Raw genomic sequence first — 56536 nt, forward strand, 5'->3', positions numbered from 1 at the left:
TTTCATAAAGCCATTTCCTGTATTACTTTATTTATTACTGATATTCAGGCAAAACAGACGTTCCTCATTCTGCCATTCTTTTTCAGAGGCCATCAGAAACAAAATATAGCTCTCATCTTGTCGAGCGTTTCAGATTTGTGTTTCTGTCGACGAGTCAAAATTTATACAACACTTTTCTACGAAACAATCTTTTTTCAGGTCTAGCTGTAGACTGGGGTTTAACAAATAATAAACATTTTGATTGCGTGTTTTATCGCCAGTCTACTTTTAGACCTTCACCGTTTAACGATAAAATTCATAACGTTAAGATTCTCAACACCTCCGGTCTATTATTAGACTTTTGAGTGTTATTCCCTGCTTCGCAGCTTTTTAAGATAATTCTCCATGTCGATTGGAAAACGATCGCATCTGTTGATGTGAGGTATATTATGAACACGCGAATTGCAGCCGTATTAGACAATGAGAAATCGTTGGTGCTGGGATTAAAACCCTTAAGACACATAGAGCGTTTAATTGATAATGTCCTTCCTGACGCAGAGAAAATCATTCTTTCGAAAAGTGAAGTCGTACAGTATTACCGAAATGACGAACGCCACTGTTTTATACTGTTACACGGCAGCGTGGCATTGCACCGCCGCGGCGACGGTATTGTGTTAAATTCGGAATCGGCTCCCTTTATACTGGGTGTCAGCAGTCAGTTTTCATCGGAACATCTTTACGTCAGGGCACTGGAGACATCCGAACTCGCTTGCGTGTCGCTGGATGCGTTTAATAAAGTGGTTGCACAGCACGATCTCTGGGAACACTTTTCTAAATTGCTGATTTATACTGCATCGCGTGTGTACGAGCACTGCGCGCAAATTTCACAGATGTCCGCATACGATATCATCCGCTTTCAGCTGGTTGAATTAATGCAGGAACCTGAGACAATTAGACAAAACATCACCGCAGCGGCCTATATTAAGAGCCGTACCTATCTTTCCCGCAGCGGGATTATGCGGATTCTGGCAGAACTGCGTACGGGGAAATACATCACCATGGAACGTGGCGTGCTGAAAGAGATTAACCATTTACCTCGGAAGTACTGAAATCACAATAATATCTGGAGATAGCGCGAGAGAAGAGCGAAACTATAAGCATAAGATTATCTTCCAGGTTTACGGCTATGTCCTATACAGATAAATCGTCTCGCGGCTCCCCTTACGCCCAGGAACTGATCGCGCATCTGGAGCCCTATTGCACCGTGCGTCGAACAGGCCGCGGCGAACGACTTAACCTTGAGGTTGACGGTCAGGGGATCTGTTATTTAATCCTTGAGGGAACGATTGCCATCTACCGCAGCAGCGATAACATGATGCTCTCGACCTCCCGCAGCCCTACCCTGTTTGGTCTGGCTAACCTGACAGACATCTATTTTAATGATTACCTCATCACTGTGAGCCCTTGCCTGATTGGCAGTATCCCTACTGAACAGGTAGCTGACATTATTAAAGAAAAAGGGCTATGGGGACTGCTCTCTCAACAGCTCATGTTTGTCTATAGCCGTCTTTATAACAACGTGATGCCACAGGGCGCGCCCACGGCGTATGAGATGATTCGCCAGCAGCTCATAAAACTGATGGATGAAGATGAGAGCTATCGCGGCAGCGTGACGGCGGAAAGGTATATCAGGGAGAAAACCCAGCTCTCCCGCAGCGGCGTGATGCGCATTCTGGCGGATTTAAAAACCGGCGGATTTATCGAAATGGAAGAAGGCAGGCTTATTAAAATCAACAAGCTCCCCGCTAAATACTGAACGTCAGACACAAAAAAGGCCGCTCTTGCGGCCTTTTTTACTCTCTCAATGGACGTGAACGCCCAACCGCCAGGCAAAGTAGATCTCTTCTTTAAGCTCATTCGAAGAGAGCGCCAGCAAATCTGTAAATTCCAGCTCAAGCTGTTTCAGCTTTTTCAGGTACTGCGCCGGGGACAGATTGCTCTTATCGCGACGTAAATATTCAATTGCCAGCTGTGTTGGGGTTATTTCAGTATCCATGATGTCCTCGCTTATGTACAAAACCTGACCAGTATATCACAACCCACTGACTAGTTTTTGACCAAAGGCAAAACATCTGAAAACTTTACACGACCGCCGTCGTCAGCCGCGATGAGCAGCACAGGCGATCCTGCTCGTCGAGAATGTCAATCTGCCATACCTGGTGGCGGCTACCGGCGTGCAGCGCGCGGCAAACTCCGCGCACGCGCCCGCTGCGTACCGAGCGGATATGGTTAGCATTCACCTCGAGTCCGACCACCTTCTGCTCCCCTTCGGTACAGAGATATCCCGCCACCGAGCCCAGAGTTTCGGCCAGCACGACGGACGCCCCGCCGTGCAATAAACCAAACGGCTGATGTGTGCGACGATCGACGGGCATGGTGGCCTCGATATCATCGTCGCCAATGCGGGTGAACTGGATGTCCAGCAGCCCCACCATATTCCCCTCGCCCATGGCGTTCAGCGCCTGCAGCGTCACGGCACGTTTCCAGATCATCCAATTATCTCCAGTAAAGCCTGCAATGGGTGACGTACACCGTTACCTTCTACCCGTTTCACCTGGCTTCGACAGGAATAGCCCGTCGCCAGACAGCGGTTTCGCGGCAAACGCTGCATCGCCTGATGCCAGGACAGCTCATAGATGCCGAGCGAGTTGGCGTGGTTTTTCACTTCGTGTCCGTAGGTGCCGGCCATGCCGCAGCAGCCCACGCTGACGCTCTCCAGCTTCGCGCCGAAGCGGGCAAAGACGGACGCCCACTGCGCGGGGGCGCCCGGCAGCGCGGTGACTTCCGTGCAGTGTCCGAACAGATACCACGGCTCGCCGCTGACATCCTGTACAGCTTTGTCTTCCAGGGCCATCGGCAGCCACTCGTGCACCAGCATGACGTGGAAATCACCGCGCTTGTCGCCCAGCGTCTGCCTGTATTCATCGCGGTAGCACAGCACCAGCGCCGGGTCGACGCCGACCATCGGTATCGCGAGTTGCGCCACGCGGTTTAAGAAGTCAGCGGTTTTCTGCGCGGTCTTCGCAAAGCGCGTCAGGAAGCCTTTAATGTGCTGCGCCTTACCGTTGGGTGAGAACGGCAGGACCACCGGCTGATACCCCAGCTTTTCGGTCAGGCGGATGAAATCCGCCACCACCTGGGCATCGTAGTAGCTGGTAAACGGATCCTGCACCACCAGCACCACCTTCGCTTTTTGCTCAGGCGTGAGTGCCTCCAGCTGCTCCAGGGTCATGTTCGCCGAGCGATGCCCGACGAGCTGGCGCTGCAGAGACGGCACCGACAGCAGCGGCAGATCGACCATGCCGATATGTTTTTCAGAGAGCTTGCGCACCAGCGGCTGGTTGATAAAGAAGTTGAAGGTCTTCGGCGCGCGCGCCATCAGCGGCGCGTAGCTTTCCACCGTTGCCACCAGATGGTCGCGCACCGGGCGGAGGTAGCGGGTGTGATACAGCTGCAGGAAGCGCGAGCGGAATTCCGGCACGTCGATTTTAATCGGGCATTGGGTTGAACAGGCTTTACAGGCCAGACAGCCGGACATCGCCTCTTTCACCTCATGGGAGAAATCATACTCGCCCTTGTTGGCATGCCAGCTGTTGCGGGTGCGTTCAATCAACGAGCGCAGGCTGGCCCGTTTTTCCGGAAGCTGCTGCTCCAGCCTGAGCGGGTCAACCCCGCGATCGGCCAGCAGACGCAGCCATTCACGCACCAGCGTCGCCCGCCCCTTTGGAGAGTGGATACGGTTGCTGGTGATTTTCATTGACGGACACATCGGGCTTTTCACATCAAAGTTAAAGCACAGGCCATTGCCGTTACACTCCATCGCGCCGCGCCAGGAGGAGCGCACCGCAATCGGGATCTGTCTGTCGTACGTGCCGCGCTTGACGGCATCCACCTGCATCATTGGCGCGTCCACGCCTTCAGGCGGGCAGATTTTGCCCGGGTTGAGGCGGTTATGCGGGTCAAACGCCGCTTTCACCTTGCGCAGCTCTGCATAGAGCTGTTCGCCGAAGAATGCCGGGCTGTATTCCGCGCGGAATCCTTTCCCGTGCTCTCCCCAGAGCAGACCGCCATATTTGGCGGTTAAGGCCACCACATCGTCGGAGATCTGCTTCATCAGGATCTCCTGCTGCGGGTCGCACATATCCAGCGCCGGACGCACGTGCAGCACCCCGGCATCGACGTGGCCGAACATGCCGTAGCTCAGGCCGTGGCTGTCCAGCAGGGCGCGAAACTCGACGATATAATCCGCCAGATGCTCAGGCGGCACGCAGGTATCTTCGGCAAAGGGAATCGGCTTCGCCGCCCCTTTCGCATTGCCGAGCAGGCCCACGGCTTTTTTACGCATCGCATAGATACGCTCAATCCCGGCCAGATCGTTACAGAGCTGCCAGCCGATCACGCCGCCTTCGCCCTGCGCAATCAGCTCATCCAGCCGCTGGCAGAGCGTGGTGACCTGGCTCTCAATCAGCGCCGCATCGTCGCCGGCAAATTCCACGATGTTAAGACCGAGCATCTCTTTATCCGGCACGTCGGTAATGAGATCGCTGACGGAGTGCCAGACAATATCTTCCCGGGCCAGGTTAAGCACTTTGGAGTCAACCGTTTCCACCGACAGCGCTTTCGCTTCCACCATAAACGGCGCATTGCGCAGCGCGGAATCGAAGGAGTCATATTTGACGTTCACCAGACGACGCACCTTCGGCAGGCGGGTGATATCCAGCCGCGCCTCGGTGATAAACGCCAGCGTCCCTTCAGAGCCGGTGAGCACGCGGGTTAAATCAAACTGGGTCAGGTCGTCGTTAAAGACGTGACGCAGGTCGTACCCGGTCAGGAAGCGGTTCAGTTTGGGGAACTTATCGAGAATAAGCTGGCGGTTGTCGCGGCAGCACTCCAGCACGGTACGATAGATGCGTCCGCTGGCCGTGTTATCTTTGCCCAGCGTTTCCGCCAGTTCGACCGGCATCGGCTGCGTATCGAGAATATCGCCGCCCAGCAGAACGGCACGCACGCCCAGCACGTGATCGGAGGTTTTGCCGTAGACCAGCGAGCCCTGACCGGAGGCATCCGTGTTGATCATCCCGCCGAGGGTCGCGCGGTTACTGGTGGAAAGCTCCGGGGCAAAAAAGTAACCGTAAGGCTTGAGGTACTGGTTAAGCTGATCTTTGATAACGCCCGCTTCGACCCGCACCCACCCCTCTTCCGGGTTGATCTCAATGATGCGGTTCATATAGCGCGACATATCAACAATGATGCCCTGATTCAGCGCCTGACCATTGGTCCCGGTGCCGCCGCCGCGCGGCGTAAAGACCAGCGAGGCGAAGCGCTCCTGCGTGGCCAGCCGGGCGATAAGCGCGACGTCAGCCGTAGAACGAGGGAAAACGACGGCATCGGGAAGAAGCTGGTAAATACTGTTATCGGTCGCCATCGTCAGCCTGTCGGCATAGTTCGTGGCGGTATCACCTGTAAAACCCTGTTGCTCCAGTGCTTGCAAAAAATTAAGCACCAGCTGAACGACGCCAGGTGCCTGAGAAATCTGTGGGATCATAACTGTCGACCCTAATTAGAGTTGTATATACACGTCATCCTTCGAGCTGCCTCTGCGTTGGCTGCGTCTGCTCACCCCAGTCACTTACTTCAGTAAGCTCCTGGGGATTCTCAGACTTGCCGCCTTGATGCAACTCGAATGATTTTGTGTATAAAATCGTTTGCGTTGTGTCTGGAAAGTTTTATCACATTTTTTTCTTATAATCTCTGCCGAATTACAGGCAAAATCCGCCTGTCAAAAACCGCTGAGATCATCAATGATTAGAGAGACGCGGTTTTCCGTTCCCGCCAGCCACGCTGGCGTTCTTTTAAGGAAAGTTTCATTTATGGTCAATCTTCGCCAGCCCAGGGATGTTGCGCAAATTTTGCTGTCGGTGCTGTTCCTGGCCCTCATGATTATTGCGTGTCTGTGGATTGTTCAACCCTTTATTCTCGGCTTCGCCTGGGCCGCGACCGTTGTCGTTGCCACGTGGCCTCTGCTGCTGCGTTTGCAGAAACTGCTGTTCGGCCGCCGCGGGTTAGCGGTGCTGGTCATGACGCTCCTGCTGTTCCTGCTGTTTATTATTCCGATTGCCCTGCTGGTGAATAGCCTGGTGGATTCCAGCGGCCCCGTTATTCGCGCTATTAGCAGCGGTGACCTGACGCTGCCGGATCTCGCCTGGCTGAACAGCATTCCGGTGGTGGGCGCCAAGCTCTACAGCGGCTGGCATAGCCTGCTGGAGATGGGCGGCAGCGCGCTGATGGCAAAAGTCCGCCCGTACATTGGCACGACCACGACCTGGTTTGTGGGTCAGGCGGCGCATATCGGCCGGTTTATGATGCACTGTACCCTGATGCTGCTCTTCAGCGCCCTGCTCTACTGGCGCGGCGAGCAGGTGGCTTTAGGCGTTCGTCACTTTGCCACCCGCCTGGCGGGCAAGCGCGGTGACGCGGCGGTTTTACTGGCTGCGCAGGCTGTGCGCGCGGTGGCGCTGGGCGTGGTGGTGACCGCGCTGGTGCAGGCGGTGCTGGGCGGTATCGGTCTGGCGATTTCCGGCGTACCGTACGCCACCGTGTTCACCGTGGTCATGCTGATGACCTGTCTTGCGCAACTGGGACCGCTGCTGGTGCTGGTTCCTAGTATTATCTGGCTGTACTGGACGGGTGATACCACGTGGGGAACGGTGCTGCTGGTCTGGAGCTGCGTGGTCGGCACCATGGATAACGTCATTCGTCCGATACTCATCCGCATGGGTGCTGACCTGCCGCTGATCCTGATCCTCTCCGGGGTCATTGGCGGACTGATTGCCTTTGGCATGATAGGCCTGTTTATTGGCCCGGTGCTGCTCGCCGTCACCTGGCGTCTGTTCTCCGCCTGGGTACATGAAATTCCGCCTCCGGGAACAGACCCGGACGTGATTTTGAGCGAACTGGAAGAGCTGGAAGAGAAGAACACGCATTAAGTTTTTTGCCGGGTGGCGCTAACGCTTACCCGGCCTACATTCCCCCTCACAATACTTTAACGCTGCTAAAGTATTTATTCGTTACTCACTGGTCAGACCCGCCTTTTTTGCTCTAAGTCCGCTATTCACCTTAAAAAATCTTTACGTCTCTTTAACTATTGAGACGAATCCGATCGACGCTAAAAGATGACATGCCTACTATTAGGACACGGTTATAGATCAACACCTTGATTTATAAGCATGGAAATCCCCTGAGTGAAACAACGAATTGCTGTGTGTAGTCTTTGCCCATCTCCCACGATGGGCTTTTTTTTATCCTGACTACGCGCGCTTAACCTCACAGGTACTGAGCATCCGCCACTCAGCAGGCAGCACCCGCGTTTCCCCTGTCACATTAACCGTCACCGCCTCGCGAATATCCGCCGACGATGCGCCAACCTGCAGTTCAAACTCGCCCGGCTCAACGATGCGTTTCCCGTCCCGACGGGTAAAGTTGAACATCTCAACCGGTAGCGTAAAGCTGAGAGTGGCGGTTTCGCCCGGCGAGAGCGTGACGCGCTGGAAGGCTTTCAGCTCCTGAAGCGGTCGCACCTGGGTGGCGACCTTATCCCTGACGTAAACCTGCACCACCTCGCTGCCGCTGCGTTCCCCGGCATTGGTGATATCCACACTCAGCGTCACCTCGCCGTTGACCGGCACGCTGCTTTCAGCTACGCGGGCAGCCCCCCAGCTAAACGTCGTCCAGCCAAGGCCGAAGCCAAACGGATAACGTGAACCGAAGTGGAACGCAAACGGCGTACCGCCGCTTTTGAGCTTGTGATTGTAGTAATACGGCATTGCCCCGGCGCTTTTCGGCACGCTCACCACCAGACGCCCCTGCGGCTCAGCGCGTCCCGTTAGCACGTCCGCGATCGCCCAGCCCCCTTCCTGCCCGGGCGCCCACGCCACCAGCAGCGCTGCGATCTTATCCTCCAGCCCCTGCAGGTTGTACGGGCGCCCGCCGGTCATCACGACAATCACCGGTTTGCCCGTCGCCACCAGCGCCTCCAGCAGCTGTTGCTGCACGCCCGGCAGATTCAGGGAGTCGGTGTCGGAACCTTCCCCCACGGTTCCGCTCTGGAACAGCCCGGCGAGATCGCCCACGCAGGCCACCACCACGTCACTCTCCTGCGCCGCGTTCACGGCCTCGGGGATCAGCGCGGTGCTTTGCGAGACCGGCGACTGCTGCATCGGCTTACCGCCGCTGTCGCCCGGGAAGACCGGCGCACCCGCCATCCGTTTCTCGATGATGTGACACCCTTTGGCGTAACGGACCTGCGACGCACCGAGGTAGTGTTCCAGCGCCGCGCGCGGGGTCGTTACCTGCGAGGTCTCTTCAACCATATCGCTGATGATCAGATGTACCGGGAAGCTGTAGCCACTGAGCAACGCCAGCGGATCGTCTGCCGTCGGCCCCACCACCGCCACGCGGGGCTTACCGCCGAGCGGTAAAATACCGTTGTTTTCCAGCAGCGTGACCGATTTCGTCGCCACCTCCCGCGCAACCTGTCGGGTGGTGTCATTTTGCAGATCGATACCATTTTCATCCGCGTACGGGTTTTCAAACAGGCCCAGGCGGAATTTTTCGGTCAGCACGCGCGCCACGATCTCATCCACCCTGGTCATAGAAATCAGCCCGCGCTCAACGGCGTCCGCCAGATGGCGCGCACAGTCATCTTTCGGCAACTCGACGTCCAGCCCGGCGTTAAAGGCCAGCGCGGCGGATTCGGCTGCATCGTGGGACACCCCGTGATGCTGGTGCAGCAGGCTGACGCCGCCGTAATCCGCGACAATAATGCCGTCGAAGCCCCACTGTTCGCGCAGGACGGTGGTCAGCAGGAAGCTGTCGCTGTGCCCCGGCTGATTGTCGATATCGTGGTAGGCCGGCATCACCGACCCGGCATTGGCCAGCTTCACCGCCATTTCAAACGGCAGCAGGAAGGTGTCGTTCAGTTCGCTAAAGCCCAGATGTACCGGCGCATGGTTGCGCGCCCCTTCGCTGAACGAGTGACCCACGTAGTGCTTGAGCGTCGCCAGCAGATCACGCCTATCGCCCTGCAACCCTTTCACGTAGGCGGTTGCCATCACCCCCACCAGCCAGGGATCTTCCCCGAAGGTCTCTTCGGTTCGCCCCCAGCGCACGTCGCGGGAAACGTCCAGCACCGGCGCCAGCCCCTGCTGACAGCCGACGGACCGCGCCTCTACACCGATCTGCTCTGCCGCGCGCTGTACCAGTTCAGGATCCCAGGTAGAGCCGTAGTTCAGCGACGACGGGAACAGCGTGGCGTCTTTGCACAGCAGCCCCACCAGGCACTCTTCATGGAACAATGCCGGAATGCCGAGGCGCGTCTCTTCCATCATCATGCGCTGCAGGCGGTTAGCGGCGCGCACCCCGGTTTTCGCGTCAACGATATGGGTACCCAGCGGACGGGTGATCTGCCCGACGCCCAGCTTTAGCCGTTCACTCAGCGCTGCCTGCTCGCTCACGCCGGCGAATTCATCGCTGAGGTCGCTGCGTTCGCGATGGTTGCCGTTTTCATCGAGGATCAGCCAGTACGCATGCATCTGGGCGAACTTCTCTTCCGGGGTCATACGCGCCAGTAAATCGGCGACGCGCTCGTGCACGGGACGTCCCGCGTCCTTATAGATAGCTGTCATGTTTTACTCCTGTAGTGCGGAAGGGATTGTTGGGCTGAGCTGCCCCGCGTCGGGTCTCACCTCACGCTTGCTGGCCAACTCCCGGGCGATGGAATCCACCAGCCGACTGTTGAGCTTGTAGATAGCAAGCAGCGCGACCATGCAAAGGAACAGCGCGCAAGGGATAAGGGTGAACAGCGCGTTAATCGTAGAGAGTACGTGGGGCGCCTGAGTTGCCTGTCCCGGGGCGTAATCCACCATGCCCAGCACCCAGCCGACCACCGCGCCACCCAGCGCCAGGCCGAATTTGATGGCAAACAGTGCGGTGGAAAAGACCAGCCCGTCCAGGCGGCGGCCACTGCGATGCTCTTCGTAGTCGACCACATCGGAGAACATGGTCCACTGCAGCGGCGTGGTCAGGTTTTGCACAAAGCTAAAGACGATGTTGAGGCCAAAAATCAGCCACACCTGCGAAGGCGGCAGGAAGAAAATCAGCGCGCCGAAAATGACGAAGGAAATAATGGTCCACTGGTAGGCGCGCACGCGGTCAAATTTCCCCAGCAGCCGTTCAGATAATAATGCGCCACTTAAGGAGGCGACCATTCCGGAAACAATAAAGGCAAAAACCAGCTCCGGGCGCAACAGCACGTAGTTCACGTAATACATCGTGGCGGAACCGCGCGTTACCACCGCCGTTAACAGCAAAATATTAAACAGGAAAACAATGCGCCACTGGCTGTTTCCGGCCAGCAGTTTTAAATCGGTGAGCATCGAGCCGGAGGTATCATTGCGCGGCGAATAGCGCTCGCGGGTCATCAGGAAGCAGCAGAAAAAGAGCACAATGCCCAGCAGCCCCATCAGGCTCATGGCATAGAAATAGCCTTTCTGCACGTTGCCCTGGCCTAACAGTGAGACCAGCGGCAGGGCAATCACCGTCACAATCAACCCGCCGATAAACGACAGGCCAAAGCGCCACGACTGCAGGGAGTGACGCTCGCGCGGATCCAGCGTCAGCGCGCCGGGCATGGCGCAGTAAGGTACGTTAATGGCGGAGTAAATCAGGCTTAAGATCGCGTAGGTCACACAGGCATAAACGATTTTCGCCGTCGGCCCCACGTCCGGTACATAGAAGGTGATGAGGCAGCTTACGCCAAACGGAATGGCGAACCACAGCAACCAGGGACGGAAACGACCGTGACGCGTCTGGGTGCGATCCACCAGGGCGCCAATGCACGGGTCGACAAACGCATCAACCACGCGCACCACTAAAAACATGGTGCCCATGATTGCGGCGGGCAGCCCAAATACGTCCGTATAGAAATAAGCGAGAAATAAGGTTGCCGTTTGCCAGACCAGCGCGCTGGCCATATCACCTAAGCCATAACCTATTTTATCTTTGGTACGCAATACAGAGGAGAGTGTCATTGTTATTTGCCTTTTTATCAGGTTAAAACGTATTTCAACCAGTTGCGCATCACTGAAAGGGAAATGCGCAGTAAGGCTCAAGTATTAGCAACGCGTTGCGCGCTAACAATTGTCTAAATTGACAGACAAATTATGATATTTGGTTTTTTACTTTATTTGTGATGGGGAGCAAATAAGAGGGAAAATAAAAAAGGCGAGGAGATATCTCCTCGCCTTTATCCGTTTTTAAGCGGTTACTTGTTCAGTTCCGCCAGGCTCAGCCAGGTTTGCACCACCGTATCCGGGTTCAGGGACAGGCTATCAATCCCCTCCTCCATCAGCCAGGCAGCGAAGTCTTCATGGTCGGATGGACCCTGACCACAAATCCCGACGTATTTGCCCTGCTTCTTCGCCGCGCGGATGGACAGGGAGAGCAGCGCCTTCACCGCCTCGTTACGTTCATCGAACAGCTCGGAGACCACGCCGGAGTCGCGGTCCAGACCCAGCGTCAGCTGCGTCATGTCGTTCGAACCGATAGAGAAGCCGTCGAAGTGCTCCAGGAACTGCTCGGCCAGCAGGGCGTTGGACGGAATTTCACACATCATGATGATCTTCAGCCCGTTCTCGCCGCGCTTCAGCCCCTGACGCGCCAGCTCGTCCACAACCGCTTTCGCCTGATCTACGGTACGTACGAACGGGATCATGATCTCCACGTTGGTCAGACCCATGTCGTTGCGCACGCGCTTCACCGCCTCACACTCCAGCGCGAAGCAGTCGCGGAAGCTGTCGGACACGTAGCGTCCGGCCCCGCGGAAGCCCAGCATCGGGTTCTCTTCTTCCGGCTCGTAGCGCTCGCCGCCGACCAGGTTGGCGTATTCGTTAGACTTAAAGTCAGACAGACGCACAATCACGCGTTTCGGATAGAAGGCGGCACCCAGCGTCGCGATCCCTTCGGTCAGACGGCCGACGTAGAACTCTTTCGGCGAGTCGTAGCCTTTCATCATCTCGCGGATTTCGTTCTGCAGCTTCGGATCCTGGTCGTCAAACTCCAGCAGCGCACGCGGGTGAACGCCGATCATACGGTTGATGATAAATTCCAGGCGCGCCAGGCCTACGCCTTCGTTTGGCAGGCAGGCGAAGTCGAACGCGCGGTCTGGGTTACCGACGTTCATCATGATCTTCAGCGGCAGATCCGGCATGGTATCCACGCTGGAGCTCTTCACGCTGAAGTCGAGGATATCGGCATACACGTAGCCGGTATCGCCTTCGGCACAGGAGACGGTCACGTTCTGTCCGTCCTTCATGCGCTCGGTAGCATCACCGCAGCCGACAACCGCAGGAATACCCAGTTCGCGGGCAATGATCGCCGCGTGACAGGTACGGCCGCCGCGGTTGGTGACGATAGCCGCCGCTTTCTTCATGATCGGTTCCCAGTCCGGGTCGGTCATGTCGGTCACCAGCACGTCGCCGGGCTCAATACGGTTCATCTCGCTGATGTCGTGGATCACTTTCACCGGGCCAGCACCGATGCGGTGACCGATAGCACGGCCTTCCGCCACGATTTTGCCCTGGGCGTGCAGCGTATAACGCTCCATCACCTGGCCGCGAGAGCGGACGGTTTCCGGGCGCGCCTGCACGATAAACAGCTTGCCGGTGTTCCCGTCTTTCGCCCATTCGATATCCATCGGGCGGCCGTAGTGTTTTTCAATCTGCACCGCCTGCTTCGCCAGCTCCTGCACTTCGGCGTCGGTCAGGGAGAAGCGGTCGCGCTGCTCCTGCGGTACGTCTTCAATTTTAACCTGCTTGCCATGCTCCTGGGTCGGGGCATAGATCATGCGGATTTTTTTCGAGCCCATGGTGCGGCGCACCACCGCCGGACGGCCAGCGGCCAGCGTAGGCTTGTGAACGTAGAATTCGTCAGGGTTTACCGCACCCTGCACAACCATCTCACCCAGACCCCACGCGGAGGTGATAAACACCACCTGGTCGAAGCCGGATTCGGTATCAATGGAGAACATCACGCCGGATGAGCCTACGTCCGAGCGCACCATGCGCTGCACGCCAGCGGAAAGTGCCACGCCGCGATGGTCGTAGCCCTGGTGCACGCGATAGGAGATGGCACGGTCGTTAAACAGGGAAGCAAACACGTGCTTCACGGCCACCAGCACCGCATCGTAACCCTGGACGTTCAGGAAGGTTTCCTGCTGCCCGGCAAACGAGGCGTCCGGCATGTCTTCCGCGGTCGCAGAGGAACGCACGGCAAAGGAGGCCTGCGCATCGTCAGCAGAGAGCTGGTTGTACGCGTCGTGAATGGCTTTTTCCAGTTCCGGCTGGAAAGGTGTGTCGATGATCCACTGGCGGATCTGCGCCCCGGCTTTGGCAAGCTCAGTGACGTCATCAATATCCGTTTTATCCAGCAGGTCGTAAATGCGCTGGTTAACACCGCTCTGGTCTAAAAACAGGTTAAAGGCATCGGCGGTGGTGGCAAACCCGTTCGGTACGGAGACACCCATACCCGACAGGTTTGTAATCATTTCACCCAGGGAGGCATTTTTGCCCCCAACTCTGTCTACATCATTCATGCCGAGTTGGTTATACCAAAGCACCAGCGGTGACGAGCCATTGTTGGACATCGAAACAATCCTTTTGTGATATTTGATCGGAGTAAGTAACACCTGACTACGTATTTATACTGGCATATTTATTTCCGCTAAAAAAACGGTGAATCGTGTAAGCAATTTAAAATTTCAACTTTTCGGATACTTTCCCATCAACGATTAACCCGATGATTCCGCTATATTCAGCCAGAAACCCCAGAAATAAAGTCGCTATTTGAAAAATGAAATCCACTTTTCAGGAAAATCAAAAACAGCGTTTCATTCATAATTAGGATAAGTTCTTTGCTGTGTAAATTACTTTTTTAATTTATGCTTTCAGACAATTACGTCTGATATTCAGGGTGGGTAAAATGGATAGTGCTGTCGATCGTCACGTTTTTTATATTTCTGATGGTACGGCGATCACCGCCGAGGTGCTGGGCCACGCGGTGATGTCGCAGTTTCCCGTATCGATCAACAGCATTACGCTGCCGTTTGTCGAAAATGAGAGCCGCGCCAAAGCGGTGAAGGACCAGATCGACGCCATTTACCAGCAGACCGGCGTCCGCCCGCTGGTGTTCTACTCCATCGTGATCCCCGAGATTCGCGCCATCATTCTGCAGAGTGAAGGCTTCTGTCAGGATATCGTGCAGGCGCTGGTGGCTCCGCTGCAAAGTGAGCTGAAGCTCGACCCGACGCCTATCGCCCACCGTACCCACGGGCTGAACCCCGGCAACCTGACCAAGTACGACGCGCGTATCGCCGCCATCGATTACACCCTCGCGCACGACGACGGTATCTCTCTGCGTAATCTCGACCAGGCGCAGGTGATCCTGCTTGGCGTGTCGCGCTGCGGCAAAACGCCGACCAGCCTCTACCTGGCGATGCAGTTCGGCATTCGCGCCGCCAACTACCCGTTTATTGCTGACGACATGGATAACCTGGTGCTGCCCGCCGCCCTTAAGCCGCTGCAGCACAAACTGTTCGGCCTGACCATTAATCCGGAACGCCTTGCCGCCATCCGCGAAGAGCGCCGCGAGAACAGCCGTTACGCCTCCATGCGCCAGTGCCGGATGGAGGTCTCCGAAGTGGAAGCCCTGTACCGCAAAAATCAGATCCCGTGGCTGAACAGCACCAACTACTCTGTGGAAGAAATTGCCACCAAAATTCTCGACATCATGGGGCTTAACCGCCGCATGTACTAATATGCTAGTACATTAGCTCAGATTCAGGTATCATCATCGGCAACCACGGGGCGGTGTCGCCCCGAACTTGAAATCAGCAGGGATTGGTTTAAGGTGATGCCCATCACTTCCCGGTAGTCTGCCGATGAAGCAAAAATTTTCTGAGACATTCCATGAATAAAACCGATGAACTCCGCACTGCGCGCATTGACAGCCTGGTTACGCCGGCTGAACTGGCCCAGCGGCATCCTGTTTCCGCTGCCGTTGCGGAACACGTGACGGCCTCCCGCCGCCGCATTGAAAAAATACTGAATGGTGAAGACAAGCGTCTTCTGGTGGTGATTGGTCCCTGCTCCATCCACGATCTGGATGCCGCGATGGATTATGCAAAACGGCTTCAGGGCCTGCGGGATAAGTATCAGCACCGCCTTGAGATTGTGATGCGAACCTACTTTGAAAAACCGCGGACCGTGGTGGGCTGGAAAGGGCTGATTTCCGACCCTGACCTGAACGGCAGCTATCGCGTGAACCACGGCATCGAGCTGGCACGTAAGCTGCTTTTGCAGGTCAACGAGCTGGGCGTGCCGACCGCCACCGAGTTTCTTGATATGGTGACCGGGCAGTTTATCGCCGATCTGATCAGCTGGGGCGCGATTGGCGCACGCACCACCGAAAGCCAAATCCACCGCGAGATGGCCTCCGCCCTCTCCTGTCCGGTCGGCTTTAAAAACGGGACCGATGGCAATACCCGTATTGCGGTTGATGCCATCCGCGCTGCCCGTGCCAGCCACATGTTCCTGTCACCGGACAAGAGCGGTCATATGACCATCTACCAGACCAGCGGTAACCCGTACGGGCACATCATCATGCGCGGCGGCAAGAAACCCAATTACCATGCACAAGATATTGCGGCGGCCTGTGAAACCCTGGCCGAGTTCGACCTGCCGGAACATCTGGTGGTGGACTTCAGCCACGGCAACTGCCAGAAGCAGCATCGCCGCCAGCTGGACGTCTGCGATGAGATCTGCCAGCAGATCCGCAGCGGTTCAACCGCCGTAGCAGGGATTATGGCGGAGAGCTTTATCAAAGAAGGCACGCAGAAAATCGTTGCTGGCCAGCAGATGGTATACGGCCAGTCGATCACCGACCCGTGCCTGAGCTGGGAAGACAGTGAGCTGCTGCTGGAGAAACTCGCAGCAGCCGTGGACACACGCTTTTAACATCCTGCCGGGTGGCGCTGCGCTTACCCGGCCTACGATTCTTGCCGTTGTAGGCCCGGTAAGGCGAAGCCGCCACCGGGCTTTTCATTGCACAATATTGATCCTCTCACCCTTTTTTCACAAAAACGCTTGCCGTGAATTTGCAGTTTATTGATAATGATTATCATTGTTACATTGATTGTTATTTATAAACATTATGTCACGTACGGATAACAGCGCGGCAACGCCAGCAAAAACAGACACAGCACCAGCCCCTATCGAGCGTCGGATTGACAGCAAAACCCTGCTCGGTGATGAGGGCCGGGTCATTATCGAGCATGACGGCCAGCGCTATCTGCTGCGCCAGACCCATGCCGGAAAACTGATCCTCACAAAATAAACAACACAAAAAACTACGCCAGCCACCCAGGTAAACCCCAGGCAGCCAGCGCTTTTCAATTCTAATGGAGAGTTGCTATGCCACACCTGCCTTCCGCGTCTTTACGCCCGTCACTTCTGACGCTGGCAATTGTCAGCGCCCTGCCGACCGCGGCGTTTGCTGCCACAGATGACATTACCGTCACCGCCACGGGCAACGCCCGCAGCGCCTTTGAAGCCCCCATGATGGTGAGCGTGATTGACGCCAGCGCGCCGGAGAAGCAAACCGCCAGCTCGGCGGCCGACCTGCTGCGTAGCGTCCCCGGCCTGACGCTGGACGGCACCGGGCGCACCAACGGGCAGGACGTGAACCTGCGCGGCTATGACCGGCGCGGCGTGCTGGTGCTGGTTGACGGCGTGCGTCAGGGCACCGACACCGGTCACCTGAACAGCACGTTCCTCGATCCGGCGCTGATTAAACGTATCGAAGTGGTTCGCGGCCCGTCGGCCCTGCTGTACGGCAGCGGCGCGCTGGGCGGCGTGATTTCCTATGATACCGCCGATGCGAAAGATCTGCTGGAGCCGGGTAAAAACAGCGGCTACCGCGTGTTTGGGACGGGCGCGACGGGCGATCACAGTCTTGGCATGGGGGCCAGCGCCTATGGCCGCACCGACACGCTGGACGGTCTGGTGGCCTGGTCCAGCCGGGATCGCGGTGATATTCGCCAGAGCGACGGAGCAACCGCCCCTAACGACGAATCCATCAATAACATGCTGGCGAAAGGCAGCTGGAAAATCGGCCCGGCCCAGACCCTGAGCGGCTCCCTGCGCTACTACAATAACGACGCTCAGGAACCGAAAAACCCGCAAACCCCCGGGGCGGACAGCAGCAACCCGATGACCGATCGCTCCACCATTCAGCGTGACGCGCAGGTGGGCTATCACATCGCCCCGGAAGGTAACGACTGGCTGAACGCCGACGCGAAGGTCTACTGGTCCGAAGCGCGCATTAATGCCCAGAATATCGACAACAGCGGTGAGTTCCGCAAGCAGACCACCAAAGGCGGCAAGGTGGAAAACCGCACCCGCCTGTTCAGCGACACCTTAGCATCACACCTCCTGACCTACGGCGGGGAATATTATCGTCAGGAGCAACATCCGGGCGGGGCAACCACCGGCTTCCCGGAGGCGAAAATCGACTTCAGCTCCGGCTGGCTGCAGGACGAAATTACCCTGCGCGATCTGCCGGTCACCCTGCTGGGCGGCACGCGGTATGACAACTACCGCGGCAGCAGCAATGGCTACGACGATGTCGATGCCGACAAGTGGTCATCCCGCGCCGGGTTAACCGTCAGCCCGACCGACTGGCTGATGCTGTTTGGCTCTTACGCGCAGGCGTTCCGCGCCCCCACCATGGGTGAGATGTACAACGACGCCAAACACTTCTCTATTGGCCGCTTCTATACCAACTACTGGGTGCCGAACCCGAACCTGCGCCCGGAAACCAACGAAACGCAGGAGTTTGGTTTCGGTCTGCGCTTTGACGATCTGCTGCTTGCCAACGATGCACTGGAGTTTAAAGCCAGCTATTTCGATACCAAAGCCAAAGATTATATCTCCACCACCGTCAATTTCGCGGCGGCAACCACCATGTCGTATAACGTCCCGAACGCCAAAATCTGGGGCTGGGACATGATGGCAAAATACTCTGCCGACCTCTTCAACCTCGACCTGGCCTACAACCGCACGCGCGGGAAAGATACCGATACGGGCGAGTACATCTCCAGCATCAACCCGGATACCGTTACCAGCAAGCTGGACATTCCGGTGGCGCAGAGCGGTTTTTCCGTCGGCTGGATTGGGACCTTTGTCGATCGCTCAACGCATATCAGCAGCAGCTACAGCGAGCAGCCGGGCTATGCGGTCAATGACTTCTATGTCAGCTATAAGGGCCAGGAACGGCTCAAAGGCGTGACCACGACACTGGTACTCGGCAACGCCTTCGACAAAGCGTACTGGTCACCTCAGGGCATTCCGCAGGACGGCCGTAACGGGAAGATTTTCGTCAGTTATCAATGGTAATCCCTTCGCCCCGGCTGACCGGGGCATTGCTTTGAAAGGAAGAGACAATGAATCACTACACACGCTGGCTTGAGCTAAAAGAAGAAAATCCGGGTAAGTACGCGCGCGACCTTGCAGGGCTAATGAACATCAGTGAAGCGGAGCTGACCTTTGCCCGCGTGGGCCACGACGCCTGGCGACTGCACGGTGAAGTCCGCGAGATCCTGGGCGCGCTGGAGGCGGTGGGCGAAACCAAATGTATCTGCCGCAACGACTACGCCGTTCACGAGCAGGTCGGGAACTTCACCAACCAGCACCTGAACGGCCATGCCGGGCTGGTACTGAACCCGCGCGCGCTGGATCTGCGCCTGTTCCTCAATCAGTGGGCAAGCGCGTTTCACATCAGTGAAGCCACCGCCAGCGGTGAGCGGCAGAGCATCCAGTTCTTCGACCATCAGGGCGATGCCCTGCTGAAGGTCTACGCCACGGACAACACCGACCGTTCCGCCTGGGGCGACGTGCTGACCCGTTTTATCTTTGCCGATAATCCACCGCTGGCGTTAAAGGCGCCCGACGCGCCTGCTCACGCGGAAAGTCCGCAAGCCGCCCTCGTGGACAAAGAGTGGCGCGCCATGACCGACGTGCATCAGTTCTTCAGCCTGCTCAAACGTCATAACCTCAGCCGCCAGCAGGCGTTTCGCCTGGTGGGGGACGATCTGGCCTGCCGGGTAGAGAACAGCGCGCTGGCGCAGCTGCTGGAGACAGCGCGTCGGGACGGCAATGAAATCATGGTCTTCGTCGGCAACCGCGGCTGCGTGCAGATTTTCACCGGCGTGGTGGAAAAGCTGGCGCCGATGAAAGGCTGGCTGAACATCTTCAACCCAACCTTTACCCTGCACCTGCTTGAAGACGCCATTGCGGAGACGTGGGTCACGCGCAAACCGACCGCGGACGGGCATGTCACCAGCCTGGAGCTGTTTGCCGCCGACGGGACGCAAATCGCCCAGCTGTACGGCCAGCGCACCGAAGGCGAACCGGAGCAGAGCCAGTGGCGCAGCCAGATTGACGCCTTAACGGCGAAAGGGCTGACCGCATGAAAAGGTGGCTTGCCCTGTTCAGCGCCCTGCCCCTGCTGGCGTTTGCTGCGCCGCAGGAGAAAATTATCACGCTCGGCGGCGACGTCACCGAGATCGTCTACGCCCTCGGCGCGGCCTCTTCCCTCGTGGCCCGCGACAGCACCAGCCAGTGGCCGCAGGCGGCAACCGCACTGCCGGACGTGGGCTATCTGCGCCAGCTCAACGCGGAAGGGATCTTATCCATGCGCCCTACGCTGGTGCTGGCCAGCGCCCAGGCGCAGCCGTCTCTGGCGCTCAAGCAGGTTGAGCAAAGCCACGTCAGGGTCATCGCAATTCCTGCCGGTAACGATCTGAGCGTCATTGACGAAAAGGTACGGATCGTCGCTGAAGCGACGCACCGCGAGGCCGAGGGGGAAGCCTTGCGCAACACGCTGCGTCAGGCGCTGTCGGCGCTTCCCGCGTCACCGCTCAATAAGCGGGTGCTGTTTATTCTCAACCACGGCGGAATGACCGCCATGGCTGCCGGACAACAGACCGGCGCGGACGCGGCCATTCGTGCGGCGGGGCTGCAGAACGCGATGCAGGGGTTCACCCGCTATCAGCCGCTGTCTCAGGAAGGCACGATTGCCAGCCGACCCGATCTGGTGGTGATTTCGCAGGACGGCATCAACGCCCTGGGTGGGGAAGCGAATCTGTGGGCGCTGCCCGGCCTGGCGCAAACCCCGGCAGGACGGAACAGGCAGGTGCTGGCTATTGATGACATGGCGCTGCTGGGCTTCAGCGTGCGAACGCCGGAAGCCATCCGGGAGCTGCGCGCCAAAGCGGAGCAACTGCCCTGATGTCCCGGCGAGTCGCCCTGTCATTATGGATGCTGGCCGCGCTGCTGGTCGTCACGACGCTGACGGCCAGCGGTATTGGCGCGCTGCGCCTGCCGGTCAGCCTGCTGTGGAACGGCACCGACGAGGCCTTGCGTCAAATCTGGCTGACGATCCGCCTGCCTCGCGTGCTGCTGGCGCTGGCGATCGGCGGTTCACTGGCGCTGGCTGGGTGCGTAATGCAGGGGCTGTTTCGCAACCCGCTGGCGGATCCGGGCCTGCTCGGCATCAGTAGCGGCGCGGCGCTTGCCGTCGCCCTGTGGGTAGTGCTTCCGCTCTCGCTGCCAGCGCTGGTGATGCTGTATGCCCCGATGCTGGCGGCGTTTCTCGGCGCGCTGGCCGCCACCGTCGTGATTTTCCTGCTCAGCCGACAGCGTGACGCTTCCCTGTCGCGCCTGCTGCTGGTAGGGATTGCTATCAACGCCCTGTGCGGCGCCGCCGTCGGCGTGCTGTCATGGCTCAGCAATGATGCCCAGCTTCGCCAGCTTTCCCTCTGGGGAATGGGCAGCCTCGGCCAGGCGCAGTGGTCGACGCTGCTGGCCGTCGCGTCGCTGATGATCCCCACCCTGCTGACGATCTGGCGTCTGGCAGGGCCCCTCAACCTGCTGCAGCTGGGCGATGAAGAGGCGCACTATCTCGGCGTGGAGGTTGCCGCCGTGCAGCGGATCCTGCTGTTGTGCAGTGCCCTGCTGGTGGCTGCCGCCGTTGCGGTCAGCGGCGTGATCGGTTTTGTCGGCCTGGTGGTGCCGCACCTGGTGCGCATGTGGCTGGGAGCCGACCACCGGGCCGCGCTCCCCGGCTCGGTGCTGGCCGGTGCACTGCTCCTGCTGGTGGCCGATACGCTGGCGCGTAGCCTGGTCGCCCCGGCGGAAATGCCTGTCGGCTTATTGACCAGCCTTCTCGGCGCGCCGTGGTTCCTGTGGCTTATCTTTCGTCGCGGAGGTGCGCATGGCTGAACGCTATTGTGCAGAAAACCTTGTTTTTCGCGCCGGACAACGCACGCTGATTCACGACGTGTCGCTGACCTTGTCTCAGGGCGAGCTGGTGGCGCTGATTGGCCCCAACGGCGCCGGGAAATCGACGCTGTTGCGACTGCTTACCGGCTACCTTAAACCTGTGGGCGGACGGTGCAGCCTGGCGGGCACACCGCTTGCGGCCTGGTCGCCGGACAAGCTCTCCCGCTACCGGGCGGTGATGCGCCAGAACACGCAGCTCGGATTTGACTGGCCGGTTGAGGCGGTCGTCGGTATGGGTCGTGCGCCCTGGACCCGCACGCCGGAAGCGTCGGTGATCGAGGAGGTCATGGCCATCACCGGCTGTTTACCGCTGGCGGGCAGGCAGTTTGCCGCGCTCTCCGGCGGCGAGCAGCAGCGCGTTCAGCTCGCCCGCGCGCTGGCTCAGCTCTGGTGCGACGGTGCGCCGCGCGGCTGGCTGTTTCTTGATGAACCCACCTCTGCGCTCGATCTCTATCACCAGCAACATCTGCTGCGCCTGTTGAAATCCCTGACCAGCCGGGGACATCTGCACGTTTGCGCGGTGCTGCACGACCTCAACCTGGCAGCGCTGTGGGCGGATCGCCTCCTGCTCCTGCACAGCGGCAGGATCGTGTCCCAGGGAGAGCCGGAAACCGTTTTGCAGGCCGATGCGCTGGCGCACTGGTACGGCGCACAGGTTCATGTCGGCAGGCACCCGGCTCACGCCGCGCCGCAGGTGTTTCTTGTCCCTTAATCGGGCTGATAAAAATCCTTCAGCGTTTCCAGCAGGGCATGCGCCGCTTTTGAAAGCTGCGTATGCCCTGGATGGATCACTCCGATACACTTTTCAATAGGCGGACTGTCCAGCGGAATACAGACCGCGCCCAGCGACGCCATCTGCGTCTTGCAGAGCGCCGGTACGGCGCTGCCGCCCAGCCCGCTTGCGACCATCCGCCCGACCGTCACCAGCTGATGACTTTCAAGCGCGACGTCCAGCTTTCTGCCGCTTCGCGCCAGCTCCTCTTCCATCATCAGACGCACCGCCGACGGGCGCTGCAGGGTGATGAAATCCAGCGTCAGCAGCGCTTCCCATGTCAGGCGCTTTTTGCCCGCCAGCGGGGAATCTTTCGGCACAATGGCAACAAAGCGGTCGAGACCCAGCGGGGTAAACAGCAGGTTGTGTGTGGGCGCGGGCTCAAAGGCGATGCCCATCTCGACCCGCCCTTCCCGCATCATCTCAATCACCTGCTCGTTAATCACGTCATGCACGGTGACGTTGATCCCGGCATGGCGATCGCGAAACGCTTTCAGCACCTCGGGCAGGACATTCGCGGCAAACGACGGCATCGCCGCGACCGAGATTTTACCGCGCTGCAGGGTAAAGCACTGGTGCATCGCCTCTTCGACATTATCCCAGTCGGCAAGCAGCTGCCGCGCCATCGGCAAAAACGTCTCGCCCTCCTGCGTCAGCGCGACCTTGCGCGTGCTCCGCTGCAGCAGCGGTCCGCCGAGCGCATCCTCCAGGGCTTTAATCGTCAGGCTCAGAGCTGGCTGGGAGAGATTCAGCCGTTCGCTGGCGTGGGCGAAATTCAGAGTGTGAGCTACCGCTAAAAACGCGCGTAACTGTTTGACACTCATTCTCATTTTTCATCCTGTTAACTAATTGAAAAAATTTAGTTAACAGGAAATTAATAAAAAAAACCAAATGAGTGGGTCACAAATTCAAAATTAACAAATGAGTTGCCGCCCCTAATGATACCGCCACGGTTAAGAGGAGGAATGACGATGGCGGGACTGGATAAGCGCGTCGACAGCTATGCGCAGGCGCTGGATGGGCTGACGGACGGGATGACTTTGCTGGCGGGCGGCTTCGGCCTTTGCGGTATTCCGGAGAACCTGATTGCAGAGGTCAGACGCCGTCAGGTGAAAGATCTGACGGTGGTATCAAACAACTGCGGCGTGGACGGCTTCGGTCTCGGGCTCCTGCTTGAGACGCGGCAGGTTCGTAAGGTAGTGGCTTCTTACGTCGGCGAAAACGCGCTGTTCGAGCAGCAGGTACTGAGCGGTGAACTGGAGATTGAACTCACGCCTCAGGGCACGCTGGCGGAAAAGGTGCGCGCGGGCGGCGCGGGTATTCCGGCATTTTACACGGCCACCGGCTACGGCACGCCCGTGGCTGCGGGCAAAGACGTGCGCCAGTTTGCCGGTAAGCATTACATCCTCGAAGAGGCCATTACGGGGGATTTCGCGCTGATCAAGGGCTGGAAAGCGGACTGGTACGGCAACGTCGTCTACCGCCATACCGCGCAAAACTTTAATCCGCTGATGGCAACGGCGGGCCGGATAACGGTCGTCGAGGTGGAGGAGATTGTTGCGCCGGGTGAGCTTCCTCCGTCGGCCATTCATACCCCGGGCATTTACGTCGACAGGCTGATTGTTGGCCAGTTTGAAAAACGCATTGAACAGCGCACGCTGCGCGCGGAAGGAGTGTGACGATGTTAACCCGTGAACAGATGGCCATGCGCGTCGCCCGCGAGCTGCGCGACGGATATTACGTCAACCTGGGGATCGGCATTCCTACCCTGGTGGCGAACTACATTCCGGAAGGAATGGACGTGATGCTTCAGTCGGAAAACGGGCTGCTGGGGATGGGCGCGTTCCCTGACGAGCAGAGCCTCGACGCCGACATGATCAACGCCGGTAAACAGACCGTGACCGCACGGACGGGCGCGGCCATTTTCGACTCGGCCCAGTCGTTTGCCATGATCCGCGGCGGCCATGTTGACCTGACGGTGCTGGGCGCGTTTGAGGTGGACGTCGAAGGCAATATCGCCTCATGGATGATCCCCGGAAAAATGGTCAAAGGGATGGGCGGCGCGATGGATCTCGTCGCCGGGGCGCAGAACATTATCGTGGTGATGACCCATGCGTCAAAAAGCGGTGAGTCAAAGCTGCTGTCGCGCTGCACGCTGCCGCTTACGGGCGCGGGCTGCATCCGCCGGGTCTTAACCGACCTCGCGCTGCTCGAGATCGCGGACGGCGCGTTCATCCTGCGGGAATACGCCCCCGGCGTCAGTATCGACGAAATAGCGGCTAAGACGGCCGGAAAAATGATTGTGGCGGACGACGTTCGCGAGATGCGCTTTAGCTGAGGACTCAGGATGAAAGAGGTCATGATTGTCGGGGCAACGCGGACCCCCATTGGCAGTTTTCGCGGATCGCTCGCGCCCCTCTCTGCGGCTGAGCTGGGGGCCGTCGCGGTTCATCGTCTGCTTGAAAACAGCGGTCTTCCTGCTGAGACGATAGATGAGGTGATTTTCGGCCAGGTGCTGACGGCGGGATGCGGACAAAACCCTGCGCGTCAGACGGCCATCGCCGCCGGGTTACCCGTCAGCACGCCAGCGACAACGGTCAACCTGGTGTGCGGCGCGGGATTAAAAGCGGTGCAGCTCGCCGCGCAGACGATCCGCTGCGGCGACGCTGAGGTAGTGATTGCCGGCGGACAAGAGAGCATGAGCAACGCCCCCTATCTGCTGGACGGCGCGCGTTCAGGGCTGCGTTTTGGCCATACGGGCCTGCAGGACAGCATGATCACGGACGGTCTGTGGGACGCGTTCAACGATTACCACATGGGGATCACCGCTGAAAACGTCGCCCGGCAGTACGGCATTTCCCGCGAGCAGCAGGACACCTTCGCTGCCCGGTCGCAGCAAAAAGCGGCCTCCGCCGCCGAAGCGGGCCGGTTTGATGCCGAGATAGCGCCGGTGACGGTGAGGCAGGGTAAAAAGCCGCCGCTTATTGTCAGCCGTGACGAGCAGCCCCGGCCAGGCACCACCGCCGAGCAGCTTGCGCAGCTGCGCCCCGCCTTTTTGCAGGAGGAAGGCACGGTCACGGCGGGAAATGCCTCCACGCTCAACGACGGCGCCGCGGCGGTGCTGCTGATGAGCGGCGAAAAGGCGCGGGAGAGCGGTTTGCCGATTCTGGGGCGCATCGTGAGCTATGCCGTGACGGGCGTTGACCCGTCAGTGATGGGCATCGGGCCGGTCAGCGCCTGTCAGACGGCGCTTGCGCGGGCGGGCTGGACGCTCGATGACGTGGACCTCATTGAAGCCAATGAAGCCTTTGCCGCCCAGGCGCTGGCTGTGGGCCAGCAGCTCGGCTGGGATGAACGCAGGGTGAACGTTAATGGCGGCGCGATCGCCCTCGGTCATCCGATTGGCGCTTCCGGCAGCCGCATCCTCGTGACGCTGCTGTACGAAATGCAGCGCCGTGACGTCAAAAAGGGGCTCGTCACCCTGTGCGTAGGCGGCGGGCAAGGCATTGCCCTCACCGTCGAGCGTTAAACATCTCGTTGGTACCCGAATAATAATGACAGTGAGGAGTCGTGATGAGTGTATTAATTGCCCTGGCGGCGCTGGCGCTGCTGATGCTGGCGGCCTATCGCGGATATAGCGTGATTTTGTTTGCGCCGATTGCGGCGCTCGGTGCGGTACTGCTGACCGATCCGGGCGCCGTTGGCCCGACGTTTACCGGTCTGTTCATGGAAAAAATGGTGGGCTTCGTCAAGCTCTACTTCCCGGTGTTCCTGCTGGGGGCGGTGTTTGGCAAACTGATTGAGCTTTCCGGCTTCTCGCGCTCCATCGTCGCCGCCGCGATTCAGATCCTCGGCCGTCGCCATGCCATCCCGGTGATTGTCCTGGTGTGTGCGCTGTTAACCTACGGCGGCGTGTCGCTGTTCGTGGTGGCGTTTGCGGTTTACCCGTTCGCCGCGGAACTGTTCCGCCAGAGCGCCATCCCTAAACGGCTGATCCCGGCCACGGTAGCGCTGGGGGCATTCTCGTTTACCATGGATGCCCTGCCCGGCACGCCGCAGATCCAGAACATCATTCCCACCAGCTTCTTTGGTACCAACGCCTGGGCCGCACCGTGGCTGGGGCTTATCGGCTCTCTGTTCATTATCGTCTTTGGCCTGCTCTGGCTGGAACGCCAGCGGCGCAAGGCGCTCAGCAACAATGAGGGTTACGGCACGGATCTGAAAAATGAACCGGAGACACCGGACAACATTAACCTTCCGCATCCGCTGATTGCCATCGCCCCGCTGCTGGTGGTGGGCATACTGAACCTGCTGTTTACCCGCTGGATCCCCGGCTGGTACGGCACGAGCCACGAGCTGACCCTGCCCGGTCTGGCGAAACCGATCGTGACCGAGGTGAGCAAGATCACCGCCATCTGGGCCGTGGAGGCGGCGTTGATCGCCGGTATCGTGCTGGTGCTGATTTTTGGCTTCCGCAACATCCGGGGACGCCTGGCAGAAGGCAGCCGGACGGCGGTGAGCGGTGCCATTCTGGCGGCGATGAATACCGCCTCGGAGTACGGTTTCGGCGCGGTTATCGCCGCCCTGCCCGGTTTTCTGGTGTTATCCCACGCGCTGGCGGCCATTCCGAATCCGCTGCTGAATGAAGCCATCAGCGTGACCGTTCTCGCGGGGATCACCGGCTCGGCGTCCGGCGGGATGAGTATTGCGCTCGCAGCCATGTCCGACACGTTTGTCGCCGCCGCGCACGCCGCCAATATCCCCCTTGAGGTGCTGCACCGCGTGGCGTCAATGGCGAGCGGGGGAATGGATACCCTACCCCATAATGGGGCGGTGATTACCCTGCTGGCTATCACTGGCCTGAGCCATCGCCAGGCCTACGGCGGCATTTTTGCTATCACGATTATTAAAAGTCTGGCAGTGCTTTTTGTCATTGCCGTGTTCTATCTGACCGGCATTGTGTAAGGAGAGAAAGATGAATCTGAACGGTAAAACCGCCCTGGTCACCGGCTCGACCAGCGGCATTGGCCTGGGGATCGCCCGCGTGCTGGCGAAGGCCGGGGCGCAGCTGATCCTCAACGGTTTCGGCGACAGCGAATCAGCAATTGTTGAGATTGCGCAACTGGGCAAAAAGCCGGGCTATCACGATGCGGACCTGCGTGACGTGCTGCAAATTGAAGCCCTGATGCGCTACGCCGAATCGCAGTTCGGCGGCGTGGACATTCTCGTCAACAACGCTGGCATACAGCACGTGGCGCCGGTTGACGCGTTTCCGGTGGAGAAATGGAACGACATTATCGCCATTAACCTCTCGTCGGTGTTTCACACCAGCCGGCTGGCACTCCCTGCCATGCGCGAGAAAAACTGGGGGCGCATCATTAATATCGCCTCCGTGCACGGGCTGGTCGCGTCAAAAGAGAAGTCGGCCTACGTGGCAGCCAAGCACGGCGTGGTGGGCTTTACGAAATCGCTGGCGCTGGAAACCGCGCGCACCGGCATTACCGCCAATACGATCTGTCCCGGCTGGGTGCTGACCCCGCTGGTGCAGCAGCAAATTGACAAACGTATCGCTGACGGCGTACCGCCGGAGCACGCTCGCGAACAGCTTCTGGCGGAGAAACAGCCTTCGGGCGAGTTTGTTACCCCGGAGCAGCTGGGTGAACTGGCGCTGTTTTTGTGCAGCGACAGCGCCGTTAACGTTCGCGGCGCCGCGTGGAATATGGACGGCGGCTGGGTCGCGCAGTGATGTTCAGGCCGGGTAAGGCGAATCCGCCCCCCGGCCAAAAGACTAGCTTGAGCAGCTGACCTCCAGCCGCTTGCCCCAGTCAGGCGGGCGGCTGACGTAATCATCATCCCGGTCGGCAAACGGCGTGCGCAACGCCACGTGCAGACGGTGTAACTCGTCGTACTCGCCCTGCTCTGCCTGCTCAATCGCCCGCTGTGCCAGCCAGTTGCGCAACACCATCGCCGGGTTCGTGGCGTTCATCTGCGTCTGGCGGGTCGCGTCATCCATTTGCTCCTGCTGCAGCCGCACGCGGTAGGATGCAAACCAGTCGTCAAACGCCTGTCTGTCAATAAACTCATCGCGCAGCGGCGAGGCGGCGCTGTGCTGCTCCGTCTGCCCCAGCATCCGGAAGGTGCGCGTGTAATCGCTGCCCTCGCGCGCCATCAGGGCAAACAGGCCATTGAGGATGTCGTTATCGCCCTTCTCCTGCGTCACCAGCCCCAGCTTATTGCGCATCAGCGTGCCATATTCCCGCAGTAAGATCTCCTGATAGCTGTCGAGCGCATCATTCAGGGCATCAACGTCGATAAACGGCGACAGGGTTTGCGCAAGCCGCTGCAGGTTCCACAGGCCCACCGCGGGCTGATTGTCAAAACTGTAGCGCCCCTGATAGTCGGAGTGGTTGCAGATATACCCTGGCTGATAATCATCCAGGAAACCAAACGGGCCGTAGTCAAAGGTCAACCCGAGAAGCGACATGTTGTCGGTATTCATGACGCCATGGGCAAAGCCTACCGTTTGCCAGCGGGCAATCAGGGTGGCGGTACGGGCCACCACGTCCCGGAACCAGAGAACGTATTTATCCGCCTCGTCCTGCCAGTGCGCCCAGTGGTGACGAATGGCAAAGTCTGCAAGCTGGCGCACCTTTTCCGGCTCGCGACGATAGTAAAAGTGCTCAAAATGGCCGAAGCGCAGATGGCTTTGCGCGATACGCATCAGCATGGCGCCCTTTTCCACGGTTTCGCGCACAACCGGCGTGTCGCTGGTCACGATCGACAGCGCTCGGGTGGTGGGGATACCCAGGGCATGCATCGCTTCGGAGCCCAGGCACTCGCGGATCGTTGAACGCAGAACTGCACGCCCGTCGCCCATCCGCGAATACGGCGTCAGGCCCGCGCCTTTGAGGTGCCAGTCAACCGTCTCCCCGTTGGGAAGCTGTTGTTCACCGAGCAGGATCCCCCTGCCGTCGCCCAGCTGTCCTGCCCAGACGCCAAACTGATGTCCGCTATAGACCTGAGCCAGGGGTTGCATACCGGCGAGAAGCGTTTCGCCTCCCCAGACGCCAGCGCTCTCTGAACGCTGAAACAGCTCAGGCGGAATGGCCAACTCTTCTGCCAACCGATCGTTATGCCAGATAAGACGTGAATTTTGTAATGGTGTGGGTTTGAGTGCGGTATAAAATCCCGGCAACTCGTCATGCCAGCGAGCAGTAAAAGACAGGGTCATAAGTCCTCCTGCTTTTAGTGTAGAGGGTTTACCCGGACTTAAACACGGGCGAAAGCAAGGGTTATCGCTGCTGAACCAGCGTAGTGACGTGTTCCGCCGAGACGGCAGGCCAGAGTGTCCCCTGCATGGCGCCAAAATTAAAGGACAGCACGCGCTGTAAGAGGCCGTGGTCATCAATGCCTGAGACAATCACAGACTGGCAGTGTGGCGTGATTTGCCAGAGGATGGCGCGCATAAAGGGCTCAAAAGAGAGTTCCGCCGCACGCTGCTGAATGAAGCCTTTATCGAGAATGACCCGTTTAAATAATCCATCGTAGACCGCCTTGAGCGATGCCGCGCCTGCGCCAAAGTTTGCCAGCACCAACGGAAAATGGATCGCCATTCTCGCCAGCTGAAGATCGTCCTTTCCGTTATTTAAACCTGGATAATTCTCATTAACAGTAAACTCAAGAAACGGATAACGCTCAAGAATTGAAACAGCGTTTCCATTACTTAATAAAAATTCAACTATTGCAGGTGTAATATTGATCCATGCAATTAACTGATGCTGAATAAAAAACAGTTTACAGGTATCAAGCAATTGCAATTTTTCGTTAAACAGCGTTAACTCTTCAGCCGCTGAAAGTCGTGGGATAACAAGCTCAGTGGGGATCCGCACATCGCTGCCGACGCCAGTAAAGTTAACCAGAACTTCTAAACCTTTAAGCTCCCCTGCGCTATTACGGGCAGGCAGAAGCAGCAGTTCAGACTGGTAAGCATTATCTAGCGTAATTATCATTGCACTCGCCCCGCATTAAAGATGAGAGAGGACATCCTGGAGCAATTGCCGACACAATTCCACTGTCTTGATTTTAATAAGATTAATTTCATTAGTTCCGTATTAATTTTCAGATTTATCCCTGAATCTAAAATAATCTTATCCTGGTTGCAGAATAATAGCCAGTTTTAGATAAAACAGACACATGCGGGATTCGCTAATTTTAGATAAATTTAACTTTAATCATCTTATTTGAGAAAAAACGGCATGTTTTATTCGTTTCCATGCCGTCATAAGAGAGGTATACGACGAAGACTATATACGTCGTGCCTGCCAGAAATTTTTACGCCAGTAGACATTATCCAGGGAAGAGCGCATCACGCCGCGGCTGGTTGACGCGTGTATGAACTGGTTGTCAGTGTCATAAATGCCCACATGAAGACCGCTTTCCCCCGATCCGGTTTTGAAGAAAACCAGGTCCCCGGGCAGAAGATCGTCTTTATCAATTTCCGTGCCGATTTCTGCCTGTTTGCGCGTTTCGCGCGGCAGCTGTAAATCAAACTTATCGCGGAAGGTCATCAGAACGAAGCCGGAGCAGTCCACACCGCCACGGCTCATACCGCCGTAGCGATAAGGCGTGCCGCGCCAGTTGCTCAGCTGATCGTTGAGGCTGGCGATGACGGTGATCGAATCTGAAAGCCGTGGGTTAGGCGGCGGTGCACGATGGCTACTGCATCCCGCAAGAAAAAGTGTGGCCATCAGGAGAAACCAGAATCGCATTTTCAGACGAATCCTCTGCTTTTATTGTTCTTTTCGTAATTTAGCGTGCAACTGTGCTCACAGGCAAGAAACGCTTACTCCTGCCCGGTCGAAATCAGCATCTTATGGCCCTCGATATCCAGCCTGCGGAACGACATGTTGTATGCGCGGGCAAGATTGGGCGGCGTCAGAACCTGATCCCGCGTACCGCTGGCGATCATCTTCCCCTTCGCCAGCAGCCACACCCGATGGGCATGTCGCAAGGTGTGGTTGAGGTCATGGCTGCTCATCACCACGGCGATGCCTTTTCGGCTCAGCGCGCTTAGCAGCGTATCCAGGGCCGCCTGCTGCGCCACATCCAGACCGCTCATCGGTTCATCGAGAAGCAGCATCCGACCATGCGGGTTACCGGCCGGGTGGATCTGGACGATGACAGCCGCCAGACGTACCCGCTGCCATTCGCCGCCGGATAGCTGGCTGACATGCCGGGAGAGTTTATCTTCCAGCCCCAGCGCCGCGGCCACGTCCGCCAGCAGCGCCGTACGGTGTTTGTCGTGCAAATGCAGCATCAGATACTGCCAGACCGGCATCGCAAAGGGCGGCACCTGCTGCTGCACGAGATAGCTGCGCCGATGCGCCAGTGAGACCGGCGACCAGTCGGCCAGCGTATGCTCCAGCAACGTTATCTGCCCTTCTCCGGCAGTCATGCCCGCCATCCTTGCCAGCAGCGTGCTCTTTCCGGCGCCGTTTGGCCCGACAAGATGCAGGATTTCTCCCGCATTGACGGTGCCGGTTATCGGCTCCAGACGTCCCTTCTCGGCAACGTCCGTGAGCTGCATCAGCAGCGACATTATTTCGCCAGCGCCAGCTTGATAGATTCCATGACGATCGGATCTTCAGGGGTCATATCCGGTGAAAAACGCTGAACGACCTGGCCGTCGCGACCAATCAGGAATTTTTCGAAGTTCCAGAGTATATCGTCCGGGTAAAGCGGCGCGCGGCCTTTGCTGGCCATGCGTTCATAAAAACCGCTGCCTTCCGGCGCAACGGCTTTCGGTGCGGCAGCGATCAGCTTCGCATACAGCGGATGGCGGCCTTCACCGTTGACATCGATTTTGCTGAACAGCGGGAACGTCACCCCGTAAGTGGTGCTGCAGAAGGTTTTAATCTCCTCTTCGCTGCCCGGCTCCTGGCCCAGGAACTGGTTGCAGGGGAAGCCCAGCACGGTGAAACCGTCTTTTTCCCAGGCCTTCTGAATGTTTTCCAGCTGCTCGTACTGCGGCGTCAGGCCGCATTTGGATGCCACGTTGACGATCAGCAACACGTTGCCTTTGTAGCCTTCCAGCGTGGTTTTATCGCCATCAATGGTGGTCACTTCAGTATTCAGGATATCTGACTGCATAGCATTTCCTCAGGTTGTCGATTTAACGTCCAGCTTTTAATAGTAGCCAGATAAAGACCGGCGCGCCCAGCGTGGCGGTCACCACGCCGATGGGCAACTCTGCAGCCGTCAGGGCAAGCCGGGCGATGATGTCAGCAACCAGCAGCGTGACGGCCCCGGCAACCGCCGAGGCCGGAAGCAGGGTTCGATGGTCCGTGAGGCCACACAGACGGAGCATGTGCGGGATCACCAGGCCAATAAAGCCAATCGCGCCCGCCAGGGCCACGCTGACGCCGACCAGCCAGCCAATGGCGATCACCAGCGCATTACGCCAGAACCCAATCGGCATGCCCAGCTGGCGGGCTGAGGTTTCACCCAGCGCGAGCATATTCAGCGGCTGCGCCTGCAGGGCTGCCCACACGATGACCGGCACCAGCAGTGCCATCAGCCAGCCCTGCTGCCAGTCGACGCCGCCAAAGCCGCCCATCATCCAGTACATGAGCTGCCGCAGGTCAAAGGAGGTCGAGAAGTAGACCGCCCAGGTCATCAGCGCGCTGCAGATGATCCCCAGCGCAACGCCGGCAAGCAGCAGACGGCTGGTCGATAAATGCCGTCTGGCAAAACGAAGCAGGATGAGCGTTATCAGTAATGCGCCAAGGATCGCGCTCAGGCTAATACGCCATCCGGAGAGTTCGCCTCCGCCCAGCATTACCGCCGCAATCAGCCCCACGCCCGCACCGTTGGACACGCCGAGCAGCCCGGGCTCCGCCAGGGGATTCTCAAACAATGCCTGCATTATGGTGCCGCACAGCGCCAGCGCGGCGCCCACCAGCATCACCGCGACGGTCCGCGGCAGACGAATTTGCCAGACGAAGAGCTGTCCGTCAGGCCCCCACCAGCTTTCGGGCCCTATCCATCGGTCACCGGCGCAGAGGCTAACGCCTGCGGCAATAATGAGCAGCAGCGCCAGCAAAAGCAGGCGACGCCGATCGGAACGGTGCTGGTGATGGGCATAATCAAGCATGTGTACGGTTTTAGTAGCGTGAGATGTAATTGATTTTACGGCGGGTTTACCAAAGAGCGCAAAGAAAAAAGGCCGCGTGGGCGGCCTTTTTAGTTAGTTCATATTACTCTGCTTTGGGCGTTGCGTTTTCGACACGGCTTTTTAACTTCTGGCCGGGTCTGAAGGTCACCACGCGGCGGGCTGTAATGGGAATATCTTCCCCCGTCTTCGGGTTGCGGCCCGGACGTTGGTTTTTGTCGCGCAAATCAAAATTGCCAAAACCGGAGAGTTTTACCTGCTCACCATTTTCCAGAGCACGACGGATCTCTTCGAAAAACAGCTCTACCAGCTCTTTGGCATCCCGTTTGCTAAGCCCAAGCTTATCAAACAGATATTCTGACATTTCAGCTTTTGTAAGCGCCATAGGTTCAATCCCTCAATGATGCCTGGAATCGCTCTTTTAATGCCTCTACACATTTGGCGACGGTAGCGGCAATCTCCTCTTCTTCGAGTGTACGGCTGGTATCCTGAAGGATCAGGCTGATAGCCAGGCTCTTAAAGCCCTCTGCTACGCCCTTGCCGCGGTACACGTCAAATAAGTTTACGCCAACTACCTGATTTACGCCAACTTTCTTACATTCGGCCAAAATATCTGCTGCGGGCACATTTTCCGCGACCACAACCGCGATATCACGGCGGTTTGCCGGGAAGCGGGAGACGTCCTGAGCCTGAGGAATCACGCGGTCTGCCACCAGGTTCCATTCCAGCTCGAACACGATGGTACGGCCGTTCAGGTCCAGTTTACGCTCCAGCTCAGGGTGAACAACCCCAATAAAACCAATGCGTTTGCCGTCTAAATAGAGGGCAGCGCTCTGGCCTGGATGCAGGGCCGGAATGGCTTCTGCGCGGAATTCAATTTCAGATAATTTACCGGTCAGATCCAGAATCGCTTCCAGATCGCCCTTCATATCGTAGAAATCAACCGTGCCTTTTGCCAGGTCCCAGTGTTCTTCATAGCGGTTACCGCTGATGGCGCCAGCCAGCATGAGATCCTGACGGATGCCTAAATTTGCCTGATTATCCGGTACAAAGCGCAAACCGCTTTCGAAAATTCGCACGCGGTTTTGCTGGCGATTCTGGTTATAAACGATAGTGCCCAACAGGCCCGTCCACAGGGACAGACGCATCGCGGACATTTCGCTGGAGATTGGGCTTGGCAGGATCAGCGCTTCCTGACCCGGGTGGATCAGCTGCTGCAGTTTTGGATCAACAAAGCTGTAGGTGATCACTTCCTGGTAGCCTTTGTCGTTCAGCATGGTCTTCACACGCTTCAGGGACAGGTCGGCTTCACGGTGGGTGCCCATCACCAGACCGGCCTGGACAGGCTCGTCAGGGATGTTGTTGTAGCCATAAACACGGGCCACTTCTTCCACCAGATCTTCTTCAATTTCCATGTCGAAACGCCATGATGGCGCAACGGCTTTCCACTCGTCCTGGCCTTCGGTCACTTCACAGCCCAGACGCTTCAGGATATCGGTCACCTGCGCATCGGCAACATGGTGCCCAATCAGACGATCCAGCTTGCTGCGGCGCAGGGTGATGGTCGCACGCTTCGGCAGCGTCGCTTCGTTGGTGACGTCGATCACCGGGCCCGCTTCGCCGCCGCAGATGTCGATCAGCAGGCGGGTGGCACGTTCCATTGCTTTGTACTGCAGCGCCGGGTCAACGCCACGCTCGTAGCGATGAGACGCATCGGTGTGCAGACCGTGACGGCGTGCGCGACCGGTGATAGAGAGCGGGCTGAAGAACGCGCACTCCAGCAGCACGTTTTGGGTTTCGTCGTTGACGCCCGAATGTTCGCCACCGAAGATACCGCCCATTGCCAGCGCTTTGCTGTGGTCAGCAATCACCAGGGTGTCGGCGTTCAGTTTCGCTTCGCTGCCGTCCAGCAGAACCAGGGTTTCACCCTCTTTCGCCATGCGCACCACAATGCCGCCTTCGATACGATCTTTATCGAACGCGTGCATTGGCTGGCCCAGCTCCAGCAGAACGTAGTTGGTCACGTCGACCACGGCGTCGATAGAGCGGATACCGCAGCGGCGTAGCTTCTCTTTCATCCACAGCGGGGTTGGCGCCTTAACGTTGATGCCTTTCACCACGCGACCGAGGTAGCGCGGGCAAGCATCCGCAGCGTCAACCTGAATAGGCAGCACGTCACTGATGGTCGCTTCAACCGGCGCAATGTCCGGCGCGTTCAGTTCGGTCTGGTTCAGCACGGCAACGTCGCGCGCCACGCCGATGATCCCTAAGCAGTCGGCACGGTTTGGCGTGACGCTGATTTCGATGGTGTTGTCATCAAGCTTCAGGTACTCACGGATATCGGTGCCGATTGGCGCATCCAGCGGCAGCTCAATGATGCCGTTGTGATCGTCGGAAATACCCAGCTCGGAGAAGGAACACAGCATGCCTTCAGACGGCTCGCCGCGCAGCTTAGCCGCTTTGATTTTGAAATCGCCCGGCAGTACCGCACCGACGGTCGCCACGGCCACTTTCAGCCCCTGACGGCAGTTTGGCGCACCGCAGACGATATCCAGCAGACGGTCACCGCCTACGTTTACTTTTGTTACGCGCAGTTTGTCCGCGTTAGGATGCTGGCCGCACTCTACCACTTCGCCGACGACCACGCCGTTGAATGCGCCAGAAACCGGCTCAACGCCGTCCACTTCCAGACCAGCCATGGTGATCTGGTTAGAAAGCGCGTCGCTGTCCAGCGTGGTGTTTACCCACTCGCGTAACCACAGTTCACTGAATTTCATTGTTCTGTCCTGCCCTTATTTAAACTGTTTGAGGAAACGCAGATCGTTTTCGAAGAATGCACGTAAGTCGGTCACGCCGTAGCGCAGCATGGTCAGACGCTCCATGCCCATACCAAAGGCAAAGCCGGAGTAAACTTCCGGATCGATACCCACGTTGCGCAGTACGTTTGGATGCACCATGCCGCAGCCCAGCACTTCCAGCCATTTGCCGTTTTTGCCCATCACGTCAACTTCCGCAGACGGTTCGGTGAACGGGAAGTAGGACGGACGGAAACGAACCTGCAGATCTTCCTCAAAGAAGTTGTTCAGGAAATCGTGCAGCGTGCCCTTCAGGTTGGTGAAGCTGATGTTTTTATCAACAATCAGGCCTTCCATCTGGTGGAACATTGGGGTGTGGGTCTGATCGTAGTCGTTACGATAGACGCGGCCCGGCGCGATAATACGGATTGGCGGTGCCTGATCCTTCATGGTACGGATCTGAACGCCGGAGGTCTGGGTACGCAGCAGACGCGTCGCGTCGAACCAGAAAGTGTCGTGGTCAGCGCGTGCCGGATGATGGCCAGGAATGTTCAGAGCATCGAAGTTGTGGTAATCATCTTCGATTTCCGGGCCAGTCGCCACGGTAAAGCCGAGCTCACCGAAGAAACTTTCAATGCGATCGATGGTACGGGTAACCGGGTGCAGACCGCCGTTCTCGATGCGGCGACCCGGCAGAGAGACGTCGATCGTCTCTGCGGCCAGACGCGCATTCAGCACCGCGCTTTCCAGCTCGGCTTTGCGTGCGTTCAGCGCCTGCTGTACCTGCTCTTTGGCTTCGTTAATCACCGCCCCCGCTGCCGGGCGTTCTTCTGGCGGCAGCTCACGCAGGGTTGTCATTTGAAGGGTCAAGTGCCCTTTCTTCCCAAGATATTCGACGCGGACATTGTCTAACGCGGCAACATCTGAGGCCTGATTAATGGCGGCTGTTGCACTGGCAACCAGCTCTGCGAGATGTGACATGATTTTCCTCATTATGTCGGTGCAGACACCGATTTGGTGGAGTTATTCTCTCAAATTCAGGCACAAAAAAAGCCTCCATCGGGAGGCTTATCTGGCGCTGTTTTTCGTTTCATCTTTCACGCGCTAGCCTCCTGAAGTCAGGTGCTAAAGTAAAAGAAGAAGCGGAAAATAGCAGCATTCATGCTTGCGTTACCTTGTTGGGTAAAAACCGTTGAGACCTTATTGAAAAGCCTGCACGGGTAAATGTCAATCTTCTTACAGGGTTATATGAAAAGAGGGAGCCAGGCCCCCTCTCTCAACTGGCTTATGCCAGTGCTGCTTTCGCTTTTTCGACCAGAGCGGTGAACGCTACTTTGTCGAATACTGCGATGTCAGCCAGGATCTTACGGTCGATTTCAACAGAGGCTTTTTTCAGGCCGTTGATGAATTTGCTGTAAGAAATACCGTTCTGACGTGCTGCTGCGTTGATACGCGCAATCCACAGTTGACGGAACTGACGCTTACGCTGACGACGGTCACGGTAAGCGTACTGACCTGCTTTGATAACAGCCTGGAAGGCAACGCGGTATACGCGTGAACGCGCACCGTAGTAGCCTTTAGCTTGTTTCAAAATTTTCTTGTGACGTGCACGTGCAATTACACCACGTTTTACGCGAGCCATGTGTGCTCTCCTGTATCTATTCTAAGTTAAAAAAGTTAAACGAAACGACTTATGCGTACGGCAGGCACGCGATGACCAGGCCCAGATCGCCTTTAGAAACCATGGCTTTTGGACGCAGGTGACGTTTACGCTTGGTAGCTTTCTTAGTCAGAATGTGACGCAGGTTAGCGTGCTTGTGCTTAAAACCACCTTTACCGGTTTTTTTGAAGCGCTTAGCAGCACCGCGTACGGTCTTAATTTTTGGCATTTTAATAACTTCCACTTCGCATTGTTAAATAAACGAAACATAGGCGAACAAAACCTATGAAACCCGAAGGCTCCACAGATTTTGCTGCTTGAAGGCCTTACTGTTTCTTCTTAGGAGCGAGCACCATGATCATCTGGCGGCCTTCGATCTTCGTAGGGAAGGATTCGACTACTGCCAGTTCACTCAGATCGTCACGGACGCGGTTAAGCACTTCCATACCAATCTGTTGGTGGGCCATCTCACGACCGCGGAAACGCAGTGTGATCTTGGCCTTATCGCCATCTTCCAGAAAGCGAATCAGGCTGCGGAGTTTTACCTGATAATCGCCATCGTCGGTACCAGGACGGAATTTGATTTCCTTAACCTGGATAACTTTTTGCTTCTTCTTCTGTTCCTTAGAAGACTTACTCTTTTCATAAAGGAACTTGCCGTAGTCCATGATACGACAAACTGGCGGTTCGGCGTTAGGGCTGATTTCAACTAAATCTACTCCAGCTTCTTCAGCCTTTTCGATTGCTTCTCTCAGACTCACAATCCCCAGCTGCTCGCCTTCCAGACCTGTTAAGCGAACTTCCTGGGCGCGAATCTCGCCATTGATACGATTCGGACGTGCCGTTTGAACTCGTTTTCCGCCTTTAATACCTTATTCCTCCAGTTGTTGAAGACTGCGGCTGCGAATCTCTTGTTGCAGCTTCTCAATCACTTCACTTACGTCCAGGCTGCCCAGGTCTTTACCACGGCGGGTGCGAACGGCAACTTTGCCTGCTTCCACCTCTTTATCACCACAGACCAACATATACGGGACACGACGTAAAGTGTGCTCGCGGATTTTAAAGCCAATCTTCTCATTTCTCAAGTCTGCTTTTACGCGAATGCCCGCATTTTGTAGTTTCTGCGTCAATTCTTTAACGTAATCTGCCTGAGAATCGGTAATGTTCATCACCACCACCTGCACCGGCGCAAGCCAGGTTGGGAAGAAGCCGGCGAACTCTTCGGTCAGGATGCCGATGAAGCGCTCCAGAGAACCGAGAATGGCACGGTGAATCATTACCGGCACCTGACGCTCGTTGTCTTCGCCTACATAAGAGGCGCTTAAACGCTGCGGCAGGGAGAAGTCCAGCTGTACAGTACCGCACTGCCATGCGCGATCGAGGCAGTCATACAGGGTAAATTCAATTTTCGGACCGTAGAATGCGCCCTCGCCCAGCTGGTATTCGAACGGAATGCCGTTCTCTTCCAGCGCTACGGCGAGATCCGCTTCTGCGCGATCCCAGATCTCATCGCTACCGATACGTTTTTCCGGACGCGTTGAGAGTTTGACCACGATCTTCTCGAAGCCAAAGGTGCTGTACATATCGTAGACCATACGGATACAGGCGTTAACTTCGTCACGAACCTGATCTTCGGTACAGAAGATATGCGCATCATCCTGCGTAAAGCCACGCACGCGCATCAGACCGTGCAACGCACCTGATGGCTCGTTACGGTGGCAGCTCCCGAACTCCGCCATACGCAGCGGCAGGTCACGGTAGGATTTCAGACCCTGGTTGAAGATCTGAACGTGTCCCGGGCAGTTCATTGGCTTGATGCAGTATTCACGGTTCTCAGACGAGGTGGTGAACATCGCATCTTTGTAGTTGTCCCAGTGGCCGGTTTTTTCCCACAGCACACGGTCCATCATGAACGGGCCTTTCACTTCCTGATACTGGTACTCTTTCAGCTTGGAGCGTACGAAAGTTTCCAGTTCACGGAAGATGGTCCAGCCGTCGTTATGCCAGAACACCATACCCGGCGCTTCTTCCTGCATGTGGTACAGGTCAAGCTGCTTACCGATTTTACGGTGGTCACGCTTCGCCGCCTCTTCCAGGCGCAGCAGGTAGGCGTTCAGGGCTTTTTTATCGGCCCACGCGGTACCATAGATACGCTGCAACATCTTGTTGTTGCTGTCGCCACGCCAGTAGGCGCCGGCGATCTTCATCAGCTTAAAGTGATGACAGAAGCGCATGTTCGGCACGTGCGGTCCACGGCACATGTCGACGTATTCTTCGTGATGGTACAAGCCAGGCTTGTCATCATGCGAAATGTTTTCGTCAAGAATCGAGACTTTATAGCTCTCGCCACGCTTCACGAAGGTTTCACGCGCTTCGTGCCAGCTGACTTTCTTCTTGATGACGTCATAGTTTGTTTCGGCGAGCTCGTGCATACGTTTTTCGAGCGCGTCGATATCTTCCTGAGTCAGGGTGTGGTCAAGGTCAACGTCGTAGTAGAAACCATTATCGATAACCGGACCGATCGCCATTTTGGTGTTTGGCCACAGCTGTTTGATGGCATGGCCTAACAGGTGCGCGCAGGAGTGACGAATGATCTCCAGACCTTCTTCATCTTTTGCGGTAATGATCGCAAGCGTCGCATCGTTTTCGATCAGATCGGAGGCATCTACCAGCTCACCGTTAACGCGGCCGGCGATAGTCGCTTTCGCGAGACCAGGACCGATGTCCAGGGCAACATCCATTGGGCTAACAGCACGGTCGAAATGGCGTTGGCTGCCATCAGGAAGAGTAATTACAGGCATTTTATATCCTTATTTGCAGTGATGCCCCACACATAAGAGCATATACAAAGAAAATAATCGTGATTTGACAATAGATTACGACACCATCTGACCAACAATCGTCAAATTGGTTCGTCATCATTCACCTGCCGGAAAATCAGACAACGCCGGATATACGGCAAGCCTTGCAATGTTAACACTAACAAAAGGGAGATTGCACCCTCTGCTGGCAGATTGATGTGCTGGCACTTTCGCATGAATTTGCAGGTCGCATAATCCCGGTGCTCGCATTTCAAAGATGCTGGGCTAATCTTGAACAGGTCTTTAAACCCAAAGGTGCATACTATGAACGTATCCAGTAGAACGGTTGTGATTTTAAACATCCTTTCCGCCACAGGTTTATTGTTGATTCTCGCCGAACGATTCCACTGGTTCTGAGCCGAACCCTGCGCTGGCATAACCCAATCGTTCCTGAGTAGGGGCATATTTCGGCCCTGTTTGGTAGACTGTGGGTATCAACGAACAAGGATTAGGTTATGCCAACAAAACGATTTGCCGTAAAACACTGGAAAATGGTGCTGGTGCTGATCGCCATCTGCGGCGCAATGCTGTTACTCCGTTGGGCGGCAATGATTTGGGGTTAGGGGCGAATACTGCTCATCAGAAGGGACGTCACAAGACCAGACAGAATAAACGGGCCGACATGATCATCGGCCCGTCTTCATTACATTCTATAACCCAGTGAAACCGTGGTTCTGCGGTCGGTATGATCCGGTGCAGATTCGGGTGGTGAAGAGTTCCAGGTCACGTTGTAGGCGACTTTCAGACCAAAGTGTTCGTTAATGGCCACGTTCAGCGCCGTCTCAGAGTTCAGCGTCGTATCGTCGGCACCAAATACAGAAACACCCTGGGTAAATTTGGTGTTGTCAGTCATCTGCCAGGCATAGGTGCCGGAAGCGTAACCGAGCGGTTGGGTTTTGGTATCGCCATTGGTGTACTCGTCATAACGCACACCCGGACCGAATTCAAAACGGAGGCTGTGTACCGGACCGTTCAGGAACTGACGACCATAACCCGCGGTGAACACGTCACGCTGGCGATAACCATTGTAACGGTCGGTTAACCAGCTTGCCTGACCAAACAGGTAATCATAGTCGGTCATGTTGTAACGGCTACGTCCGCCAACCGCATATTTCTCGGAAGAACGTTCGTCATTAGCGGACGTATTGCTGGCATTACCCCACAGAGACCAGGCGGTGGTATTACCGTACCAGGTAAGCGTACTGTCCGCCGTCAGAGAAGAGCTTTTCGTGTTACCGGATTGTGCCAGGTACCCAGCGTTCAGGTTACCTTCAAACGGTTTTTTCGCGGTGGAGGGATCGTCCATGACAGTAAAAACGGAATCATCGGCGGTCGCGTTCATAGCCGCAAACACGCCACCCGCCAGCATCAGTGCAGCGGGAACTGTCTTTAAAAGCTTCATTTTATTAAGGAGTCCGTACAACAAAAAAAGAGACCACACGGTCCCGGAATCTTTCTTGAGGATCAATGACAAGGCGTCCAGAGAAAGGTAACAAATTATAAAAAGCCGCAAATAACATAGCAATGTTTTCTTATTTCATTTTTTGAATAAGAACGATCCCAAAAAGCGTTTTATTTTATATATCTCCGGCCTTACTTTTATTCAGTATTCATATTTAAAATCATACTGTTATTTACGTTGCCTTCCTGACAAATGGTGCCAGACTAAAAGGAACCCATGCTAAAAGGAGGTAATGATGGTTTCTATCTACACCCTGACGCTCTCCCCTTCCCTTGATTCCGCCACTCTGACGCCGCAGATTTACCCGGAAGGTAAATTGCGCTGTAGCGCCCCGGTCTTTGAGCCCGGCGGTGGCGGTATCAACGTGGCGCGCGCCATTACCCATCTCGGCGGCAAGGCCACGGCCATTTTTCCCGCAGGCGGTGCCACCGGCGAACACCTGGTCTCTCTGCTGGCAGATGAACAAGTTGCCGTAGAAACCGTCGAGGCGAAAGACTGGACGCGGCAAAACCTGCATGTCCACGTTGAATCCAGCGGCGAGCAGTACCGGTTTGTCATGCCGGGTGCGAAACTCACCGATGACGAGTTTCGTCAGCTTGAAGAGAAAGTACTGACCATTGAAAGCGGCGCGCTGCTGGTGGTAAGCGGCAGCCTGCCACCCGGCGTCAGCACGGAAAAATTAACCGCGCTTATTCAGGCGGCGCAGCAACGCGGTATCCGCTGCATCGTTGACAGCAGCGGCGAGGCCCTGCAGGCGGCCTTAGTGCCGGGCAATCTTGAACTGGTCAAACCCAACCAGAAAGAGCTAAGCGCGCTGGTCAACCGCGACTTGACGCAGCCTGACGATGTGCGCACCGCCGCGCAGGAGCTGGTGCGCAGCGGCAAAGCGCGGCGCGTGGTGGTTTCCCTTGGTCCGCAGGGGGCACTGGCCGTCGATGAAACGTCGTCCGTTCAGGTTGTTCCTCCGCCAATGAAGAGCCAGAGCACGGTTGGCGCGGGTGACAGCATGGTAGGCGCGATGACGCTTAAGCTGGCGCAGGGCGCGTCACTGCAGGAGATGACGCGCTACGGCGTGGCGGCGGGTAGCGCCGCTACCATCAACCAGGGCACGCGTCTCTGTTCGCTGGCCGATACGCAAAAAATTGTCGATTATCTGTCCCGAAATTAACCCCTGTTCCCCTTCATCCTTATGGAGGGGAATGTCATCACCGAGTCGCCAAACGCAAACTATCGACTATGCTAAGAAAACTTCCATGATAACAATGAGGTGAATTATGAGCAGTGGTGACATCACCCGCTACGTCGTAACCGTCAACCTTCATGAAGCATCGCTGACCGAGCTGAATGAGCTCAACAACGCCTTCACCCGGGCTAATTTTCTCCTCACGCTCACGGATGACGAGGGCAATATTCATGATTTAGGCACCCTGGCATTTGGTCTGATAGGTGCCCTGAATAAAGAAGAGGTTCATGCGCTGGCCGCCAGTCTGGTGGAAAGTGTGACCGACAAGCCAGCCGAAATTGACGTCGACACCTGGGAAAGCTGGCAGAAAAAAGAACAATAAGTGCCCTGTATGAAATTAAACCGCTCAGGTGTGCGTTAGTTCGTATTTTTTTACCGCAATAATGCGCTAACTTTATGATCTGGCAGACAACATGGGAGAGTCAACATGTGGCAGGCTATCAGTCATCTTTTAAGTGAGCAGCTGGGTGAAGGTGAAATTGAACTGCGTAACGAACTGCCAGGCGGAGAGATCCACGCCGCGTGGCATTTACGCTACGCAGGGCGCGATCTCTTCGTAAAATGCGATGAACGTGAGCTGTTGCCGATATTTACCGCCGAAGCCGATCAGCTTGAACTGTTGTCGCGCAGTAAAACGGTGACGGTCCCGCAGGTGCTGGCCGTCGGTAGCGACCGCGATTACAGTTTTCTGGTCATGGAATATCTCCCCGCCCGTCCGCTGGATGCCCATAACGCTTTCATTCTTGGCCAGCAGCTAGCACGCCTCCATCAGTGGAGCGACCAGCCGCAGTTTGGTCTCGATTTTGACAATGACCTCTCCACCACGCCACAGCCCAATGCCTGGCAGCGACGCTGGTCGACGTTTTTTGCCGAGCAGCGCATTGGCTGGCAGCTTGAGCTTGCCGCCGAGAAAGGGCTGGAATTTGGCAATATAGACGCCATCGTCGAGCACGTGCAGCAGCGTCTGGCCTCCCACCAGCCGCAGGCGTCTCTGCTCCACGGTGATTTGTGGTCCGATAACTGCGCGCTGGGGCCCAACGGCCCCTATATCTTCGACCCGGCCTGCTACTGGGGTGACCGAGAGTGTGACCTTGCCATGCTGCCGCTGCACCCTGAACAACCGCCGCAGATATATGACGGTTATCAGTCGGTTTCTCCCCTGCCGCCCGGCTTCCTCGACCGTCAACCGGTGTACCAGCTTTATACGCTGATGAACCGCGCCATACTTTTTGGTGGGGAACACCTGGTTAACGCACAGCGTGCGCTTGAGCGCATGCTTGCCGCCTGAGACGCGAACGGGTGGCCTTGCCGCCACCCGTATCGGTTACAGAAAACCGAGCAGTGAGAAGAAGAAGTATCCTGCCACAATGATAATCACGGGAAGGATATAGAGCGGGAAGATTTGCAGGAAAATAGTGTGACGCGGCACAACAATGCGGGATTCAATCTGCTCCCGGCTCATGCCTTCCAGGCCTTTGGCCTGCTCCAGAATGAGCTGGTCCTCAACACCCTCGCGTAAAAAGCGCGTCTGACGGCTCATTCGCGCGCCAGAGGCCTGCAGCGCCAGCGCAACAAAGATCAGGGCGTATATCACCCAAAAGCCGATATTCAGCTGATGGTGAAAATCCGGGGTGGGTGAGTTAAACCAGAAGACATTCAAGAATGGCGTATTAAAACGCATCATCTCAATCATCACATGCGCAAAATCAAGCATAACCGCATTGATACCCGGCTGTTTTTCGCTGTGATCGTACATAAATTTGAGTACAGAAATCAGCGTAGAAATGACGGCAGGAATAAAAATCACCCAGCCAGCAATACGTTTTAAGACCGCAATGCGTCCAGCTTGTTGATACGTCATCAGTTCCTCTTCATAAAGACGCGTTATTTGTGCATAAGTCTACCTGCTGGTCATCAATTTCGCCCGCTCTTTAAAAGCAATATGCTAAATTGCAGAGTGTGCTTAGCACTTATCGTCTGTCGAACACCCTGGATAAGGAGACGTTGTGATGTCGACACCGCGCCAAATTCTTGCCGCAATTTTTGACATGGATGGATTACTGATCGATTCCGAACCGTTGTGGGATCGCGCTGAACTGGACGTCATGGCCAGCCTGGGCGTGGATATCAGCCGCCGTAATGAACTTCCCGATACGCTGGGCCTGCGCATCGATATGGTGGTTGACCTGTGGTATGCCCAACAGCCGTGGGCTGGACCAGGTCGTGATGAAGTGACCGCGCGCATTATCAGCCGCGCCATTTCGCTGGTAGAAGAGAGCAAGCCGCTGCTGCCCGGCGTACGTGAGGCGGTCGCGCTGTGTAAAGCCCAGGGGCTGAAGGTCGGCCTGGCCTCGGCGTCACCGCTGCATATGCTGGAAAAAGTGCTCGTCATGTTTGAACTGCGCGACAGTTTCGACGCGCTTGCCTCCGCTGAGAAATTGCCTTACAGCAAGCCGCACCCGCAGGTCTATCTGGACTGTGCCGCTAAGCTCGGCCTGGATCCCCTCAACTGCGTTGCGCTGGAAGATTCCGTTAACGGCATGGTGGCCTCTAAAGCCGCGCGGATGCGCTCCATTGTGGTGCCTGCGGAAGAAGGCCGCCACGATCCCCGGTTCGCGCTTGCCGATGTGAAGCTACATTCACTGGCAGAACTGACGGCGCGCCATCTGCAGGGCGGTTAACGCCCTCCTCCGGTTTGTGACAAACAGTTACACCGTCACCTCTTCCGCCTACTGTATAAAAACCCTATACTGTATGAATTGACAGTTTTGTGGGTTTTATCATGACGGCGGAAGGCCACCTGCTTTTTTCTATCGCGTGCGCAGTATTTGCCAAAAACGCTGAACTCACCCCCGTGCTGGCACAGGGGGACTGGTGGCATATCGTCCCTTCCGCCGTATTGACCTGTCTGCTGCCTGACATCGACCACCCCAAGTCGTTCCTCGGACAGCGCCTGAAGTGGGTATCGAAACCCATCGCCCGCGCGTTCGGCCACCGGGGGTTTACGCACAGCCTGCTGGCCGTGTTTGGCCTGCTGACGCTTTTCTATTTAAAAGTGCCCGAAAGCTGGATCGTCCCCGGTGATGCCATTCAGGGGATGGTGCTGGGATATTTAAGCCATATTCTGGCCGATATGCTGACGCCCGCGGGCGTACCGCTGCTGTGGCCCTGCCGCTGGCGCTTCCGTTTTCCCATTCTCGCACCGCAGAAAGGGAACCAGCTGGAGCGCGTCTTGTGCATGGCGCTGTTTGCTTACGCCGTCTGGATGCCGCAAACGTTGCCCGAAAACAGTGCAGTCCGCTGGTCTTCCCAGATGATTAATTCGCTGCAATTTCAGTTCAATCGCTTTATTCATCACCAGATTGAACAGTAAACCAACAAAATTATCCCATTTGTCATAATCCATTCCATTTGGATATAAGCGCTACATCACACTTCTGCTAACCTTCCGCCAACAGGATCGGTAAAAACCGACCCGATAATAAATCAGGAGAACGGGGATGAATTTTCCACTCATCGCGAACGTCGTTGTGTTCGCTGTATTGCTATTGCTTCTCGCGCAGGCGCGCCACAAACAGTGGAGCCTGGCGAAAAAGGTGCTGGTTGGTCTGGCCATGGGTGTCGTATTTGGTCTGGCATTACAGGCAATTTATGGCTCCGATAATCCAGTTCTGAAAGATTCCATTCAGTGGTTCAACATTGTCGGTAACGGCTATGTCCAGCTGCTGCAGATGATCGTTATGCCGCTGGTCTTCGCCTCTATTCTGAGCGCCGTTGCCCGCCTGCACAACGCGACCCAGTTGGGAAAAATCAGTTTCCTGACCATCGGCACGCTGCTGTTCACCACGCTGATTGCCGCGCTGGTGGGTGTGCTGGTCACTAACCTGTTTGGTCTGACTGCAGAGGGTCTGGTTCAGGGTACCGCTGAAACGGCGCGTCTGACCGCGATTCAGACCAACTACGTTGGGAAAGTGGCTGACCTGACCGTGCCGCAGATGGTGCTCTCCTTCATTCCGAAGAACCCGTTTGCTGACCTGACCGGTGCGAGCCCAACCTCGATCATCAGCGTGGTTATTTTCGCCGCGTTCCTGGGCGTAGCGGCGCTGAAGTTGCTGAAAGACGATGCGCCAAAAGGCGAACGCGTGCTGACCGCAATTGACACCCTGCAAAGCTGGGTGATGAAGCTGGTCCGTCTGGTCATGCAGCTCACCCCTTACGGCGTGCTGGCGCTGATGACCAAAGTGGTTGCCGGCTCTAACCTGCAGGACATCATTAAGCTGGGCAGCTTCGTTGTCGCCTCTTACCTGGGCCTGGGCATTATGTTCGTGGTGCACGGCATCCTGCTGGGCGTGAACGGCGTCAGCCCGCTGAAGTACTTCCGTAAGGTCTGGCCGGTACTGACCTTTGCCTTCACCAGCCGTTCCAGCGCCGCGTCTATCCCGCTGAACGTTGAAGCGCAAACCCGTCGTCTGGGCGTGCCTGAATCTATCGCCAGCTTCTCTGCCTCCTTTGGTGCCACCATTGGTCAGAACGGCTGTGCGGGTCTGTACCCGGCGATGCTGGCGGTAATGGTTGCTCCTACAGTCGGCATCAACCCGCTGGATCCGGTCTGGATCGCCACGCTGGTCGGGATTGTCACCGTAAGCTCCGCAGGCGTTGCGGGTGTTGGCGGCGGCGCAACCTTCGCCGCGCTGATTGTGCTGCCTGCGCTGGGTCTGCCCGTGACGCTGGTCGCCCTGCTGATCTCCGTTGAGCCGCTGATCGACATGGGTCGTACCGCGCTGAATGTGAGCGGCTCCATGACCGCCGGTACGCTGACCAGCCAGTGGCTGAAGCAGACCGACAAAGCGATTCTGGAAAGTGAAGACGACGCCGAGCTGGCGCACCGCTAAACACGTTAGAAATAAAAAAACCGCCTGATGGCGGTTTTTTTATGGCTGTTATTCTTCAACCTCTTCATCCTGGCGGATCTGCATCGCCCACCGCTGTGCGGACTCCGGCACCGTAAAGGTGGGAGAGCGACGGAAATGCTCGCCGACCAGCACAAAGGCCACGTATTTCCCCCGTAACTGCCACACATCGCGAAAGCCCTCCACTTTCAGGGCATGGTCTGGCGGCGCGGGCTCAACGCGGGGCACATAGCTAATAACCTGGCGGTTTTGTTGACGAAGAGGTTTCATAAGCAACGGATTCACTAAAGCAAATTCTTGAAGCAGGAAAATTCTATGATAGCCGATCCTGCTGCCTTCCGTCGCGCTCCGAGTGGGTGAGATGGCTCCTTTCGCTAATCACGGCATATGAAAACTCTTAGTTCGCGAACCATGTCGCGACATTGTTCTATCCTTAATAGGGTTTTTAGCAATGGATAAAGGAGAAGCGTGCAATGTCGAACAAAGATAAAACACATCAATCACCCATTCATGGCACTGAAGAATCTCAACCGGGTATGGACTCTCTCGCTCCCGCTGACGGCTCTCACCGCCCCTCCCCTGGCCCCTCCGCACCGGGCGAACAGCCTACCGCACCGGGAAGCATGAAATCGCCGGACACGGGAAACGAGAAGCTGAAATCTCTTGAACCACACCGAAAAGGCGGTGAAGGTTTCGCGCTCACGACCAATCAGGGCGTACGCATTGCTGACGATCAAAACTCCCTTCGCGCAGGCGCGCGCGGGCCAACCCTGCTGGAAGACTTTATCCTGCGGGAAAAAATCACCCATTTTGACCACGAGCGGATACCAGAACGCATCGTCCACGCGCGCGGTTCCGCTGCGCACGGCTACTTTCAGCCCTACAAGAGCCTGAAAGCGATCACCAAAGCGGATTTCCTCTCCGACCCGGATAAAATCACCCCGGTCTTTGTGCGTTTCTCCACCGTGCAGGGTGGCGCGGGGTCGGCAGATACCGTCCGGGATATCCGCGGCTTTGCCACCAAGTTTTATACCGAAGAGGGTATTTTCGATCTGGTCGGCAATAACACGCCGGTGTTTTTCATTCAGGATGCGCATAAATTTCCTGACTTTGTCCATGCGGTAAAACCGGAGCCCCACTGGGCCATACCGCAGGGACAAAGTGCGCACGACACCTTCTGGGACTATGTTTCCCTGCAGCCTGAAACCTTACACAACGTGATGTGGGCGATGTCAGACCGCGGGATTCCGCGCAGCTACCGCACCATGGAAGGGTTTGGCATCCATACCTTCCGTTTGATCAATGCCGAGGGGAAAGCCACGTTTGTCCGCTTCCACTGGAAGCCTGTCGCGGGTAAAGCCTCGCTGGTGTGGGACGAGGCGCAGAAGCTGACCGGGCGCGATCCGGACTTCCATCGCCGCGAGCTGTGGGAATCCATTGAAGCGGGCGACTTCCCGGAATACGAACTTGGCCTGCAGCTCATACCGGAAGAGGACGAATTTAAGTTCGATTTCGACCTTCTGGACCCGACGAAGCTGATCCCGGAAGAGCTGGTGCCGGTGCAGCTGGTGGGTAAAATGGTGCTTAACCGTAACCCGGATAACTTCTTTGCCGAAAACGAGCAGGCCGCGTTCCACCCGGGGCATATCGTGCCGGGGCTGGACTTCACCAACGATCCGCTCCTGCAGGGACGCCTGTTCTCCTATACCGATACGCAGATTAGCCGACTCGGCGGGCCGAACTTCCACGAAATTCCGATTAACCGCCCAACCTGCCCGTATCACAACTTCCAGCGCGACGGGATGCACCGTCAGGATATTGATACCAACCCGGCAAACTATGAGCCGAACTCCATCAACGATAACTGGCCGCGTGAAACACCTCCCGGACCGAAACGCGGTGGATTCGAATCGTATCAGGAGCGCATCGATGGCAATAAAATTCGCGAGCGCAGCCCCTCGTTCGGTGAGTATTACGCCCACCCTCGCCTGTTCTGGAACAGCCAGACGCCGATTGAGCAACAGCACATCATCGGCGGCTTCAGCTTCGAGCTGAGTAAAGTGGTGCGCACCTACATCCGCGAGCGCGTGGTCGATCAGCTGGCGCATATTGATATTCAGCTTGCCCAGAGCGTCGCGGATAACCTGGGCATTACGCTGACCGATGAGCAACGTAACCTTGCTCCGCCGAAAGAGGTTAACGGCGTGAAGAAAGATCCGTCGCTGAGCCTGTATGCAGTGCCGGGCGGCTCGATTAAAGGCCGCGTGGTCGCCATTCTGCTGAACGACAAAACCCGCGCCAGCGACGTGCTGGGGATTATGCAGGCGCTGAAAACCCAGGGCGTGCATGCCAAACTGCTCTATTCCCGCATGGGTGAAGTGACGGCCAACGATGGTTCTGTGCTGCCGGTCGCGGCGACCTTTGCCGGTGCGCCATCACTGACCGTCGATGCGGTGATCGTGCCGTGCGGGGATATTGCCAGCCTGCTGACCAACGGCGACGCCGTCTATTATCTGCTGGAAGCCTATAAGCACCTGAAGCCGATCGCGCTGTCCGGCGACGCGCGGCAGTTCAAAGCGCAGCTGAAGGTGGCCGATCAGGGTGAGGACGGGATTGTCGAGGGAGATAACGTTGACGATGCCTTTATGACGAAGCTGTTTGATTTGCTCGCCGCGCACCGTGTCTGGTCGCGAAGCAGCAAGATCGATCAGATTCCGGCGTAAAAAAAGCCGGGTGGCGCTCGCGCTTACCCGGCCTACATTCGATTGGTTTTGTAGGCCCGGTAAGGCGAAGCCGCCACCGGGCTTTATTTCAAAGATCCCCGAACGTCCCCAACCGATACCCGCGCTCGGCAATCGCGAATTTCAACGACGGCGACGTCAGCACATCCAGCTCCGCCAGACGCGGCCAGCAGTAGGCGCTTTTACGCACGGTGTTATCGACAAAGGCAGGATGTGCCATGACCTCCAGCGAACGTTCACACCGCGCGGCGGAATCATCCAGCACCTTCAGGAACAGCGCGTCGTCGATCTCGTCGCCGTAAAACGCGCTGCTGAACCCCTCAGTGGTGGTGACAGCACAGTCCGGCAATCCGTGCACCTCGCGATCCACGCGCATCGCCACGCCTTTGCGCTGTGCAAACCCGGCAACAAGCGGGAAAATCGCCGGGATCATATGCACGTGGTGATGGCTGTCGATGTGCGTCGGCGTCTGACCAAACACATCAACGAAGCGGTTGAACTGACACTCCAGCTCGCGGGCAATCTCTTCGAGCGGCAGAGCACCCTGCTCCGCCAGTTCCCAAATCCATTTACCCAGCTGGCCATCGCGCGTCAGGCCCGGCATTGGCGAAAGCGGCATCCCGAGCGTCAGCACAAAATGCATGCCTACGCCCAGCTCCGGCACCTCGCGGCTCAGCTGCGCCGCGTGTTCAACCGCCTCACCATTAACCAGCGCCGTTGTAGAGGTCACAACCCCCCGGCGACAGGCTTCAATAATGCCGTAGTTCTGACCTTTCGAGAGGCCAAAATCATCAGCATTAACGATCAGCAGGTTTTCCATTGTGCGTCCTCTTATTGCTGTTTGAACTTCAGCTTCTCGATCGTGGCGGCAAAGTTCGGCAACCATTTTTCATGCGCCAGGATCATCTCGCTGGCCAGTTGCTCCGCGTCGCGGTCAGAATGCACCAGCGGGCTGAGGTTCAGGGCCAGCAGCACGTCATTGAGCTCACCGCTCAGCGCCGCGTTGCTTGCCGCCACTTCAAAGCCTTTGATGGTGTGGATCAGCCCCATGACCTTGTCATCGAAGTGGGTGATACGAGGATGCGGTTTAGCCCCCTCGCGTCCCAGGATGCAGGTCATTTCGACGGCCCAGTCAGCCGGAATATTGTCGACATGGCCGTGGTGCGGCACGTTGACATAGTGCTCCGCCTGCTTGTCGTTGTAGATGGCGTTGATCACTTCACACGCCGCATCGGAGTAGTAGGCCCCGCCGCGCTGCTCCAGCTCTTTCGGTTTGACGTTCAGGTTCGGGTCTTTATACAAATCGAACAGCTGCTTCTCAACCTTCTGAACGATCTGCGCACGCGCGCCGCCCTTATAATACTCGCCCATTTCGATGGCCAGCATCTCTTTCTGCTTGAAGTAGTAAAGCAGGTACGAGCAAGGCAGCAGATTCAGCGAGCGGATCAGCCCTTCGCTGAACGGCAGGTCAAAGATGTTTTTCACCGATGCCGCCGTCAGACGACCGGAGGCTACGCCGTCGAGGAGCTCGGCAAAGCGCGATTTTCCGTTCACGATGACATCTTTAATAAATACCATGTGGTTCAGGCCGAACAGATCGATGGAGAGATCGTCGCTGTCGGTCAGCGCCAGCACGTCGCGGATAAACATCTTCATGCCGATCGGAATGTTGCAGACGCCGATAAAACGTTTGAAGCCGGTATGACGATAGACCGCTTCAGTGACCATGCCGGCCGGGTTGGTGAAGTTAATGACCCACGCGTTCGGGCAGATCTCCTGTACGTCTTTGACGATGTCGAAAATGACCGGGATAGTACGCAGGCCTTTAAACAGGCCGCCCGCGCCGTTAGTCTCCTGCCCCAGATACCCGTGGCTCAGCGGAATACGCTCGTCCAGCTCACGTGCCTTCAGCTGGCCGACGCGCAGCTGGGTGGTGACGAAATCCGCATCTTTCAGCGCCAGACGACGATCGAGGGTTTTATGCACGGTCAGAGGCACGCCCGCTTTTTCCACCATGCGCTTGCACAGGTCGAAAATAATATTCAGCTTCTCCTGACCTTCCTCAACGTCCACCAGCCATAATTCGCTGACCGGTAATTCATGATAACGTTTCAGGAAACCTTCAAGTAATTCCGGGGTGTAGCTGCTGCCGCCACCAATGGTTACGACTTTTAATTTCTTCTGCATAATATCTCCCTTAGCGTATCAGGTTAATCGCCTGCAAGGTATAGCGTGCTCTTCCCGCTATTTGGGCAAGCCATTAAAGCAATATTCGTGGCGGGTAATCCGCCGAAAGTTAATTAATTACCGTCAAATTTTTCCGGTAACTGTTCGGTGTGAATGACGTCAATTTCTTAAAGGTTTTAATAAACAGGCTGGGACTGCTGTATCCTGACTCGTAAGCAATATCGGTGACAGAATAGTTGGTAATTTCCAGCTGTTTTTTAGCAAAATTAATGCGGATTTCATTAATAATTTGCACGGGCGTTTTACGATAATAACGCTGCGTCGCACGGGTCAGATATTCCTGGGATTTGCCCGACAGGGAGACCATATTTTCCAGCGCATTTTCGCTGAACTGGCCTTTGTCGTGCATCAGCTCAACGGTGCTGCGTAGCCATTGCGGAATATCATCCGTCACCTGCTGCTCTTCACGATGATGACGCAGCCGGTTCATCACGTAGAAGGTCACCGTTTCAATAAACTCATCAAATTCATTGTCGCGGAAGTTAAGCGAGGCGATCACCGTTTCAATCCAGGTCATGAACTCGTTTTTGACCCGATAGACCTGAGAGGCCACAAAGCAGAACGGCACCAGCGGCAGATAGTGCTTCTCGAAGAAACGTCTGCTGACGCCCACATTCAGAATGCGGGTGGCACCAAATTCGTAAAAGCTCTGGTGATAAGACCCCATCGGCAGGAAGACGAAATCCCCTCGTTCAAGCAGGACGCGCTTACCGTTGATCTCCTGATAGTAGCGACCGGTCAGAACAATCGTGAACTCGTAGTAGTCATGCTGATGCAGACCACTGGCGCTCTCCGTCTTGTTGTAGATAACCACGTGAAAATTTTTGCCATTAAACAGCTGCTGTTCAAGTGCGGTTTTAATTTCCATCGTGCTGACCTCCTGCTACTCAGTCTGACTTACTGCATCTTCTCGTGAAGCTCAATGAGCTCCGCCACCAGCTCACGTGCCAGCATCGAGGTCATCAGGTGATCCTGCGCGTGAACCAGCACCAGGCTGACCTTCATCTTCCCTTCGCCCTGATCGCTTTCAATCAGCTTTGTCTGCACCAGGTGCGCTTCGTTCAGCGCCGTGCGGGACTGTTCCATCATGGTTTTTGCCGCGGCGAAATCCCCCTGCTTGGCCTGCTTCAGTGCGGCATAGGCCAGGCTGCGGGCCTGCCCAGAGTTGATGATAAGCCCCATCACCACTTCTTCCAGATCGTTCTCGGCGGCGTCGTCTGCGACAATACTATCCAAATCTAACATCTTTAAGCTCCTTGTGGCTGGCGCGGGTTTCCCCGCGCCGTCAATCTTAGAATTTCAGTGAGAGGGCAATATCCTCTTCGCTCTCTTCTTCATCAATGATGGTGGCGGCTTTGTTCGCAATCGCCACGAATGGCATGTACAGCAGGGTGGCAATCCCGAGGTTGAATATCGCCAGCAGGAAGGCCGCGACGCTGCCGTTGGTGTTGAAGAAGGCGCCCAGACCCGCCGGCATGGTCCACGGTGCAATGTTGGTAACCGGTGGAATGATGCCCATGTAGTACGCCGTCAGGGTGATAGCGGCCAGCAGCGGCTGAATCAGGATGAACGGAATGAACATGACCGGGTTCATGATGATTGGCAGACCGAACAGGATCGGTTCGTTAATCTGGAAGATGCCTGATGGCAGCGCCAGCTTCGCGACCTGACGGTAATCAGCACGACGAGAGACAATAAAGACCGCGATGATCAGACCCAAGGTCGCCCCGGTACCGCCCAGGAAGATATAGGAGTCAAGCATCGGCTTCGCCCACACATGGAAGGTTTTACCCGCTGCCAGCGCCGCGTCAACGGAGCCGTACTGCTGATAAAGTGCAACGTTTTCCAGTGCCCATGGGGTCATAATTCCGCTGTCCAGCGCAGCCAGTGCCAGTGAACCATGCACGCCAAAGAACCACAGCAGAGAGGTGAAAATCACATACGCCCAACCGACCACGCCACCCATCGACGCCAGCGGCGTAGAGATAGAGTCCATGATGATCTGGTGGAAGTTTGTGCCCCAGTGAGAGAGCGCCCAGGCAATAATCCCCATGATGGAGAGAATAATGAAGCCTGGAATCAACGCGGAAAATGAACGGGATACAGAAGCCGGTACGCTATCCGGCAGGCGAATCACCCAGTTTCGACGGATGATAAAGGTGAACATCTCTGCCACCACCAGGCCGATAACAATACCGGAGATGATGTTAGCCCCACCCAGCCAGTTGGCGCCAACGGCATAGGCTTCACCCACGCTGTAAGGCGTGACGGTCATAAAGGCGGCGACGGATAATAACCCGGCGGCCAGCGGATCGACTTTACGCTCTTCTGCCAGCGCCATCCCAATAAAGAAAGGCGCCATCAGCGACATAATTCCCAACGTACCGTTATAGACGTTGCCGCCGATGGCTTTAAAACCATTAAGGGTTTCAATAGTGGAAGCGTCTAACCGAATTCCTAATGAATAAAAGAAGGAACCTTCACCAAAGCTCAGAAAAACGTTGTTAATTAAAACGAACATGGCCCCGGCCAGCGTCAACGGCATTAATTTAATAAAGCCGTTTTTGATGGCATTAACGTGAGGCTGCTTTCCTATTTTAACAGCAAAAGGAAGGAGTACCTTTTCAAGTGAAGCGATGACTTTACTCATAGGAAAATACCCTTAAATGCCGTAACGCATGTTACGGCGTATTGTGTGTGAAATAACTCTTTGACGGGAAAAATAAAAATTAATTAGCAGCTTTTTTAATGGCTGCCACAGCAGCTTTAAGAACACCTAAACCATCAATCTTGCCGTACAGCCCCGAGTCGATCACTTCGACCGGTTTATTAGGTAACAGTCGTTGAATTTCGGGCAACATATAAGCAATTTGCGGTCCCAGTAAAACAACATCGGCTGTCTTACCTTTTTCGCCCGCCAGCGTCTCGGGGAACGCTTCGATCACCACAGGGACTTCATACTTTTCAGCCTGCGCACGCATCTTTGAGACCAGAAGCGAGGTTGACATGCCCGCTGAGCAGAACAGGTAGATATGTTTCTTTTCCATCGTGATTTCCCTCTTGTATGACTACCTGCCATCGCGCTATCACTCGACTCGCTGTCCCGGCAGACAGGTAGTTTGCGTACTGTTGTTTATCGTTGGAGTGAGTATACGCAATGGTACAGACAGGGGATAATTCTGGA

Annotated in this window: 56 protein-coding genes, 1 other RNA gene and 1 other annotated feature (1 of these 58 only partly in view); of the genes, 26 read left to right on the forward strand and 31 right to left on the reverse strand. The window is 56.6% G+C overall.

Features of this window, described 5'->3' with window-relative positions; genetic code table 11:
* Positions 1 to 6, reverse strand: the start of a protein-coding gene (locus tag BMW97_RS04735) for a fimbrial protein (protein WP_045910287.1). Its footprint begins 525 nt before the window's first position; 6 of the gene's 531 nt are visible here — the first part of the coding sequence; its start codon is at positions 4 to 6; its stop codon lies off the left edge, out of view.
* A 422-nt stretch (positions 7 to 428) separates the two neighbouring features.
* Between BMW97_RS04735 and BMW97_RS04740 the strand changes: the two genes are divergently transcribed.
* Together BMW97_RS04740 and BMW97_RS04745 are read left to right on the forward strand one after the other, a co-directional pair.
* Positions 429 to 1088, forward strand: a complete 660-nt coding sequence (locus BMW97_RS04740; protein WP_045910286.1) for a winged helix-turn-helix transcriptional regulator — start codon at positions 429 to 431, stop codon at positions 1086 to 1088.
* A 77-nt stretch (positions 1089 to 1165) separates the two neighbouring features.
* Positions 1166 to 1795: a helix-turn-helix domain-containing protein gene (locus tag BMW97_RS04745; protein ID WP_045910285.1), complete on the forward strand. Its 630-nt coding sequence runs from the start codon at positions 1166 to 1168 to the stop codon at positions 1793 to 1795.
* Positions 1796 to 1840: 45 nt separating this feature from the next.
* Here the strand turns inward: BMW97_RS04745 and BMW97_RS04750 are convergent, their stop codons facing one another.
* From BMW97_RS04750 to BMW97_RS04760, 3 genes are all read right to left on the reverse strand, one after another.
* Positions 1841 to 2035, reverse strand: coding sequence for a YdiH family protein (locus BMW97_RS04750; RefSeq protein WP_003857766.1), 195 nt, complete (start codon positions 2033 to 2035; stop codon positions 1841 to 1843).
* Positions 2036 to 2120: 85 nt separating this feature from the next.
* The gene (gene menI / locus BMW97_RS04755; protein ID WP_021241102.1) at positions 2121 to 2531 is read right to left on the reverse strand and encodes a 1,4-dihydroxy-2-naphthoyl-CoA hydrolase; all 411 of its coding nucleotides are present in this window, start codon (positions 2529 to 2531) and stop codon (positions 2121 to 2123) included.
* On the reverse strand, positions 2528 to 5584 hold the full coding sequence (locus BMW97_RS04760; protein ID WP_090392562.1) for a D-2-hydroxyglutarate dehydrogenase YdiJ: 3057 nt from the start codon (positions 5582 to 5584) through the stop codon (positions 2528 to 2530). The genes menI and BMW97_RS04760 overlap by 4 nt, the downstream gene beginning before the upstream one ends.
* Positions 5585 to 5909: 325 nt before the next feature.
* On the opposite strand from BMW97_RS04760, the gene ydiK reads away from it, so the two are divergent.
* On the forward strand, positions 5910 to 7025 hold the full coding sequence (gene ydiK, locus BMW97_RS04770) for an AI-2E family transporter YdiK (RefSeq protein ID WP_045910283.1): 1116 nt from the start codon (positions 5910 to 5912) through the stop codon (positions 7023 to 7025).
* A 208-nt stretch (positions 7026 to 7233) separates the two neighbouring features.
* Positions 7234 to 7341, forward strand: an RNA gene (gene rprA / locus BMW97_RS04775) — antisense sRNA RprA.
* Positions 7342 to 7346: 5 nt separating this feature from the next.
* Here the strand turns inward: rprA and BMW97_RS04780 are convergent.
* The 3 genes from BMW97_RS04780 to ppsA form a co-directional block, all read right to left on the reverse strand.
* Entirely contained in the window at positions 7347 to 9722 is a 2376-nt protein-coding gene (locus tag BMW97_RS04780; RefSeq protein WP_045910282.1) for a glycoside hydrolase family 3 N-terminal domain-containing protein, read from the reverse strand.
* A 3-nt stretch (positions 9723 to 9725) separates the two neighbouring features.
* On the reverse strand, positions 9726 to 11126 hold the full coding sequence (locus BMW97_RS04785; RefSeq protein WP_045910281.1) for an MFS transporter: 1401 nt from the start codon (positions 11124 to 11126) through the stop codon (positions 9726 to 9728).
* Positions 11127 to 11359: 233 nt separating this feature from the next.
* Positions 11360 to 13738 carry a phosphoenolpyruvate synthase gene (ppsA, locus tag BMW97_RS04790; RefSeq protein WP_045910280.1) on the reverse strand — a complete coding sequence of 793 codons (2379 nt, stop codon included), beginning with the start codon at positions 13736 to 13738 and terminating at the stop codon, positions 11360 to 11362.
* 335 nt (positions 13739 to 14073) lie between these two features.
* Here ppsA and ppsR point away from each other — a divergent pair, with 335 nt between their 5' ends.
* From ppsR to BMW97_RS04830, 8 genes are all read left to right on the forward strand, one after another.
* Positions 14074 to 14907, forward strand: a complete 834-nt coding sequence (gene ppsR, locus BMW97_RS04795; RefSeq protein WP_008500644.1) for a posphoenolpyruvate synthetase regulatory kinase/phosphorylase PpsR — start codon at positions 14074 to 14076, stop codon at positions 14905 to 14907.
* A 152-nt stretch (positions 14908 to 15059) separates the two neighbouring features.
* Positions 15060 to 16106 carry a 3-deoxy-7-phosphoheptulonate synthase AroH gene (gene aroH / locus BMW97_RS04800; protein ID WP_008500645.1) on the forward strand — a complete coding sequence of 349 codons (1047 nt, stop codon included), beginning with the start codon at positions 15060 to 15062 and terminating at the stop codon, positions 16104 to 16106.
* Between the two features lie 196 nt (positions 16107 to 16302).
* A complete protein-coding gene (gene hemP / locus BMW97_RS04805; protein ID WP_045910279.1) occupies positions 16303 to 16485 on the forward strand; it encodes a hemin uptake protein HemP in 183 nt (60 codons plus the stop codon).
* 77 nt (positions 16486 to 16562) lie between these two features.
* Positions 16563 to 18545 carry a TonB-dependent hemoglobin/transferrin/lactoferrin family receptor gene (locus BMW97_RS04810; RefSeq protein WP_045910278.1) on the forward strand — a complete coding sequence of 661 codons (1983 nt, stop codon included), beginning with the start codon at positions 16563 to 16565 and terminating at the stop codon, positions 18543 to 18545.
* 47 nt (positions 18546 to 18592) lie between these two features.
* Complete coding sequence (gene chuS, locus BMW97_RS04815) at positions 18593 to 19621, forward strand: hematinate-forming heme oxygenase ChuS (RefSeq protein WP_045910277.1); 1029 nt, start codon at positions 18593 to 18595, stop codon at positions 19619 to 19621.
* Complete coding sequence (locus tag BMW97_RS04820; protein WP_045910276.1) at positions 19618 to 20439, forward strand: heme/hemin ABC transporter substrate-binding protein; 822 nt, start codon at positions 19618 to 19620, stop codon at positions 20437 to 20439. Before chuS ends, BMW97_RS04820 begins: the two co-directional genes overlap by 4 nt.
* Complete coding sequence (locus BMW97_RS04825; RefSeq protein ID WP_045910275.1) at positions 20439 to 21431, forward strand: FecCD family ABC transporter permease; 993 nt, start codon at positions 20439 to 20441, stop codon at positions 21429 to 21431. Before BMW97_RS04820 ends, BMW97_RS04825 begins: the two co-directional genes overlap by 1 nt.
* Complete coding sequence (locus BMW97_RS04830; RefSeq protein WP_045910274.1) at positions 21424 to 22203, forward strand: heme ABC transporter ATP-binding protein; 780 nt, start codon at positions 21424 to 21426, stop codon at positions 22201 to 22203. The genes BMW97_RS04825 and BMW97_RS04830 overlap by 8 nt, the downstream gene beginning before the upstream one ends.
* Here BMW97_RS04830 and BMW97_RS04835 read toward each other — a convergent pair.
* Positions 22200 to 23093 carry a LysR family transcriptional regulator gene (locus BMW97_RS04835; protein WP_175481428.1) on the reverse strand — a complete coding sequence of 298 codons (894 nt, stop codon included), beginning with the start codon at positions 23091 to 23093 and terminating at the stop codon, positions 22200 to 22202. The genes BMW97_RS04830 and BMW97_RS04835 overlap by 4 nt on opposite strands.
* 141 nt (positions 23094 to 23234) lie before the next feature.
* On the opposite strand from BMW97_RS04835, the gene BMW97_RS04840 reads away from it, so the two are divergent.
* Genes BMW97_RS04840 through BMW97_RS04860 form a run of 5 tightly spaced genes read left to right on the forward strand, consistent with a single transcriptional unit; the run spans position 23235 to position 28009 of the window.
* Positions 23235 to 23942: a CoA transferase subunit A gene (locus tag BMW97_RS04840; protein WP_045910273.1), complete on the forward strand. Its 708-nt coding sequence runs from the start codon at positions 23235 to 23237 to the stop codon at positions 23940 to 23942.
* A gap of 2 nt (positions 23943 to 23944) precedes the next feature.
* Entirely contained in the window at positions 23945 to 24601 is a 657-nt protein-coding gene (locus BMW97_RS04845; protein WP_045910272.1) for a CoA transferase subunit B, read from the forward strand.
* Positions 24602 to 24610: 9 nt separating this feature from the next.
* Positions 24611 to 25792, forward strand: a complete 1182-nt coding sequence (locus BMW97_RS04850; protein ID WP_045910271.1) for an acetyl-CoA C-acetyltransferase — start codon at positions 24611 to 24613, stop codon at positions 25790 to 25792.
* A gap of 41 nt (positions 25793 to 25833) precedes the next feature.
* Positions 25834 to 27228, forward strand: a complete 1395-nt coding sequence (locus BMW97_RS04855) for a GntP family permease (protein WP_175481429.1) — start codon at positions 25834 to 25836, stop codon at positions 27226 to 27228.
* Positions 27229 to 27238: 10 nt separating this feature from the next.
* Positions 27239 to 28009 carry a 3-hydroxybutyrate dehydrogenase gene (locus tag BMW97_RS04860; protein ID WP_045910269.1) on the forward strand — a complete coding sequence of 257 codons (771 nt, stop codon included), beginning with the start codon at positions 27239 to 27241 and terminating at the stop codon, positions 28007 to 28009.
* Between the two features lie 42 nt (positions 28010 to 28051).
* Here the strand turns inward: BMW97_RS04860 and selO are convergent, their stop codons facing one another.
* From selO to thrS, 14 genes are all read right to left on the reverse strand, one after another.
* On the reverse strand, positions 28052 to 29494 hold the full coding sequence (gene selO / locus BMW97_RS04865; RefSeq protein WP_045910268.1) for a protein adenylyltransferase SelO: 1443 nt from the start codon (positions 29492 to 29494) through the stop codon (positions 28052 to 28054).
* 61 nt (positions 29495 to 29555) lie between these two features.
* Entirely contained in the window at positions 29556 to 30272 is a 717-nt protein-coding gene (locus BMW97_RS04870; RefSeq protein ID WP_045910267.1) for an EAL domain-containing protein, read from the reverse strand.
* A gap of 294 nt (positions 30273 to 30566) precedes the next feature.
* The gene (locus BMW97_RS04875; protein ID WP_023335377.1) at positions 30567 to 31031 is read right to left on the reverse strand and encodes a C40 family peptidase; all 465 of its coding nucleotides are present in this window, start codon (positions 31029 to 31031) and stop codon (positions 30567 to 30569) included.
* Positions 31032 to 31105: 74 nt separating this feature from the next.
* Positions 31106 to 31861: a vitamin B12 ABC transporter ATP-binding protein BtuD gene (gene btuD / locus BMW97_RS04880; RefSeq protein ID WP_045910266.1), complete on the reverse strand. Its 756-nt coding sequence runs from the start codon at positions 31859 to 31861 to the stop codon at positions 31106 to 31108.
* Positions 31861 to 32412 carry a glutathione peroxidase gene (locus tag BMW97_RS04885; RefSeq protein ID WP_048027541.1) on the reverse strand — a complete coding sequence of 184 codons (552 nt, stop codon included), beginning with the start codon at positions 32410 to 32412 and terminating at the stop codon, positions 31861 to 31863. Before BMW97_RS04885 ends, btuD begins: the two co-directional genes overlap by 1 nt.
* A 22-nt stretch (positions 32413 to 32434) precedes the next feature.
* A complete protein-coding gene (btuC, locus tag BMW97_RS04890) occupies positions 32435 to 33415 on the reverse strand; it encodes a vitamin B12 ABC transporter permease BtuC (RefSeq protein WP_045910264.1) in 981 nt (326 codons plus the stop codon).
* 103 nt (positions 33416 to 33518) lie between these two features.
* Entirely contained in the window at positions 33519 to 33818 is a 300-nt protein-coding gene (gene ihfA / locus BMW97_RS04895; RefSeq protein ID WP_003857805.1) for an integration host factor subunit alpha, read from the reverse strand.
* 4 nt (positions 33819 to 33822) lie between these two features.
* Positions 33823 to 36210, reverse strand: a complete 2388-nt coding sequence (pheT, locus tag BMW97_RS04900) for a phenylalanine--tRNA ligase subunit beta (RefSeq protein WP_045910263.1) — start codon at positions 36208 to 36210, stop codon at positions 33823 to 33825.
* Positions 36211 to 36225: 15 nt separating this feature from the next.
* Positions 36226 to 37209, reverse strand: a complete 984-nt coding sequence (pheS, locus tag BMW97_RS04905; RefSeq protein ID WP_021241084.1) for a phenylalanine--tRNA ligase subunit alpha — start codon at positions 37207 to 37209, stop codon at positions 36226 to 36228.
* A gap of 62 nt (positions 37210 to 37271) precedes the next feature.
* Positions 37272 to 37396, reverse strand: a sequence feature (Phe leader region).
* On the reverse strand, positions 37347 to 37391 hold the full coding sequence (gene pheM, locus BMW97_RS24090) for a pheST operon leader peptide PheM (RefSeq protein WP_001386830.1): 45 nt from the start codon (positions 37389 to 37391) through the stop codon (positions 37347 to 37349). Its footprint overlaps the feature before it by 45 nt.
* A gap of 117 nt (positions 37397 to 37513) precedes the next feature.
* Complete coding sequence (gene rplT / locus BMW97_RS04910; protein ID WP_000124850.1) at positions 37514 to 37870, reverse strand: 50S ribosomal protein L20; 357 nt, start codon at positions 37868 to 37870, stop codon at positions 37514 to 37516.
* 49 nt (positions 37871 to 37919) lie between these two features.
* Positions 37920 to 38117, reverse strand: a complete 198-nt coding sequence (gene rpmI / locus BMW97_RS04915) for a 50S ribosomal protein L35 (RefSeq protein ID WP_001124225.1) — start codon at positions 38115 to 38117, stop codon at positions 37920 to 37922.
* A gap of 97 nt (positions 38118 to 38214) precedes the next feature.
* Entirely contained in the window at positions 38215 to 38757 is a 543-nt protein-coding gene (infC, locus tag BMW97_RS04920; RefSeq protein ID WP_023616141.1) for a translation initiation factor IF-3, read from the reverse strand.
* Between the two features lie 3 nt (positions 38758 to 38760).
* Positions 38761 to 40689, reverse strand: coding sequence for a threonine--tRNA ligase (gene thrS, locus BMW97_RS04925; protein ID WP_090392566.1), 1929 nt, complete (start codon positions 40687 to 40689; stop codon positions 38761 to 38763).
* 324 nt (positions 40690 to 41013) lie between these two features.
* Between thrS and yncL the strand changes: the two genes are divergently transcribed.
* On the forward strand, positions 41014 to 41106 hold the full coding sequence (yncL, locus tag BMW97_RS04930) for a stress response membrane protein YncL (RefSeq protein WP_021241082.1): 93 nt from the start codon (positions 41014 to 41016) through the stop codon (positions 41104 to 41106).
* Positions 41107 to 41204: 98 nt separating this feature from the next.
* Positions 41205 to 41312 (forward strand): small membrane protein YniD, encoded by a 108-nt coding sequence (gene yniD / locus BMW97_RS04935; protein ID WP_008500658.1) that lies wholly within the window; start codon positions 41205 to 41207, stop codon positions 41310 to 41312.
* An 80-nt stretch (positions 41313 to 41392) separates the two neighbouring features.
* Here the strand turns inward: yniD and BMW97_RS04940 are convergent, their stop codons facing one another.
* Positions 41393 to 42151: a DUF481 domain-containing protein gene (locus BMW97_RS04940; RefSeq protein WP_021241081.1), complete on the reverse strand. Its 759-nt coding sequence runs from the start codon at positions 42149 to 42151 to the stop codon at positions 41393 to 41395.
* A gap of 295 nt (positions 42152 to 42446) precedes the next feature.
* Here BMW97_RS04940 and pfkB point away from each other — a divergent pair, with 295 nt between their 5' ends.
* From pfkB to BMW97_RS04955, 3 genes are all read left to right on the forward strand, one after another.
* Positions 42447 to 43379: a 6-phosphofructokinase II gene (gene pfkB / locus BMW97_RS04945; RefSeq protein WP_045910261.1), complete on the forward strand. Its 933-nt coding sequence runs from the start codon at positions 42447 to 42449 to the stop codon at positions 43377 to 43379.
* Positions 43380 to 43485: 106 nt separating this feature from the next.
* The gene (ghoS, locus tag BMW97_RS04950) at positions 43486 to 43776 is read left to right on the forward strand and encodes a type V toxin-antitoxin system endoribonuclease antitoxin GhoS (protein ID WP_008500661.1); all 291 of its coding nucleotides are present in this window, start codon (positions 43486 to 43488) and stop codon (positions 43774 to 43776) included.
* A 105-nt stretch (positions 43777 to 43881) separates the two neighbouring features.
* Positions 43882 to 44742, forward strand: coding sequence for a fructosamine kinase family protein (locus BMW97_RS04955; protein WP_008500662.1), 861 nt, complete (start codon positions 43882 to 43884; stop codon positions 44740 to 44742).
* A 36-nt stretch (positions 44743 to 44778) separates the two neighbouring features.
* Here the strand turns inward: BMW97_RS04955 and BMW97_RS04960 are convergent, their stop codons facing one another.
* Positions 44779 to 45315, reverse strand: a complete 537-nt coding sequence (locus BMW97_RS04960) for a YniB family protein (RefSeq protein ID WP_045910260.1) — start codon at positions 45313 to 45315, stop codon at positions 44779 to 44781.
* Positions 45316 to 45463: 148 nt separating this feature from the next.
* Between BMW97_RS04960 and hxpB the strand changes: the two genes are divergently transcribed.
* From hxpB to BMW97_RS04975, 3 genes are all read left to right on the forward strand, one after another.
* Positions 45464 to 46135, forward strand: coding sequence for a hexitol phosphatase HxpB (hxpB, locus tag BMW97_RS04965; RefSeq protein ID WP_045910259.1), 672 nt, complete (start codon positions 45464 to 45466; stop codon positions 46133 to 46135).
* Positions 46136 to 46236: 101 nt separating this feature from the next.
* Positions 46237 to 46827, forward strand: coding sequence for a metal-dependent hydrolase (locus tag BMW97_RS04970; protein WP_032644865.1), 591 nt, complete (start codon positions 46237 to 46239; stop codon positions 46825 to 46827).
* Between the two features lie 127 nt (positions 46828 to 46954).
* Positions 46955 to 48346, forward strand: coding sequence for an L-cystine transporter (locus tag BMW97_RS04975; RefSeq protein ID WP_045336125.1), 1392 nt, complete (start codon positions 46955 to 46957; stop codon positions 48344 to 48346).
* Positions 48347 to 48394: 48 nt separating this feature from the next.
* On the opposite strand, the gene cedA is transcribed toward BMW97_RS04975, so the two are convergent.
* Positions 48395 to 48670 carry a cell division activator CedA gene (gene cedA, locus BMW97_RS04980; protein ID WP_258526576.1) on the reverse strand — a complete coding sequence of 92 codons (276 nt, stop codon included), beginning with the start codon at positions 48668 to 48670 and terminating at the stop codon, positions 48395 to 48397.
* 167 nt (positions 48671 to 48837) lie between these two features.
* Here cedA and katE point away from each other — a divergent pair, with 167 nt between their 5' ends.
* Positions 48838 to 51087 (forward strand): catalase HPII, encoded by a 2250-nt coding sequence (gene katE, locus BMW97_RS04985; protein ID WP_045910258.1) that lies wholly within the window; start codon positions 48838 to 48840, stop codon positions 51085 to 51087.
* Between the two features lie 88 nt (positions 51088 to 51175).
* Here the strand turns inward: katE and chbG are convergent, their stop codons facing one another.
* From chbG to chbB, 6 genes are all read right to left on the reverse strand, one after another.
* A complete protein-coding gene (gene chbG / locus BMW97_RS04990; RefSeq protein ID WP_045910257.1) occupies positions 51176 to 51925 on the reverse strand; it encodes a chitin disaccharide deacetylase in 750 nt (249 codons plus the stop codon).
* Positions 51926 to 51936: 11 nt separating this feature from the next.
* Positions 51937 to 53292: a 6-phospho-beta-glucosidase gene (locus tag BMW97_RS04995; RefSeq protein ID WP_045910256.1), complete on the reverse strand. Its 1356-nt coding sequence runs from the start codon at positions 53290 to 53292 to the stop codon at positions 51937 to 51939.
* 109 nt (positions 53293 to 53401) lie between these two features.
* Positions 53402 to 54220 (reverse strand): transcriptional regulator ChbR, encoded by an 819-nt coding sequence (gene chbR, locus BMW97_RS05000; RefSeq protein ID WP_029740446.1) that lies wholly within the window; start codon positions 54218 to 54220, stop codon positions 53402 to 53404.
* Positions 54221 to 54249: 29 nt separating this feature from the next.
* Entirely contained in the window at positions 54250 to 54597 is a 348-nt protein-coding gene (gene chbA, locus BMW97_RS05005; protein WP_032639846.1) for a PTS N,N'-diacetylchitobiose transporter subunit IIA, read from the reverse strand.
* 46 nt (positions 54598 to 54643) lie between these two features.
* Complete coding sequence (chbC, locus tag BMW97_RS05010; protein WP_023311283.1) at positions 54644 to 56002, reverse strand: PTS N,N'-diacetylchitobiose transporter subunit IIC; 1359 nt, start codon at positions 56000 to 56002, stop codon at positions 54644 to 54646.
* A 79-nt stretch (positions 56003 to 56081) separates the two neighbouring features.
* Positions 56082 to 56399, reverse strand: coding sequence for a PTS N,N'-diacetylchitobiose transporter subunit IIB (chbB, locus tag BMW97_RS05015; protein WP_045910255.1), 318 nt, complete (start codon positions 56397 to 56399; stop codon positions 56082 to 56084).
* Positions 56400 to 56536 lie beyond the last annotated feature (137 nt).

The sequence above is a fragment of the Enterobacter sp. NFIX58 genome, assembly GCF_900110475.1.
Lineage (GTDB): Bacteria > Pseudomonadota > Gammaproteobacteria > Enterobacterales > Enterobacteriaceae > Enterobacter > Enterobacter quasiroggenkampii.

Coding starts and splice junctions, on each gene's coding strand:
- chbA (WP_032639846.1), bottom strand. CDS start 54,597: ATGTTAGATTTGGATAGTATTGTCGCAGACGACGCCGCCGAGAACGAT.
- BMW97_RS04780 (WP_045910282.1), bottom strand. CDS start 9,722: ATGACAGCTATCTATAAGGACGCGGGACGTCCCGTGCACGAGCGCGTC.
- BMW97_RS04885 (WP_048027541.1), bottom strand. CDS start 32,412: ATGCAGTCAGATATCCTGAATACTGAAGTGACCACCATTGATGGCGAT.
- yncL (WP_021241082.1), top strand. CDS start 41,014: ATGAACGTATCCAGTAGAACGGTTGTGATTTTAAACATCCTTTCCGCC.
- chuS (WP_045910277.1), top strand. CDS start 18,593: ATGAATCACTACACACGCTGGCTTGAGCTAAAAGAAGAAAATCCGGGT.
- BMW97_RS04745 (WP_045910285.1), top strand. CDS start 1,166: ATGTCCTATACAGATAAATCGTCTCGCGGCTCCCCTTACGCCCAGGAA.
- hemP (WP_045910279.1), top strand. CDS start 16,303: ATGTCACGTACGGATAACAGCGCGGCAACGCCAGCAAAAACAGACACA.
- selO (WP_045910268.1), bottom strand. CDS start 29,494: ATGACCCTGTCTTTTACTGCTCGCTGGCATGACGAGTTGCCGGGATTT.
- katE (WP_045910258.1), top strand. CDS start 48,838: ATGTCGAACAAAGATAAAACACATCAATCACCCATTCATGGCACTGAA.
- pfkB (WP_045910261.1), top strand. CDS start 42,447: ATGGTTTCTATCTACACCCTGACGCTCTCCCCTTCCCTTGATTCCGCC.
- rpmI (WP_001124225.1), bottom strand. CDS start 38,117: ATGCCAAAAATTAAGACCGTACGCGGTGCTGCTAAGCGCTTCAAAAAA.
- menI (WP_021241102.1), bottom strand. CDS start 2,531: ATGATCTGGAAACGTGCCGTGACGCTGCAGGCGCTGAACGCCATGGGC.
- aroH (WP_008500645.1), top strand. CDS start 15,060: ATGAATAAAACCGATGAACTCCGCACTGCGCGCATTGACAGCCTGGTT.
- BMW97_RS04740 (WP_045910286.1), top strand. CDS start 429: ATGAACACGCGAATTGCAGCCGTATTAGACAATGAGAAATCGTTGGTG.
- chbR (WP_029740446.1), bottom strand. CDS start 54,220: ATGGAAATTAAAACCGCACTTGAACAGCAGCTGTTTAATGGCAAAAAT.
- ppsR (WP_008500644.1), top strand. CDS start 14,074: ATGGATAGTGCTGTCGATCGTCACGTTTTTTATATTTCTGATGGTACG.
- ghoS (WP_008500661.1), top strand. CDS start 43,486: ATGAGCAGTGGTGACATCACCCGCTACGTCGTAACCGTCAACCTTCAT.
- chbC (WP_023311283.1), bottom strand. CDS start 56,002: ATGAGTAAAGTCATCGCTTCACTTGAAAAGGTACTCCTTCCTTTTGCT.
- btuD (WP_045910266.1), bottom strand. CDS start 31,861: ATGTCGCTGCTGATGCAGCTCACGGACGTTGCCGAGAAGGGACGTCTG.
- BMW97_RS04970 (WP_032644865.1), top strand. CDS start 46,237: ATGACGGCGGAAGGCCACCTGCTTTTTTCTATCGCGTGCGCAGTATTT.
- BMW97_RS04760 (WP_090392562.1), bottom strand. CDS start 5,584: ATGATCCCACAGATTTCTCAGGCACCTGGCGTCGTTCAGCTGGTGCTT.
- BMW97_RS04820 (WP_045910276.1), top strand. CDS start 19,618: ATGAAAAGGTGGCTTGCCCTGTTCAGCGCCCTGCCCCTGCTGGCGTTT.
- BMW97_RS04860 (WP_045910269.1), top strand. CDS start 27,239: ATGAATCTGAACGGTAAAACCGCCCTGGTCACCGGCTCGACCAGCGGC.
- BMW97_RS04750 (WP_003857766.1), bottom strand. CDS start 2,035: ATGGATACTGAAATAACCCCAACACAGCTGGCAATTGAATATTTACGT.
- BMW97_RS04975 (WP_045336125.1), top strand. CDS start 46,955: ATGAATTTTCCACTCATCGCGAACGTCGTTGTGTTCGCTGTATTGCTA.
- chbB (WP_045910255.1), bottom strand. CDS start 56,399: ATGGAAAAGAAACATATCTACCTGTTCTGCTCAGCGGGCATGTCAACC.
- BMW97_RS04830 (WP_045910274.1), top strand. CDS start 21,424: ATGGCTGAACGCTATTGTGCAGAAAACCTTGTTTTTCGCGCCGGACAA.
- BMW97_RS04940 (WP_021241081.1), bottom strand. CDS start 42,151: ATGAAGCTTTTAAAGACAGTTCCCGCTGCACTGATGCTGGCGGGTGGC.
- BMW97_RS04785 (WP_045910281.1), bottom strand. CDS start 11,126: ATGACACTCTCCTCTGTATTGCGTACCAAAGATAAAATAGGTTATGGC.
- BMW97_RS04960 (WP_045910260.1), bottom strand. CDS start 45,315: ATGACGTATCAACAAGCTGGACGCATTGCGGTCTTAAAACGTATTGCT.
- yniD (WP_008500658.1), top strand. CDS start 41,205: ATGCCAACAAAACGATTTGCCGTAAAACACTGGAAAATGGTGCTGGTG.
- pheS (WP_021241084.1), bottom strand. CDS start 37,209: ATGTCACATCTCGCAGAGCTGGTTGCCAGTGCAACAGCCGCCATTAAT.
- ihfA (WP_003857805.1), bottom strand. CDS start 33,818: ATGGCGCTTACAAAAGCTGAAATGTCAGAATATCTGTTTGATAAGCTT.
- BMW97_RS04825 (WP_045910275.1), top strand. CDS start 20,439: ATGTCCCGGCGAGTCGCCCTGTCATTATGGATGCTGGCCGCGCTGCTG.
- chbG (WP_045910257.1), bottom strand. CDS start 51,925: ATGGAAAACCTGCTGATCGTTAATGCTGATGATTTTGGCCTCTCGAAA.
- hxpB (WP_045910259.1), top strand. CDS start 45,464: ATGTCGACACCGCGCCAAATTCTTGCCGCAATTTTTGACATGGATGGA.
- ydiK (WP_045910283.1), top strand. CDS start 5,910: ATGGTCAATCTTCGCCAGCCCAGGGATGTTGCGCAAATTTTGCTGTCG.
- thrS (WP_090392566.1), bottom strand. CDS start 40,689: ATGCCTGTAATTACTCTTCCTGATGGCAGCCAACGCCATTTCGACCGT.
- rplT (WP_000124850.1), bottom strand. CDS start 37,870: ATGGCTCGCGTAAAACGTGGTGTAATTGCACGTGCACGTCACAAGAAA.
- BMW97_RS04875 (WP_023335377.1), bottom strand. CDS start 31,031: ATGCGATTCTGGTTTCTCCTGATGGCCACACTTTTTCTTGCGGGATGC.
- BMW97_RS04995 (WP_045910256.1), bottom strand. CDS start 53,292: ATGCAGAAGAAATTAAAAGTCGTAACCATTGGTGGCGGCAGCAGCTAC.
- BMW97_RS04870 (WP_045910267.1), bottom strand. CDS start 30,272: ATGATAATTACGCTAGATAATGCTTACCAGTCTGAACTGCTGCTTCTG.
- BMW97_RS04835 (WP_175481428.1), bottom strand. CDS start 23,093: ATGAGAATGAGTGTCAAACAGTTACGCGCGTTTTTAGCGGTAGCTCAC.
- pheT (WP_045910263.1), bottom strand. CDS start 36,210: ATGAAATTCAGTGAACTGTGGTTACGCGAGTGGGTAAACACCACGCTG.
- BMW97_RS04840 (WP_045910273.1), top strand. CDS start 23,235: ATGGCGGGACTGGATAAGCGCGTCGACAGCTATGCGCAGGCGCTGGAT.
- BMW97_RS04810 (WP_045910278.1), top strand. CDS start 16,563: ATGCCACACCTGCCTTCCGCGTCTTTACGCCCGTCACTTCTGACGCTG.
- ppsA (WP_045910280.1), bottom strand. CDS start 13,738: ATGTCCAACAATGGCTCGTCACCGCTGGTGCTTTGGTATAACCAACTC.
- btuC (WP_045910264.1), bottom strand. CDS start 33,415: ATGCTTGATTATGCCCATCACCAGCACCGTTCCGATCGGCGTCGCCTG.
- BMW97_RS04850 (WP_045910271.1), top strand. CDS start 24,611: ATGAAAGAGGTCATGATTGTCGGGGCAACGCGGACCCCCATTGGCAGT.
- BMW97_RS04955 (WP_008500662.1), top strand. CDS start 43,882: ATGTGGCAGGCTATCAGTCATCTTTTAAGTGAGCAGCTGGGTGAAGGT.
- BMW97_RS04845 (WP_045910272.1), top strand. CDS start 23,945: ATGTTAACCCGTGAACAGATGGCCATGCGCGTCGCCCGCGAGCTGCGC.